Origin of the sequence: Xenorhabdus japonica (assembly GCF_900115195.1) — a bacterium.
In the GTDB taxonomy this organism is placed as follows: Bacteria; Pseudomonadota; Gammaproteobacteria; order Enterobacterales; family Enterobacteriaceae; genus Xenorhabdus; species Xenorhabdus japonica.
Genome location: NZ_FOVO01000027.1, coordinates 1 through 51240, shown reverse-complemented (window position 1 = coordinate 51240; position 51240 = coordinate 1). Strand labels below are relative to the sequence as shown.

General features: G+C 45.0%; 39 protein-coding genes and 1 riboswitch. Of the genes, 15 read left to right on the top strand and 24 right to left on the bottom strand.

Annotation, left to right across the window (positions count from 1 at the left end):
- Window positions 1-548 precede the first annotated feature (548 nt).
- Window positions 549-2138, top strand: a complete 1590-nt coding sequence (gene purH / locus BM135_RS11330) for a bifunctional phosphoribosylaminoimidazolecarboxamide formyltransferase/IMP cyclohydrolase (RefSeq protein WP_092519827.1) — start codon at window positions 549-551, stop codon at window positions 2136-2138.
- 30 nt (window positions 2139-2168) lie between these two features.
- The gene (gene purD, locus BM135_RS11325) at window positions 2169-3467 is read left to right on the top strand and encodes a phosphoribosylamine--glycine ligase (protein WP_092519826.1); all 1299 of its coding nucleotides are present in this window, start codon (window positions 2169-2171) and stop codon (window positions 3465-3467) included.
- 39 nt (window positions 3468-3506) lie between these two features.
- Here purD and BM135_RS11320 read toward each other — a convergent pair whose 3' ends face one another.
- The 5 genes from BM135_RS11320 to hemE all read right to left on the bottom strand — a co-directional run bounded on the left by BM135_RS11320 (window position 3507) and on the right by hemE (window position 7139).
- Window positions 3507-4220 carry a DUF1481 domain-containing protein gene (locus BM135_RS11320; RefSeq protein WP_175486110.1) on the bottom strand — a complete coding sequence of 238 codons (714 nt, stop codon included), beginning with the start codon at window positions 4218-4220 and terminating at the stop codon, window positions 3507-3509.
- Window positions 4221-4267: 47 nt separating this feature from the next.
- Window positions 4268-4540 carry a nucleoid-associated protein HU-alpha gene (gene hupA, locus BM135_RS11315; protein ID WP_010848914.1) on the bottom strand — a complete coding sequence of 91 codons (273 nt, stop codon included), beginning with the start codon at window positions 4538-4540 and terminating at the stop codon, window positions 4268-4270.
- Between the two features lie 185 nt (window positions 4541-4725).
- Window positions 4726-5316 (bottom strand): YjaG family protein, encoded by a 591-nt coding sequence (locus BM135_RS11310; protein WP_092519825.1) that lies wholly within the window; start codon window positions 5314-5316, stop codon window positions 4726-4728.
- 76 nt (window positions 5317-5392) lie between these two features.
- Complete coding sequence (gene nfi / locus BM135_RS11305) at window positions 5393-6070, bottom strand: deoxyribonuclease V (protein ID WP_217644298.1); 678 nt, start codon at window positions 6068-6070, stop codon at window positions 5393-5395.
- A 4-nt stretch (window positions 6071-6074) separates the two neighbouring features.
- Window positions 6075-7139, bottom strand: a complete 1065-nt coding sequence (hemE, locus tag BM135_RS11300; protein ID WP_092519823.1) for a uroporphyrinogen decarboxylase — start codon at window positions 7137-7139, stop codon at window positions 6075-6077.
- 409 nt (window positions 7140-7548) lie between these two features.
- On the opposite strand from hemE, the gene dcp reads away from it, so the two are divergent.
- Entirely contained in the window at window positions 7549-9756 is a 2208-nt protein-coding gene (gene dcp / locus BM135_RS11295; protein ID WP_092519822.1) for a peptidyl-dipeptidase Dcp, read from the top strand.
- A 115-nt stretch (window positions 9757-9871) separates the two neighbouring features.
- Here the strand turns inward: dcp and nudC are convergent, their stop codons facing one another.
- A complete protein-coding gene (nudC, locus tag BM135_RS11290) occupies window positions 9872-10642 on the bottom strand; it encodes an NAD(+) diphosphatase (protein WP_092519830.1) in 771 nt (256 codons plus the stop codon).
- A 157-nt stretch (window positions 10643-10799) separates the two neighbouring features.
- Here nudC and BM135_RS11285 point away from each other — a divergent pair, with 157 nt between their 5' ends.
- The 7 genes from BM135_RS11285 to thiH all read left to right on the top strand — a co-directional run bounded on the left by BM135_RS11285 (window position 10800) and on the right by thiH (window position 17441).
- The gene (locus tag BM135_RS11285) at window positions 10800-11462 is read left to right on the top strand and encodes an HAD family hydrolase (RefSeq protein ID WP_092519821.1); all 663 of its coding nucleotides are present in this window, start codon (window positions 10800-10802) and stop codon (window positions 11460-11462) included.
- Between the two features lie 58 nt (window positions 11463-11520).
- A riboswitch (TPP riboswitch) is annotated at window positions 11521-11645 on the top strand.
- A gap of 150 nt (window positions 11646-11795) precedes the next feature.
- On the top strand, window positions 11796-13835 hold the full coding sequence (gene thiC, locus BM135_RS11280) for a phosphomethylpyrimidine synthase ThiC (protein ID WP_092519820.1): 2040 nt from the start codon (window positions 11796-11798) through the stop codon (window positions 13833-13835).
- Between the two features lie 7 nt (window positions 13836-13842).
- Window positions 13843-14532, top strand: a complete 690-nt coding sequence (gene thiE / locus BM135_RS11275; protein WP_175486108.1) for a thiamine phosphate synthase — start codon at window positions 13843-13845, stop codon at window positions 14530-14532.
- On the top strand, window positions 14526-15335 hold the full coding sequence (locus BM135_RS11270; RefSeq protein ID WP_092519819.1) for a HesA/MoeB/ThiF family protein: 810 nt from the start codon (window positions 14526-14528) through the stop codon (window positions 15333-15335). Before thiE ends, BM135_RS11270 begins: the two co-directional genes overlap by 7 nt.
- On the top strand, window positions 15332-15532 hold the full coding sequence (gene thiS, locus BM135_RS11265) for a sulfur carrier protein ThiS (protein WP_092519818.1): 201 nt from the start codon (window positions 15332-15334) through the stop codon (window positions 15530-15532). The genes BM135_RS11270 and thiS overlap by 4 nt, the downstream gene beginning before the upstream one ends.
- A 20-nt stretch (window positions 15533-15552) precedes the next feature.
- The gene (locus tag BM135_RS11260) at window positions 15553-16320 is read left to right on the top strand and encodes a thiazole synthase (RefSeq protein ID WP_092519817.1); all 768 of its coding nucleotides are present in this window, start codon (window positions 15553-15555) and stop codon (window positions 16318-16320) included.
- Window positions 16317-17441 carry a 2-iminoacetate synthase ThiH gene (thiH, locus tag BM135_RS11255; RefSeq protein ID WP_092519816.1) on the top strand — a complete coding sequence of 375 codons (1125 nt, stop codon included), beginning with the start codon at window positions 16317-16319 and terminating at the stop codon, window positions 17439-17441. The genes BM135_RS11260 and thiH overlap by 4 nt, the downstream gene beginning before the upstream one ends.
- Window positions 17442-17555: 114 nt before the next feature.
- On the opposite strand, the gene BM135_RS11250 is transcribed toward thiH, so the two are convergent.
- The 6 genes from BM135_RS11250 to malT form a co-directional block, all read right to left on the bottom strand.
- Window positions 17556-18155, bottom strand: a complete 600-nt coding sequence (locus tag BM135_RS11250; RefSeq protein WP_092519815.1) for a DUF1349 domain-containing protein — start codon at window positions 18153-18155, stop codon at window positions 17556-17558.
- Window positions 18156-18169: 14 nt separating this feature from the next.
- Window positions 18170-19285: an MFS transporter gene (locus BM135_RS11245; RefSeq protein WP_175486106.1), complete on the bottom strand. Its 1116-nt coding sequence runs from the start codon at window positions 19283-19285 to the stop codon at window positions 18170-18172.
- Window positions 19286-19438: 153 nt separating this feature from the next.
- On the bottom strand, window positions 19439-20104 hold the full coding sequence (locus BM135_RS11240; RefSeq protein ID WP_092519814.1) for an HAD family hydrolase: 666 nt from the start codon (window positions 20102-20104) through the stop codon (window positions 19439-19441).
- 26 nt (window positions 20105-20130) lie between these two features.
- Window positions 20131-21192, bottom strand: coding sequence for a zinc-dependent alcohol dehydrogenase (locus tag BM135_RS11235; protein WP_092519813.1), 1062 nt, complete (start codon window positions 21190-21192; stop codon window positions 20131-20133).
- The gene (locus BM135_RS11230) at window positions 21186-22442 is read right to left on the bottom strand and encodes a class-III pyridoxal-phosphate-dependent aminotransferase (RefSeq protein WP_092519812.1); all 1257 of its coding nucleotides are present in this window, start codon (window positions 22440-22442) and stop codon (window positions 21186-21188) included. The genes BM135_RS11235 and BM135_RS11230 overlap by 7 nt, the downstream gene beginning before the upstream one ends.
- A 345-nt stretch (window positions 22443-22787) precedes the next feature.
- Complete coding sequence (gene malT, locus BM135_RS11225) at window positions 22788-25502, bottom strand: HTH-type transcriptional regulator MalT (RefSeq protein WP_092519811.1); 2715 nt, start codon at window positions 25500-25502, stop codon at window positions 22788-22790.
- A 356-nt stretch (window positions 25503-25858) separates the two neighbouring features.
- Between malT and malP the strand changes: the two genes are divergently transcribed.
- A complete protein-coding gene (malP, locus tag BM135_RS11220; RefSeq protein WP_092519810.1) occupies window positions 25859-28306 on the top strand; it encodes a maltodextrin phosphorylase in 2448 nt (815 codons plus the stop codon).
- A gap of 9 nt (window positions 28307-28315) precedes the next feature.
- On the top strand, window positions 28316-30517 hold the full coding sequence (gene malQ, locus BM135_RS11215; protein WP_092519809.1) for a 4-alpha-glucanotransferase: 2202 nt from the start codon (window positions 28316-28318) through the stop codon (window positions 30515-30517).
- Window positions 30518-30666: 149 nt separating this feature from the next.
- On the opposite strand, the gene malG is transcribed toward malQ, so the two are convergent.
- From malG to malE, 3 genes are all read right to left on the bottom strand, one after another.
- Complete coding sequence (malG, locus tag BM135_RS11210) at window positions 30667-31557, bottom strand: maltose ABC transporter permease MalG (protein ID WP_092519808.1); 891 nt, start codon at window positions 31555-31557, stop codon at window positions 30667-30669.
- A gap of 12 nt (window positions 31558-31569) precedes the next feature.
- The gene (gene malF / locus BM135_RS11205; RefSeq protein WP_092519807.1) at window positions 31570-33135 is read right to left on the bottom strand and encodes a maltose ABC transporter permease MalF; all 1566 of its coding nucleotides are present in this window, start codon (window positions 33133-33135) and stop codon (window positions 31570-31572) included.
- Window positions 33136-33237: 102 nt separating this feature from the next.
- Window positions 33238-34437, bottom strand: a complete 1200-nt coding sequence (gene malE / locus BM135_RS11200) for a maltose/maltodextrin ABC transporter substrate-binding protein MalE (RefSeq protein ID WP_092519806.1) — start codon at window positions 34435-34437, stop codon at window positions 33238-33240.
- A 427-nt stretch (window positions 34438-34864) separates the two neighbouring features.
- On the opposite strand from malE, the gene malK reads away from it, so the two are divergent.
- The 3 genes from malK to malM are packed head-to-tail and all read left to right on the top strand — an operon-like array spanning window position 34865 to window position 38302.
- Complete coding sequence (malK, locus tag BM135_RS11195; RefSeq protein ID WP_092519805.1) at window positions 34865-35974, top strand: maltose/maltodextrin ABC transporter ATP-binding protein MalK; 1110 nt, start codon at window positions 34865-34867, stop codon at window positions 35972-35974.
- 34 nt (window positions 35975-36008) lie between these two features.
- Window positions 36009-37298, top strand: coding sequence for a maltoporin (locus BM135_RS11190; protein ID WP_092519804.1), 1290 nt, complete (start codon window positions 36009-36011; stop codon window positions 37296-37298).
- Window positions 37298-38302, top strand: coding sequence for a maltose operon protein MalM (gene malM / locus BM135_RS11185; RefSeq protein WP_092519803.1), 1005 nt, complete (start codon window positions 37298-37300; stop codon window positions 38300-38302). Before BM135_RS11190 ends, malM begins: the two co-directional genes overlap by 1 nt.
- Before the next feature lie 165 nt (window positions 38303-38467).
- On the opposite strand, the gene rpoC is transcribed toward malM, so the two are convergent.
- The 9 genes from rpoC to BM135_RS11140 all read right to left on the bottom strand — a co-directional run.
- The gene (gene rpoC / locus BM135_RS11180) at window positions 38468-42691 is read right to left on the bottom strand and encodes a DNA-directed RNA polymerase subunit beta' (RefSeq protein ID WP_092519802.1); all 4224 of its coding nucleotides are present in this window, start codon (window positions 42689-42691) and stop codon (window positions 38468-38470) included.
- Between the two features lie 139 nt (window positions 42692-42830).
- Window positions 42831-46859 (bottom strand): DNA-directed RNA polymerase subunit beta, encoded by a 4029-nt coding sequence (rpoB, locus tag BM135_RS11175; protein ID WP_092519801.1) that lies wholly within the window; start codon window positions 46857-46859, stop codon window positions 42831-42833.
- A gap of 384 nt (window positions 46860-47243) precedes the next feature.
- Window positions 47244-47609, bottom strand: coding sequence for a 50S ribosomal protein L7/L12 (gene rplL / locus BM135_RS11170; RefSeq protein WP_092519800.1), 366 nt, complete (start codon window positions 47607-47609; stop codon window positions 47244-47246).
- A 63-nt stretch (window positions 47610-47672) separates the two neighbouring features.
- Complete coding sequence (rplJ, locus tag BM135_RS11165; protein ID WP_092519799.1) at window positions 47673-48170, bottom strand: 50S ribosomal protein L10; 498 nt, start codon at window positions 48168-48170, stop codon at window positions 47673-47675.
- Window positions 48171-48521: 351 nt separating this feature from the next.
- A complete protein-coding gene (gene rplA, locus BM135_RS11160; protein WP_092519798.1) occupies window positions 48522-49223 on the bottom strand; it encodes a 50S ribosomal protein L1 in 702 nt (233 codons plus the stop codon).
- A 3-nt stretch (window positions 49224-49226) separates the two neighbouring features.
- Window positions 49227-49655, bottom strand: coding sequence for a 50S ribosomal protein L11 (rplK, locus tag BM135_RS11155; protein WP_092519797.1), 429 nt, complete (start codon window positions 49653-49655; stop codon window positions 49227-49229).
- A gap of 208 nt (window positions 49656-49863) precedes the next feature.
- The gene (gene nusG, locus BM135_RS11150) at window positions 49864-50409 is read right to left on the bottom strand and encodes a transcription termination/antitermination protein NusG (protein WP_092519796.1); all 546 of its coding nucleotides are present in this window, start codon (window positions 50407-50409) and stop codon (window positions 49864-49866) included.
- Between the two features lie 3 nt (window positions 50410-50412).
- A complete protein-coding gene (gene secE / locus BM135_RS11145; RefSeq protein ID WP_092519795.1) occupies window positions 50413-50796 on the bottom strand; it encodes a preprotein translocase subunit SecE in 384 nt (127 codons plus the stop codon).
- Window positions 50797-51132: 336 nt separating this feature from the next.
- A partial coding sequence (locus BM135_RS11140; RefSeq protein WP_479688402.1) for an EF-Tu C-terminal domain-related protein occupies window positions 51133-51240 on the bottom strand: 108 nt, incomplete at its 5' end.

Below are 51240 nucleotides of genomic sequence, written 5' to 3'. Positions count from 1 at the left end.
TGAATTAACTGCTCAGTCACTCTTCAAGACTTGGTATCGTTTTCGCCTTTCGGCGTGGATAGGGTCTTGCGAGTGCCCACACAGATTGTCTGATTAATTTGTTAAAGAGCGGGTGCAACCGGAAGGCTCTTCCGGGTTGCGAGGCTGCGTATCTTACGCTTTTTGCCTTCAGTGTCAAGCCTTATTTTTCAGGGCCTTTCACTTTGTCATCCCGACAGGTCTGTGTGTTTGTCGTGACAACGGATGCGCATTATAGGGAGTTTTCGGCGGCTGGCAATAGTTTTTTTGAAAAAAATTATCATTTGATTAATCACACAGCAAAACCCCTATTTATACCAAGTTACGCACACAATTATACACAGGGCAATATTTTAATAAAATTTATCGGGCATCACGCAAACGTTTTCGTTACAATCTGCGAAGGAAAAATCACCAAGTATTTTTTCAGATTGTTTTGAAATGTTATTGCAGAAACCATTTTTTCTATAAATCAGTGGATTTTCCCCAATAACACATTCTTGTTTTATGAAATTCGAAGGATCACACCAATGCAACAGCTTCGTCCAATCCGTCGTGCCCTGCTAAGTGTTTCTGACAAAGCGGGAGTTATTGAATTTGCCAAAGCCTTATCCAGTCGTGGTATCGAACTGCTTTCAACGGGTGGCACTGCTCGTCTACTGGCCGAAGCAGGATTGAATGTCACTGAGGTTTCTGACTACACAGGTTTCCCCGAAATGATGGATGGACGCGTCAAAACACTGCATCCCAAAGTTCATGGCGGCATTTTGGGTCGGCGTGGGCAGGATGACGAAGTGATGTCACAACATCAAATTTCGCCGATTGATATGGTAGTCGTTAACCTTTATCCCTTTGCTCAAACCGTGGCAAAACCAGATTGCTCTCTGGAGGATGCCGTAGAGAATATTGATATCGGCGGCCCGACAATGGTTCGCTCCGCTGCCAAAAATCACAAAGATGTGGCGATTGTTGTTAATAGCCAAGATTACGCCAAAGTTATTGAGGATATGGATAACAACCAAAATTCACTAACACAATCCACTCGCTTTAATTTAGCCATTAAAGCATTCGAGCATACCGCCGCATATGACAGCATGATCGCTAACTACTTTGGCGAACTGGTTCCGCCATATCATGGCGAAACTGATCAACCATCAGGGCGCTTCCCTCGCACGTTAAATCTGAACTTCATTAAAAAGCAAGATATGCGCTATGGTGAAAATAGCCACCAAAACGCAGCCTTCTATATAGAAGAACAAATCGCGGAGGCTTCAATTGCTACAGCAACCCAGTTGCAAGGCAAGGCACTCTCTTATAACAATATCGCAGATACTGATGCCGCACTGGAATGCGTCAAAACCTTCTTTGAACCTGCCTGCGTCATTGTTAAACATGCCAATCCTTGTGGCGTTGCGATTGGCACTGACATCCATACCGCCTATGACCACGCCTTTAAGACCGATCCTACTTCCGCATTCGGGGGAATTATTGCGTTTAACCGTGAACTAGATGCCGATACCGCTCAGATCATCATTGAACGCCAGTTTGTTGAAGTCATTATTGCTCCTTCTATTAATGAAGCAGCTCTGCCAATTCTGGCAACCAAGCAAAATGTCCGCGTTTTGGCATGTGGTGAATGGAACTCTCCTATTGCCGGCTTAGATTTCAAACGTGTCAATGGTGGCTTGCTGGTACAAGATCGAGATTTAGGCATGGTGACAGAAAGTGATCTGGTTGTTGTATCCAAACGTCAGCCAACGGAACAAGAAATGCAAGATGCCCTGTTCTGCTGGAAGGTCGCTAAGTTCGTCAAATCTAATGCTATTGTTTATGCCAAGAATAATATGACCATTGGCATTGGAGCTGGGCAAATGAGTCGTGTTTACTCTGCCAAAATCGCTGGTATTAAAGCAGCAGATGAGGGTTTGGAAGTTCAGGGCTGTGCCATGGCTTCAGATGCATTTTTCCCATTCAGGGATGGTATTGATGCCGCAGCCGCTGTAGGAGTGAGCTGTATTATCCAACCAGGTGGTTCCATTCGTGATGATGAAGTAATTGCTGCCGCCGATGAACACAGTATTGCCATGATTTTCACTGGCATGCGTCATTTTCGCCATTAACAACCTCTGCCTTATTAATAGGAGCCTCAGATGAACATATTGATTATTGGCAGTGGCGGAAGAGAACATGCATTAGCCTGGAAAGCGGCACAGTCACCTCTGGCAAACAAGGTTTATGTCGCACCGGGTAATGCGGGTACTGCATTGGAAGCAAATTTAGAAAATGTGGACATTGCCGCGACAGATATTGAAGGATTGCTAGCATTTGCCCAAGACTATAAGATTGACCTAACTATTGTAGGGCCTGAAGCTCCACTGGTTGTCGGTGTGGTTGATACTTTCAAGCAGGCAGGGCTGACTATTTTCGGCCCAACCAAAGCGGCTGCCCAATTGGAAGGTTCCAAAGCTTTTACTAAGGATTTCCTTGCTCGCCATCATATACCCACGGCAACCTACCAAAATTTCACAGAAATTGCCCCCGCACTGGCGTATTTGGAAAAAATGGGCACACCAATCGTCATTAAAGCCGATGGCCTCGCAGCGGGTAAAGGCGTCGTAGTTGCCACAACCATGGAAGAAGCACAAAGCGCCGTCAAAGATATGCTGGCTGGTAATGCGTTTGGTGATGCAGGGCATCGTATTGTCATAGAAGAATTTCTGGATGGGGAAGAAGCCAGTTTTATTGTCATGGTGGATGGCAAAAACGTAGTTCCTATGGCAACCAGTCAAGATCACAAGCGCGTGAGTGACGCAGATACAGGGCCGAATACTGGAGGAATGGGAGCTTACTCACCAGCGCCGGTAGTAACGGATGAAATCCACCAGCGTGTGATGGAAAAAATCATTTACCCTACCGTGAAAGGAATGGCAGCAGAAGGTCATACCTATGTTGGTTTTCTTTATGCGGGATTGATGATTGATAAACAGGGTGAACCGAAAGTGATCGAATTTAACTGTCGATTTGGTGATCCTGAGACTCAACCTATCATGATGCGTCTACGCTCTGATTTGGTCGAATTGTGCCTTGCAGGAGTCCAAGGCCTGTTAGACGAAAAAACATCTGCATGGGACGAACGCCCTGCCTTAGGGATAGTGCTGGCAGCGGGAGGCTATCCGGCTAGTTATACCAAAGGTGATGTTATTAGTGGATTGGTACAGAAATCAGATAACAGTGAATCAGATATAAATGAAAAGGTCTTTCATGCTGGAACAGCTTTTAAGGACGGAAATGTTATCACTGCGGGCGGGCGTGTTTTATGTGTTACTGCTTTAGGTTGTGATATTGCGGACGCCCAAAAAAAAGCTTATCTGAGAGCTGGACAAATTAGCTGGGAAGGCTGTTTTTATCGTAAAGATATTGGCTATCGGGCAATTGCCCGTTTGAAATAGTTCCCAAAATAGATCAACCAAACCGACGGAAGTACAGAATTACAGCTTATCTTTCGTCGGCTCCCAACGACAAAAATCATCATTGGCGACCAACAATAGCTGTTTTCCTTTAGGCGAATCCAGCCATGCAATAGTCAGCAAAGCGGGGCTGTTACTACTCCTTTCTCCGAGCCACTTCTGATCATGAGGCTCAAACTCAATGAATGATTGTTTTCCTGAACAGGTAGTCACTTTTCCATTCAGCCAGTGCCCTTGTAATAACTCAACCTTATTTGCAATTAAAGCGCCACTAATTTTCTCTATCTGCTTAGCATCAGATTTCAGACGAACCATATCATCATCGGATAACGGTTCATTACGTTTTTGCAATTGCCGCAGTTTAAAAATGACAGAGTTATCTTGGTCGATACGTAACGTTTCTGCGATTGGAGGGTTATCAAGCACACTACGGCGGATTTGCCACAAGCTACCATGACGATATTCGTAGAAAGTCACTATGGTGTTTCTATTATGAGTATCTTCAATATGGATATTTTGATTGCGGATATCTTTATTATGGTAAGGATTATTATGATAAGGACTGTAAACACTCATGATAATCTGAGGCTTACTGTTTTGATCATTCAAACGCCATAAACGTACAACGCCGCTGTCGATTACAAAACCACTGGCGCTGAAAAGAGGTGTTTTTGGTTGAATCGAACAGGCGCTGAGCAAAGAGATGATCCCTAATGCTAACAGCCCCTGTAGAATCAACAAAAGGGGTTTAATTCCCCCTCTTATTTTTTTTAGCAATACGATTACTTAACTGCGTCTTTCAATGCCTTACCAGCAGAGAAAGCAGGTACGTTTGCTGCTGCAATTTTGATTTCTTTACCAGTCTGTGGGTTGCGGCCTGTGCGCTCTGCACGGTGGTTAACTTTGAAAGTACCAAAGCCTACCAATTGCACTGCATCACCATTTTTCAGGGATTCAGTGATTGCATTTAAAGTTGATTCCAGGGCAGCTTTAGCCTGAGTTTTAGTCAGATCTGCACCTGCTGCAATTGCATCAACTAATTCGGTCTTATTCATAGATTATCCTTACAGTGTGTTTATCGTTTGCAAAGCATCGAGTGCGACGGATATGCCGATTTGACAGCACCCCTGCATACACGCACCGATAGCCACTTCTTTTCGCCCCCCAATGTAGAACAGAGTGAGGGCAAAAGTGAAGCCTTTAAATGCGGCAAATCAAGCATTAAGTCACGTTTTATGAGTTATTGCTCTAAATTTATGCCGATATTACTAATCCCCGCCTCACGGAGATCAGCCTTTAATCCTTTAATTAATTCGATGTCCCGTTCTTCGCAATTTGCCAATAAACGGTAAATCTCCCATTGAATATCCCACTCTTCCTCAATGGCAGGTAATATTTTCAACTCATCCTCAGTCATTTCCCTACCAGCCTGCGTCATTTCCAGCATGGCAACAGTACGGATAGATATTTCACTGACGGCTATTGTATGCTCTAACGTCGAGCCACTCAGACGAGAATGAATCACTTCACCCAATGCAATACACGCATCAATCGCTGGGTACACACCATAAATATCATAATCTTCTGATGATGGGATAATGGCTTCCAATTTTTCCAGCTGATTATCAAAATTTACTTTTACATCTTTAACGACCAATACTTCCCACACAAGATCCAAAATGCGTCGATATTGTACGGGATCTATAAACTCGCTTTGGCGACAAAACACCTGATAATTTGGGTACATTCGCTCACATAGACTAGCCATAAAAGTCAAATGTTGCCAACTTTCGAGTTTCTCCAACCTCAGGTGGATCGGATTTCTTAACATTGGTCGTTACTCATAATGCCTAATTTGCGTCGAAGTTTACCTGAAAATCAAGAATATCCACACTTTTCCGCCAAAATTATAGATTTTTCTGCATTGATTGCTTAAAAAACGGTCTATTTGAGGCAATCCCATCCGCCCAACGGATTGGTTCAGGCAGCTTATATCCCCTCATACATTGCTCAACCCAAAATACCGCACTGTCAATACTGACCTTATGACCGAGGGAAATATAGAGTGGCTTACATCTTTTTTTGCTTCTTAATACGACACCAATCTGTTCACCATGATCCATCAACGGCTGACGACTTCCCTGAATCTCTCCTACCAGTGCATGCTCGCCACACAAACGGCTTTTTGCCACTCCAATTGTTGGAATATCCGCTAATACGCCAAAATGGCTAGCAACACCAAAACGCCGAGGATGGGCAATGCCCTGACCATCCACCATCACCAAATCAGGCCGCAAGCTTAATTTTTGCCATGCAGCCATCAGTGCAGGATATTCACGAAATGAGAGTAAACCGGGGATATAGGGAAGAACCATATCAATTCTGGCAATTTGATATTCGACCAATTCTAGTGAAGGATACTGCAACACCACAATTGCGGCACGAGTCACCGTACCGCTCTCTTCAAACCCAACATCAGCACCCGCAATGAACTTTGGCGTAAAAGATGTAGAAAAAGCATCATGGCGGATAACCTGCCGCGATTTTTCTATCTGTTCCTGACACAATGCTTTTGTTTTAATCATAGAATCATTGGTGGTATTTTGCTGAAAGTCTGTGTACTGCTTCGACAAATGCACCTGCGTGCTCTGGTGGAACATCCTGATGAATGCCATGCCCCAAGTTGAAAACATGCCCGTTGCCCACACCAAAATCTTGTAAAATTGTCGAAACTTCTTTTTCAATTCGTGCTGGCTGAGCATACAGCATGGAAGGGTCCATATTGCCCTGCAAAGCGACCTTATCGCCAACGCGCCGACGTGCATCAGCAATATTCGTCGTCCAATCCAGGCCAAGAGCATCACAACCGGTTGCTGCCATCGCTTCAAGCCATTGCCCTCCCCCTTTGGTAAACAGGGTAACAGGCACCCGCCGCCCTTCATGTTCGCGGATCAACCCATCAACAATTTTATGCATATATTGCAGGGAGAATTCCAGATAATCGCGCTGGGACAAAACGCCTCCCCAAGTATCGAAAATCATGACAGATTGAGCGCCCGCTTTTATTTGCGCATTCAAATATAGAATAACGCTGTTTGCCAATTTATCCAGTAGCAGATGCAATGTGGCAGACTCAGCATACATCATGGCCTTGATCTTAGTGAACGCTTTACTGCTTCCGCCTTCAACCATATAAGTTGCCAATGTCCACGGGCTGCCAGAAAACCCGATGAGAGGAACTTGCCCTGTCAACGCCTTGCGGATCGCACGAACGGCATCCATCACATAGCTCAATTCCAGTTCTGGATCAGGTACAGGCAATTTTTCTACATCAGCATGATTTTGGATCGGAGAATGAAAACGTGGCCCCTCACCCGTTTCAAAATAAAGCCCCAGCCCCATCGCATCGGGAATCGTCAAAATATCCGAAAACAGGATTGCCGCATCCAGTGGAAAACGGCGCAAGGGTTGAAGTGTGACTTCACAGGCTAATTCGGTATTTTTGCATAACGAGATGAAATCCCCCGCTTCCTGACGTGTCGCTTTATATTCAGGCAAATATCGGCCAGCTTGGCGCATCATCCATACAGGTGTGACATCGACAGGCTGACGTAATAAGGCACGCAGATAGCGGTCGTTTTTCAACGCATTCATGACAAGCTCCCTTGATTATCAACAAAAAGCGCCCGCATGATATCACGTCGGAAGCCGAACTTCCGTCGTGCCCCCCAATAAATAAACGTCAAGTACCAATCCCGGCGTCAGATGAAAAAATTTATGTACAGAGTCACAAAACCCAGAACAAGGACTATGCATACCGGCTCATCGCTCTCATTATGCTACATTCATGTAACACATGCGTTACATGAAGGCAATGCCGTTTCTCACGTTGCCATAACCCTTCATTGCTCGCGCTCTTCAATTAATCGTTGGATGAATTAGTTTACGTTAATTAATTGACTGTAAATTAATTGCCTGTAGTTAACTGACTGTATCAAAGCGCTTATGAAGTCATTTTCGTTGATAAATAACCTATTAAACCTATATGGAGGAGTTTCTATTGATGCGTTTATCCACTTTAGTATTAGCTATTGGCTTGGCACTAGGCACTCAAGTGCAGGCCAAAGAAAATAAACTGGGATCTGATCACACGAACATATCAAGTGATCAGGTAAAGGAGATGAGTGTGACTGGTGAAGCTAATCAACAGCAATACAAGAACAAAAACCCTTTCTTCTACTCGAGTGTACTACCGTTCCAGGCTCCCCCGTTCGATAAGATAAAAGAAACAGACTATGCACCCGCGATTGCTGCCGGTATTAAACAAAAACTGAAGGAGGTAGAGAAGATCGCCAATAATCCTGCCACGCCTGACTTTGAAAATACATTTATCGCGCTGGAGAAATCGGGCGCAACGTTGACACGGGTGATGAACGTATTTGGAGCGATGACGTCAGCTAATACCACTGACAAGCTGCAAAAACTGGATGAAGAAATTGCACCAAAGTTGGCGGCGATGAATGATGAAATTATGCTGAACAGTAAACTGTTCAACCGTATCAAAACCATTTACCAGCAGCGCGGGACGTTGAATCTGGATCCGGAATCACACCGATTGGTGGAGGTTACTTATCAAAGTTTCGAGTTAGCGGGAGCCAACTTGTCTGATGCGGATAAAGCAAAGTTAAAGGCTTTGAATCAGGAAGCGGCCACACTCAGTACCCAGTTCAGCAACAAATTGCTGGCGGCAACCAAAAATGGCGCACTGGCGATTCAAGATAAAGCCAGACTGAACGGACTGTCTGATGGCGAAATTGCCGCGGCTGCGCAGGCTGCCAGTGAGCGTAAGCTAGACAAACAATGGCTGTTGGTATTGCAAAACACTACCCAGCAACCGAGTCTGCAAGACCTGAAAGATCGCGATACGCGTAAAGCGTTATTTGAGGCATCGTGGATCCGAGCCGAGAAAGGTGACGATAATGACACGCGTCAAACCTTAGCCCGGTTAGCGAAGATCCGTGCTGAACAGGCTAAGCTGCTGGGCTTCCCGGATTATGCATCGTGGAAACTGCAAAATCAGATGGCAAAAACGCCTAAAGCCGCGTTGAAATTTTTGCGTGATATTGTACCTGCGGCAACGGCGCGCGCTGAGCGAGAAGCTAAAGACATTCAGGTGGTGATTGATCAGCAAAAAGGGGGCTTCAAGCTGGAGGCCTGGGATTGGCCGTTTTATGCCGAGCAGGTACGCAAAGCAAAATATGATTTGGATGAATCACAGATTAAGCCGTATTTCGAGCTGAATAACGTCCTGAATAATGGCGTATTCTATGCCGCCAATCTGCTGTATGGCATTACCTTTAAAGAGCGCAAAGACATCCCGGTTTATCAATCCGACGTCCGCGTGTATGAAGTTTTCGATAAAGACGGGAAACCGTTGGCGTTGTTTTATACCGATTACTTTAAGCGCGACAACAAAGGTGGTGGAGCCTGGATGAGTAATTTTGTCGATCAGTCAAAGCTCATCGGAACCAAACCGGTGATTTACAACGTCGCCAACTTTACCAAACCTGCGCCGGGCCAACCTGCACTATTGTCGTATGATGACGTGATCACAATCTTCCATGAGTTTGGGCATGCCTTACACGGCATGTTTGCTGATCAGAAATATCCGAGCCTGTCCGGCACCAATACCGCCCGTGATTTTGTGGAATTCCCATCGCAATTTAATGAGTATTGGGCGCGTGATCCCAAGGTGTTTGCCCATTACGCCAAGCATTACCAAACCGGTGAAGCAATGCCGCAGACGTTGGTCGATAAGATCAATAAGGCTGACAAATTCAACAAAGGTTATAGCATGACTGAGCTGCTGTCAGCCGCGTTGTTGGATATGCACTGGCATATGCTGACCGCTGATCAGCCACAGCAGGACGTGGATAAGTTTGAAGCCGGGTCTCTGCAACAAGATAACATCTATATCAGCTACGTGCCGCCGCGTTATCGTTCCAGCTACTTCAAACACATTTGGGGTAACGGCTATGCTGCCGGTTATTATGCTTATCTGTGGACCGAAATGCTGGCAGACGATGCTTTTGCCTGGTTTACCGAACACGGAGGCCTGACACCAGAGAATGGCCAACTTTTCCGCGATAAGGTGTTGTCACGTGGTAATAGTGAAGACTTAGAAAAGCTGTATATCAACTGGCGCGGTAAGCCACCGAGTATTGAACCTATGCTGAAAAACCGGGGCCTGAAGGAACAAAAACAGCCTTAATCAGCCACTGAATCTTAAGTGATTGAGAGTTACCCGTTTTGGTATGGATATCGGAACCTGATACAAAACACAAGGTAGCTCTCATTTTTATACACAATTCATTGATCAATTAACATCACTGCTGACGACATAATACAACTGTATCCTCAATCAGACGGCGAGCAATCGTATCAGGGGGAGGAATCAGGGGAAGTTTATCGTAGCGAAACCAATCTGCACTGATAAGCTCGACGGGATCAACCTTGATTTCACCACTCTCATAATCAGCCAGAAAACCTGTCATTAATGAATTCGGGAAAGGCCACGGCTGGGAAGCAACATAACGCAAGTTACAGATCTTAACTCCACTCTCTTCCATCACTTCACGATGTACAGCCTCTTCCAGCGTTTCCCCCACTTCAACAAAACCGGCAAGCACGGTATGGATGCCATTGCGGTGACGCTGATGCTGTGCCAAAAGAATATGGTCATCACGCCGGATACCCACGATAATACTGGGCGCAATTTGTGGATAATAACGCTCTTCGCAATGGCTGCATAAACAGGCCCATTCGTACTGGCTATGCTGCATATCATGACCACAGTAACCGCAATAACGGTGCGAACGATAAAACTCAGCCAATTGGACGCCGCGTCCTACCATCTGAAATAATTTGGCATCCCGATCAGCAATTAAACGGGGGGAAGACATATTTGAAGTCATTCTATGGCGAATCAGCCAAACCGTTTCCCCCAACCACTCGCCGATGGGCAACGCCATATGACCCTGCAATGACCATTGATTGGCAGTGCCTGAAGGTAATTCTCCTTGTGGCAGCCAAACCTGATTCTCAAGACTGACAATCCACCAGCCCCGTTCTGTACCTGTCAGTTTTTGTTGCGTCATTTGTCTCTGTTCCGTCATAGGTTGTGTGATTATTTCCATTATATGTTGTTCAAAATCAACACGAATAAAGCATACTCCTTTTTCATCTTCTTTCGTCTTCAATCTTGTTATATTAACCCTGTTTCTGAATACCCTTTCTCAATTAGGAATCACAATAATGTCAAAAAAAATCGCTGTATTTGATCTGGATGAAACACTGATTTGTGGGGATTCCGGCCGCCTCTGGACGAAATATCTATGGGAAAAAAGAATTATTACCGACTCTCGTTTTATAGAAGCAGATCAAAAAATGATGTCTGATTACTGTGCGGGAAAGCTGGATATGCAGGAATATCTGGTATTCAGTTTACAAGCACTCAAACAAATTCCCTTTGAACAAATAGACATCTGGTTAACCGATTTTGTGGAAACCAAAATCAAATCTATTTTTTATCCCGCAGCCCAAAAACAACTGGATATTTACCGGCAACAGAACATCCCTGTCATTATTATCTCTGCGACGGTTTCTTTCGTGGTCAAGAAAATCGCGTCAGCCTTTGGCATACAGACAGCCATGGGCATTGATATGGTGATGAAAGAAGGTTGCTATACGGGTGAGATTCACGGAATTCCGACCTTCCGTGAAGGCAAAATTGCCTGCTTGCAGCAATGGCTCGAAAAACAGAATTTATCGCCTGAGCACATTGAATTTTATACAGACTCAATAAATGATTTGCCAATGTGTTTATTTGCCAATGAAGTATTTACGGTTAATGCAGATAAGAAATTGCAATCAGAAGCAGAAATTCGTGGGTGGAACCAATTGAATTGGTTGCTTTAAAAAGAGTGCAAGTTTTCCGGTTGCAGTTTTCACCATCCCCTTTATACTTTAGGGTGTTTTTTTCTTGTCGGAGTGCCTAGCGTTCAGCGTATAACACGATGAACACAGGCTGAGACCGTTAATTCGGGATCCGCAGAACCTGATCGGGCTAATATCCGCGAAGGGAACAAGAGTAATCATCCCACTGCCAGTATTATCGTACATTTATGCCAATGCCTTGTACAAATACTAGTCAGAACCAACCATTACTCCCTGCGAGCTCCAGACAAGCAATTTTCTCAACTTAAGCCTGTTCAGCAATGAGATAGGCGATAACACAGTCAGGAATTTGCTATGTCTAAGTCCAATGATACCGTTATTTCAAATAGCGCTATTTCAAATGCCACTATTTCCAACCCCATTATTCCAACGGCTGATATTTCGCCTAAAGCCCATCCAGTAAGGCCACGTAAGGCTCAGCGAGATGCGGCACAAGCGTTTATCAACTCCATTCAAGGAATGGCTTTTCCCAATTCAAAGCGCATTTACCTTGAAGGTTCACGCCGAGATATTCAAGTCCCGATGCGTGAGATCCAACTTTCTCCCACATTACTTTCTCCCATATCAACAATAGGTAGCACGAAAGAAAATCCCCGATTTGAGGAAAACGAGCCTATTCCCGTTTATGACACTTCTGGCCCTTATGGTGATCCAACATCCGTACTGGATGTACAAATAGGCTTAAATAAGATCCGCCAGTCGTGGATTGATGAACGCAATAATACCGAACCTGTTCCAGTACTCAGTTCTGATTTCACCCAGCAACGCCTTGCCGATGCAGGATTGGATCACCTGCGCTTCCACAACCGCTCGCATCCACTGAAAGCCAGGCCGGGCAAACGTGTCACTCAATTACACTATGCGCGCCAAGGTATCATCACACCAGAAATGGAATTTATTGCACTGCGCGAAAACATGGGGCGCGAGCGTATCCGCAGTGAAGTCTTGCTCCAGCAACATGCAGGACAAAGTTTCGGTGCCAATTTACCGGAAAACATCACACCGGAATTTGTTCGCCAAGAAATTGCGGCTGGTCGCGCGATTATTCCCGCCAACATTAATCATCCTGAATCTGAGCCAATGATTATTGGGCGCAATTTCTTGGTGAAAGTGAATGCGAATATCGGTAACTCCTCCGTCACATCATCCATCGAAGAAGAGGTGGAAAAACTGATTTGGTCTACCCGCTGGGGTGCAGATACCGTGATGGATCTCTCTACCGGACGCTACATCCACGAAACCCGCGAATGGATACTGCGAAACAGCCCTGTTCCGATTGGTACTGTACCGATTTACCAAGCACTGGAAAAAGTCAACGGCATTGCGGAAAACCTGACATGGGAGATGTTCCGCGATACCTTGCTGGAACAAGCTGAGCAGGGCGTAGATTATTTCACTATTCATGCGGGAGTATTGCTGCGTTACGTACCAATGACTGCCAAGCGCCTGACAGGTATTGTTTCCCGTGGCGGCTCAATTATGGCGAAATGGTGCCTTTCCCATCATAAGGAAAATTTCCTTTACACCCACTTCCGCGAAATCTGTGAAATTTGTGCCACCTATGACGTTTCCCTCTCTTTGGGGGATGGATTGCGTCCCGGCTCAATTCAGGATGCCAATGACGAAGCACAATTTTCAGAACTGCACACGCTCGGTGAGCTGACTAAAATCGCATGGGAATACGATGTTCAGGTCATGATCGAAGGGCCGGGGCATATCCCAATGCAACTCATTCGCCGCAATATGACAGAAGAGCTGGAACATTGCCACGAAGCCCCCTTTTATACCTTAGGGCCACTGACAACCGATATCGCCCCCGGTTATGACCATTTCACCTCTGGCATCGGAGCCGCCATGATTGGCTGGTTTGGCTGTGCCATGCTTTGTTATGTCACCCCCAAAGAACACCTCGGATTGCCCAACAAGGAAGATGTCAAACAAGGTTTGATTACTTACAAAATCGCAGCACATGCGGCGGATCTTGCCAAAGGTCATCCGGGAGCTCAAATCCGTGACAATGCTATGTCAAAAGCACGTTTTGAGTTCCGCTGGGAAGATCAATTCAATCTGGCTCTGGATCCTGACACCGCCCGCGCCTATCACGATGAAACCTTGCCACAAGAATCAGGCAAAGTTGCCCATTTCTGTTCCATGTGTGGGCCAAAATTCTGCTCAATGAAAATTACGCAGGATGTGCGCAACTACGCCGCAAAACTGGAACAGGAATCGGGTATGGAACAGATGTCAGAAGAATTCCGTTCCCGTGGCAGCGAACTCTATCACAGCGTGGAGGAGGTAATTCATGAAAAGTCAGCCCATAAAAAACCAGCCTGACGCATCTATGAGACTCCCAGAAGCCCCTTTTGCTCCAACCGTGCGCCGGTTGGGGCTTTATCCTGTTGTGGATTCCCTAATGTGGATCGAGCGATTACTGGAAGCCGGGGTCAGAACCCTGCAATTGCGCATCAAAGACCACGCCGAAGAACAGGTAGAGAAAGATATTCAAGCTGCCATTGCACTTGGTCATCACTATAACGCCCGTTTATTTATCAATGATTATTGGCGTCTGGCGATCAAATACCAAGCCTATGGCGTTCATCTGGGACAAGAAGATCTCGATATCGCTGATCTCAATACCATCCAGCAAGCCGGATTGCGTCTGGGCATTTCTACCCACGATCAACAGGAACTGGCGCGGGCAAAATCCCTGCGTCCTTCTTATATCGCACTCGGGCATATTTTTCCCACCACCACTAAAGAGATGCCCTCGTCACCACAGGGCCTTGAAGCACTCAAACATCAAGTGGATATGACACCTGAATATCCCACCATCGCCATTGGTGGCATTTCATTAGAGAGAGTACCGGATGTTATTGCAACAGGTGTTGGTGGCGTGGCATTGGTCAGTGCTATCACAAAGGCAAAAGACTGGCAGCAGGCAACAGCCAGATTGCTTAATTTAATTGAAGGTCAGGATTTGATTGAAGGCCGGAATTTGGCTGAAGATCAGAAACGGGGGCTTTTATGTTAAACGATCAAGAATTCATGCGTTACAGTCGCCAATTAATGCTGGAAGACATTGGCCCGGAAGGACAAGAAAAATTAAAAGCCAGCAAGGTGCTGATTGTCGGCCTTGGCGGATTAGGATCTCCGGCTGCGCTCTATCTCGCGGCGGCAGGAGTGGGAAACCTTTATCTTGCAGATGATGACAAATTGCATATATCAAACCTGCAACGCCAGATTATCTACCGCACGGCAGATATTCCTGCTAACAAAGCCCAATTAGCGGCAAAACAACTGGCTGAGCTGAACCCGCAGATCAATATCACTGATCTGACCGAACGCCAAGATCGTGAGTCTTTGGTTAATGCTGTCCGACAAGTCGATCTGGTACTGGATTGCTGCGATAACATGGCAACCCGCCATGCCATCAATGCTGCCTGTATCGCAGAAAATAAACCCCTTATCAGCGGCAGCGCCGTCGGTTTTAGTGGTCAATTGCTGGTATTGACACCGCCTTACCAGCACGGTTGCTATGCCTGCCTTTATCCCGATCAAGAAGAACCTCACCGAAACTGCCGGACAGCCGGTATCTTGGGTCCCATTGTGGGTGTGATCGGTACATTGCAATCATTAGAAGCAATAAAAATGTTGGCAGGTCTTCCTTCACCCTTAAACGGAAAACTCCGGCTGTTTGATGGCAAGCAACAAAGCTGGAGCACACTACAGCTTACTCCCTCATCAAGGTGCTCCATTTGCAGGGCCGTCGGTAACGAAATAGCCGCCGGAGAAAATGAGAGTGATGAAAAACGGTCAGGAACAGAAGTCGTATGAATATTATCGTTAATGATCAAAACATTACACTAATTCCCCCCATGACGGTGCAACAATTGCTTGAACATATAAAGCGCACTCAATCAGGTACTGCTTTGGCTATCAATCAAACCATTATTCCGCGCTCAGAATGGCATACCCATCAAATTAATGACGGGGACAATATCTTACTGTTTCAGGCCATTGCTGGTGGCTAATATTGCCGGAGGCTAATTTTATGTTAAAAATTGCAGATACCACCTTCCACTCCCGCCTATTTACCGGAACAGGTAAATTCGCCAATGCCAGCATAATGATCGAGGCAATCCGCGCATCAGGTAGCCAACTGGTGACAATGGCAATGAAACGCATCGATCTCCACAGCAACAACGATGGCATTCTTACACCACTGCAACAGTTGGGCGTCAAACTACTGCCAAATACATCCGGCGCAAAAACCGCAGAAGAAGCGATATTTGCCGCCCATCTTGCACGGGAAGCATTAGGAACTAACTGGATTAAATTGGAAATCCACCCCGATGTAAAATACCTGCTGCCCGATCCGATTGAAACGCTGAAAGGCGCGGAACAATTAGTGAAAGAGGGATTTATCGTCCTGCCCTATTGTGGTGCTGATCCTGTCCTGTGCCGTCGGCTGGAAGAAGTCGGTTGTGCTGCTGTCATGCCATTAGGTGCTCCTATCGGCTCAAATCAGGGGCTGCTGACTCGCGATTTTCTACAAATCATCATCGAACAGGCCAACGTGCCCGTTGTTGTGGATGCAGGGATCGGAGCACCAAGCCATGCACTGGCAGCCATCGAAATGGGTGCAGATGCCGTGCTGGTCAACACCGCCATCGCCGTTGCCCGTAATCCAGTGAAAATGGCTCAGGCATTCAAAACCGCCATTGAAGCGGGTGAACTTTCACATCAAGCAGGTTTGGCAAACCAGAGATCCCATGCTGAGGCTTCCAGTCCACTGACTGATTTTCTGGGGGTACTATGACAGACCGAACATTTAGCCAGCGCTGGCAACAACTGGATTGGGATGACATCACCCTACGCATCAACAGTAAAACATCGCAGGACGTTGAACATGCACTAACCAGTGCTCGTTTGACCTTGGATGATTTCATGGCTCTGCTCTCTCCTGCGGCATTGCCTTATCTTGAACCGCTCGCTCAACGTGCACAACAACTCACTCGCCAGCGTTTTGGAAATACCGTGGGATTTTTTATCCCACTCTATCTTTCCAATTTATGCGCCAACGACTGTACTTATTGTGGTTTCTCCATGAGTAATCATATTAAGCGCAAGACACTCAATGAACAGGAGATTGAGGCAGAATGTCTCACACTGAAAAAACTAGGATTTGAGCATATCCTGCTGGTGACAGGGGAACACCAAAACAAAGTTGGTATGGATTATTTTCGTCGCTATCTTCCCCTAATCCGCCGCCATTTCAGCTCAGTCTCAATGGAAGTTCAGCCATTGGCGCAAGAGGAATACTCTGAACTGAAAACTCTGGGGTTGGATGGCGTGATGGTCTATCAGGAAACCTACCATCAACCCAGTTATCAATTGCATCATTTGAAAGGCAAAAAGCAGGATTTTCACTGGCGCCTGGGAACACCGGAACGCCTTGGGCGAACGGAAATAGACAAGATTGGTCTAGGTGCCTTGATTGGACTATCCCACAATTGGCGAACAGACTGCTATATGGTGGCTGAACACCTCTTTTTCCTGCAAAAACAGTTCTGGAAAAGTCGTTACTCCATCTCTTTTCCGCGACTACGCCCCTGTGCGGGCGGCATAGAGCCGGCTTCTTTAATGAATGAAGCCGAGCTGGTGCAACTGATTTGCGCTTTCCGTCTGCTGGCACCCGATGTAGAGCTTTCCCTCTCCACCCGTGAATCACCGTTCTTCCGTGATCACGTTGTCCCTCTCGCTATCAACAACATCAGTGCCGGTTCAAAAACCCAGCCGGGCGGCTATGCCGATGAGCATCACGAGTTAGAACAATTCACTCCCCACGACAATCGTTCTGTTTTGCGGGTCGCGGAGGCCTTGGTTAAATCAGGGTTACAACCTGTTTGGAAGGATTGGGATAATTATTTAGGTCGATAATTTTTAGAAGGAAAGTGTTTCTCTTTGGCCTAAGTTAGCCAAAGAGAACGAAGTACCCGTATCATTGATCGAAGAAGTTGAATTGAATCTTCATCTGGATATTTAATTAATCCACTAACTTAAATCATGCAGGTGTTTTTTCAACGATGTTGTCAGTCTGAAATCTGAAAACTTCACCTGTAATCCTTCACGTTCTGGCGAACAGCACATCGCACCGATAAAAATACGCTGATTATTGTCAATCGTAAAAGGAGACAATCTTAGTAATGGCCATGTCTCGCCATCAGTAGAATATTGCAACCTGAGCGCTCCATCCCCATACGTGATCCTCAACCAGAACTTATCTGGATCACCAGGGAAAATTCCCATGGCCCAGTCAGAACCCCCATTTGTCAATACACTACCGATGGTTGCCTGTCCATCAGAATGTTCAATACCAGCTTTTAGCCAATGTTGTTCATCCACTAACAACATAACGCCAGCCTGATCATACAATTGTTCAAATTGGCCTTCGATACAAAACTGGAAAGTAAAACCTTCTTCAAATTTAAAATCATCAATATAGCCACCAAATACGTGACCACTATGACGCTGAAAACCATACCATGTATCACGCCAGAAATCGGTTTTATTGTCTGTCGTGACATGAAGCTCATCATCCTGACATTGCCATGAAGCAGGTTCATTCAACCAATGACATTGCTGCAAGTTCATCAATATTTACCCTGTTATTTTTTGGTCGGATTAATCAAACTATATCCTGCTAACAATGAAAGGGAAAGCACAGCAATACAGGCAAAAGCACCATGCAACGTTACCTGATGCGCCAAACCACCAATAATTGCCGGCCCAAGCAGAATCCCGGAATAGCCCATCGTCGAAACGGCAGAAACTGCCAATGCATCAGGCATCACTTTCTGCTGGCCTGAAGCGGTGAAAAACATCGGAGCCAAATTGGATAACCCTGCCCCTATCATCAGGAAAGAAATTCCCAACTGAGTCATGCTTGATGCCAGATAAATTAGAACAAAACCTGATGTTGCCAAAATCGCGCTGCCTAAAAACACACGCCGATATCCACACGCCGCAATGATTTTATCACCCAGAAATCGCCCCGCAGTCATAGTAATGGCAAAAAGCGTATAGCCAAAACCTGCCTGATGACTACTCATGTTATGTACGCTACTTAGCAAGATCCCGCTCCAATCCAGCATGGAACCTTCCATCAAGTAAACGACAAAACAGAGAGAGCCAATCAGGATAACAATGCCACGAGGTAAAGCAAAAAATGGTGTGTCCTCCGTTTCCGTTTCAGTGCTATCCAGCATTCCTCTCCACGTTGGTAACAACAGAAGAATAACGAATACTGCTACAGCAATTGTGACCTGAAATGGTGGAACTCCCAGAAACAACAATAGGCTGACTGTACCGGCTCCCACAATTCCACCTAAGCTGAATAATGCGTGGAAGCCTGACATAATCGGTTGATGTACTCGTTTCTCAACATTGACCGCATGGATATTGATGACCACATCTGTTGCGCCAATTCCCATACCAAACACAAATAAAGCACAAGCCAAGGTCAGTGGAGTCGAGAACACACTCAGGCTCGGCAATATTAAAACAGCCAACAAAGCAAAAAAGGTAAAAATCTTCCGGCAGCCAAAGCGCGTCGCCAACATTCCGGCTATTGGCATCATAATGAAAGAACCAATACCAAACATCAGTATCAGAATCCCCATTGAACCGTCACTCAGCCCTAATCGTTCTTTTACCAATGGGATCAGTGGTGCCCAACTTGCAATACTGAATCCCGCAATAAAAAACGAAATTCGCGTTGCCATGATAGGCTGTTTTATTGAAGAGACTGCATATTCTTCAGACAACTTAATTCCTCCAAACGATATCCTCCAAACAAAGCCTTCCGCCAGTTCGGGCGGAAGGCTCCCAATATTGGCCTTCAACAAGGTATTACCTTTATGTTTATTGCCTTATGTTTATTGCTCTATATTTGCACTTATCTCTGAAAACTGGGGAATATCCGTTAACTTCCTAATGACGCTGGAAGCTTGTCCATACTGTTCCGCTCCCGACAAAGCATGAGGCCAAGCATATATCCACGGAATACCCGCCTGTTTTGCCGCCGCAATCCCCAAATCAGTATCTTCAATCACCAAAGTTTGCCGAATATCCATCTCTTTCAATTTCAGCATAGCCAAATAAGGATCAGGAAAGGGTTTAGTTCTTTCCACATCATCGCCAGAAATCAAGGCAGGTTGTTCATGTAGCTCCAACAAGCTAAGATTTGCTAAACACACATTACGCGGCGCGGTGGAAACAAACCCAAAGTTAGTGCCATTTTGTTGCAAAACAGCAATCAAGTCAGTGATCCCCGGTCGCAAGTAATGTGCGGACAATTTTTCTTGATAACGAGAAATAATTTTTTCAGTAATGCTTTTATGCATTGATGAAGGAAGACCAACCTCATTCAACGTTTCCGTGAGGCTTAGCCCGATCAATTGCTGGGGTTGGATATCACGTATTTGAGCAGATACCTGTTCTCCCGATACATCAGCTAATACATCAAGCAATACATCAAAGTGCAATTGTTCACTATCAACAATCACTCCGTCGATATCAAAAATGACATTGCATTTATTCATCAAATAACAGTCCTTCAAACGATCAATTACTTTAGGTCAGAGATACGAATCAACACCTTGCAGTTTGGTGCACTGAGAGGAACTTGAGCTTTCGATGCAATATCACAACCAACAGTAAGAAAAGCCTGCTGATAATCTTTGAAATCAAAAACTTGGCTGATAAAACGCTCCGCAGGGATTACACCATCACGGATCATGGCATAGGCGCGTTCAAAACTGTTATTCAGGGAATCAATGGAACCTATCACTGAAAGACTTTTATCCGCAATTTTCATAATATCCAAATTGGCATGTTTGTCTTTCAGGGCAACATTCAGCAACTTCCCACCCGGTGCCAAATGGTTAAAAATGTATTCGGTCAACTGTCCTGTCGTATCCACACATAAGTCAATCAGAGCTGACGTATCACCATATTCCTGAACCAGTGCTTCATCAAAGTCAGAATACAACTGGCTTCCCGGAGGCAAATTATCTCTTGCAAACTGAATTCGACTCTCATTCTTTTCAACCATAAAGGCTTGTACGCCCCGCTCATGCAGCGCCCAAATGTACAACATTCCCATAGGGCCAGCCCCTGCTACCGCTGCACGAATATTAGTGTGGGTGATCCCCAGTTTATCCACTCCGGTTAGTGTACAGCTCAGTGGTTCAGTCAGTGAGGCTTCTTCCATGCTGACATGATCATCCAGCTTGATAAGTAAATTTTCTTTTGCCAAATATTGATCTGCGAACGCGCCATCATAGGAAACCCCTGCTTCTGTTCCCAATTTTCTCTCACAATGATTAGGACTTCCCGTCTGACACATCCGGCAATGCCCACAAAAGTAGGTCGGGTTGACCACAACACGATCTCCCACCTGAAACTGAGTAACATCGCTGCCAATTTGCGATACCACGCCAGTGGTTTCATGACCCAAAGTGGTTCCCGGTATTGCAACAGGGTAAGCGCCTGTGATAATTCCCACATCCGTGCCACAAATACCACACACTGCAATATCAACAACAACATCATCAGGTTCAATACAAGCCAAAGATTCAACTTGCTGAATTTCAACATCCCAAGCTTGATGATATTTAAGCGCTAGCATGATGCAACCTCCTTATATACCTGTGCGATAGCCGTTAATTCTGAGAAAGTCAGATCCAGTTTATGCAGGATTTCCGCCAGATGTTCCTGCGTGCAAATCAGCGGTGGACGAACTTTGATTGTTTTTCCCTTACCATAACGGGAACCACGTAAGAGCAAATTATGGCGGCTGGCAGTGGCTATCGCCTGCGCTGCAAAATCTGGATTTGGTGTATCAAAGCCATACATATATCCTACACCTCTGACTCCCGTGATCTCTGGATATTGATGCTGTAATTTCAACAAACCATCACGCAAGTAGGCTTCATTTTGTTGCACATTTTCCAAAATGTGATCATCTTCAATAATGTCGATGATTTCATTGAGAGCCACCAAAGAGAGTGGGTTGGCACCAGAAGTGCTGGAATGTTCGAACGATTCCAGAATATCCAGTGAATGGCGCATCAATACGCCGCCAGTTGGAATACCGATGCCTCCAGCTCCTTTGGCGAAAACGATGATATCCGGTTCCAGTTCTTTGGCATAACCCGTCGAGGCGAAAAACGTACCTGTACGACCAAAACCTGTCTGTACTTCATCCGCAATAATGATGATGCCATGTTGATGACAGATTTCCCTGATCTTCCGGTAGAAAGACACAGGGAAAACAGTATTTCCGCCATTCCCCTGAATCGGTTCAATAATAAGACATGCAATATTGTCATTAGAACCTAACTGAATAAACTGCTCTAAATCGACAAATTGCCCTTCATTCGGCTGTGATTGTGACTCTGACAGAACACTGGCTGGCGCAGGAATTTTTATCGAACCATCAATATTTACATGGAATTCCTTAATTCTGAACGCATTGCCGGAAATCTGTGCTGTTGCAAGAGATTGTCCATGATGGGCAAGAAAGAACGAAATAACACCTGAACGTCCCGTTGATTTTTGCGCTATACGGATAGCACATTCAACTGCACCAGATCCAGATACATCTCTCAGCCAAATACGATCTACTCCTTTAGGTGTATGTTTAAGTAATTTACTTAAAATATATTGTGACATTTCATGTGTATAAGCCGAACTCAAATGTGTACATCTATCAATCTGCTGTTTGAGTTTGTCTGCAATCCGCTCATTCGTGTAGCCTAGCGGCAAATTAAAAGTTCCTGATGCCGCGTCAATATATTTTTCACCATCAATAATCAAATAAGGGCCATGACCAATAAAGTGAGAAAGCATATCTTCAAGATGATCTTTATTTTCCATAATCATTCACCACTATTAGTTAGTTTGTATTAAACAATTCGTTGTATTAAACAATTCATTGCATAAAGTAATTATTTGCATTGAAAAATTATTTGCATAAAAAACTAACATCACTAAACAATTAACACCGCAAAACAATTACTTCATTAAACAATTAGTTGTATTAAACAATGAAAAAACATACTTATTGCGATGAAATTAGATTAAGCGCATTTAGATCATAAAAATGTAATAAAAAATATTAAATAAATTTAAAAAAAATTTAAATTTGAAGAATCATATAGTTATTTATTAATATTTATTGTTCATATTAAAGACATAATAAATCACATTTAGAAATAATCGCTAAACCCCTAGCCCTATCATTCGCATCAATTTCTGTGCCTGCTGAATAGCTTCCTGTCGGTGAGTAATTCCCATTTTCTGATATAAATTACGTATATGGGTTTTTATAGTGGTTGCAGCCACATCCAGTTCTGCGGCAATTTGATCATTGCTGTAGCCAGAATAAATCAACCCCAATACCTGCCATTCACGCTGAGTAAGTGGACTGTTACGAATAAGCTCAGGCACGTCAGGATGAGTGAGTAACTGTTCTACAAACGTTTCGTCAAAATGGGCAAATTTATGTCGGTGCTGTCGGTTGATTTCCCGAAGAATGCGTTGAGCCCTACGCTGTTCCATTTCAGGCAAGATATTAAGTTGGATAAGCTGGCGCAGTTGTAAAGCCATCAGCTCACCTTCAATAACAAAATGGCTGATAAACCCCGTGCGATTGGCCAAACTCAAGGCTTCCATCAAAACATCCTGAGCCTCAGCTTTACGTTCAATCTGCCAATAAAGCAAATTACACAGCAGGAGATTACGATTTAAATCGCTGACCAATGCCAATTTTCTGGCATATGTATTCAGCTTCTCCAAAATAGATTCAGCGTCCCCATATTGACCAAGTAAGATTTGTGCTCGTGCAATGTTTCGCCATTGATTCTGATTGAAGTGGTTACAAAAACTGTCTGGTCGTTCTGCCTGTGCCAACCATTGTGTCAACGAACTGCTATCTTCCAAACTTTGCCAAATAATGACACGCAATTTATCAGTATTTGTCCGCCAATCCCGATGGTACTGTCCATTACTCAGTAAGTTTTCGCAGCGGGTCAAGTAGCGACGAGCGTTATCAATATCCCCTCGAATCAAAGAACACTTTGCCAGCTGGGTAAGACATTGTAATTGCTGCTGTGGCTGGTAATTGGCCAACACTTCCAGCCCTTGACGAGCCGCATCTTCTGATTCATCAATACGAGCCCAACACCACAAAAGTTGTGAACGGATCCTGAGCAGAAACTCATGCATCGGCAATTGTTCTAAATGCTGCTCATGTATTAAGTCAAAAGCATGGGTCTGAGTATCATAAGCCGCCTGTAAGTAACCTTGCGCCAATAAAATTTCGCTTTGTTGCAACAACGCCCATAAAGCATAGTGGTAAACATGACAAACGCGGGCAAGTTGCTCAGTTTGCTTCATCAAAGCCAATGCATTGACCAACTGCCCATTGCAATGCAATACCTCTCCTTTCACTGACATCGCCACAATACGGCCATATTTATTGTCTGGCAGTAGGGTCGCCAGAGCTTTTTCAGCCAAAGCATCGGCATCAGACGGACAACCATCGTTAATCGCTACCTGAGCTCTCAGAACATCAAATTCCGCCAGTAACTCCGGCTCAATAGCTATTTGCTTCTGTTTCAATGATTGCTCTGTCTGATTCAATAACGCATTTACTTCATAGTAACGATGTTGACTCTGTGCCAACCATGCTTGTAACAGAACCAAGCGAGGACTTTCCAATAGTTGTTCATATGGCAGTGCATTCATGCACTCTTCCAATAGGGATAGTTTGCTGTGGTTAAATAACTCCCAAGCATGTTGCAACAAAATATCCCGCAACAAAGTTGTATCTCCCGCCGCCAGAGCATGATGAATAGCTTCTCCCGGATAGCCCTGCATCAACCATCCTTTCACGGCTGCTCTATGTAATTCAGGTAATTTTGCTGCCATTTCCCATTGGCAACGTTGGCGCAGGAATGAAGCAAATAAAGGATGAAAGCAGAACCACTCTCCAGAATCATCCATCCGTTGAATAAACAACCCCTGACGTTCAATATCCTCCAGACGTTGTTGACCGTTGTCCTCTCCCGTCAGGCAAACAATCAGGCCATCATTCATGGAACGCAGAATAGAACTATGCAGCAAGAAATTCCGCGTCTTCTGATTCACCCGATTTAAAACCTCATCCACAAGGTAATCCGCAAGGTGACTGGCATTAATTCCCGAAAGACGCCTTGCTGACATTTCAGTCGTATTACCAGATTGACGGGCAGAAAGGGCAATCAACTGCAAAGCAGTAGCCCACCCAGCAACATCATTGCATAACTGTTTACAGTGCTCAGAATCCAGTGGATTGGTTAACCGCTTGGCGAAAAATTGCTGCGTTTCCCGATAATCAAAAGCCAACTGTTGGCTATCAATCTCCAATAACTGCTCGCGGACACGTAAGTTAGCAATTCCCAAGGATGGCAAATGGCGTGATAGGAGCACCAATGTTAAGTTTTCTGGTTGGTGGCGCAGGAAAAAACGCATTGCTTCATGAATAAGCCCATTCATTATCAAATGATAATCGTCGATCACCAGAAAAATCGGTTGCTGCCATTCGCTAAGCTCAATAAACAATTGCGCAAACAACGCAGGTAAATTGGCGTATTGGTGTTTCTGGGCCAGCACGTCACTTTTTACACAGTGCCCCTGCGTTGCCTGCTGAATAGCTGCAATCAAATAGCTGGCAAAGCGCTCCGGCTGATTGTCACTATCATCAAGAGAATACCACCCAAGGCGCTCTTGCCCGGCAGCCCATTGTGACATCAATGTCGTTTTGCCATATCCAGCAGGACTGGTTACCAAGACCAGCCGATAACCCTGAACTTCATTGAACTTTTCTAGCAGGCGCTCCCGCATAACCATATTATTGAGCCGAAGGGGGCGGCTGAGTTTCGATGGGATAAGCATTAATTTTTTCCCCTCACACACAATGAATAAAACTGATACCTGAATTTTGTCTGATACTATTAAGTCACTTACACCATTAACATTCGCTAACGCCCAACAAATGTAGAGAAACACTCATTTTTTGCAAACAAGTTGATTAATTTCATTGTGTTAAATTGCACCTTGTCACATTCTTTGATTGCAATTTTGCTATTTCTCCATGAAATTGCGAAAAAACTCGAAAGAAATAGCTACGCCCTTTCACTCCTCCCTGCGAATATTTTTACGGGATGATGTTTCCCACGTCACTAACCTTCAGCATATCCCTCTAAATACTTACCCAAATTTTCTTCATTCAGTGACAGGATGACGACACCATGCAACTATCCACATTAGATCAAAAATGCGAATTAGATAAAAACCCGAAGCTCAATAAAGCCTTATTTCAGGCTGCACTTACACGCCAATGGCAACGTTTCGGGCTCAACTCAGCTCAGGAAATGACTCCGCATCAGTGGTGGCAAGCTATTAGTGCAGCAGTTTCTGAATTACTCCCTCTTCCCGCACAACAGAATCCGGTTAATTCATCTCCTGACAACCAACGTCATGTGAACTATATCTCAATGGAATTCCTGATAGGTCGACTGACAGCCAACAACTTGTTGAATCTTGGTTGGCATGACGATATTCAATCTTATTTGGCAGAAGATGGCATCATTTTGAGTGATTTGCTGGAAGAAGAAACCGATCCCGCTTTAGGCAATGGAGGATTGGGGAGGCTGGCAGCCTGTTTTCTAGATTCAATGGCAACCCTCAATCAATCTGCTACGGGATATGGCCTCAATTATCAATATGGTCTCTTCCGCCAATCTTTTAAAAAGAGTCAGCAAATTGAAGCACCTGACGATTGGGGACGCGAGTCCTATCCTTGGTTCCGCCATAACACACAATTAAAAGTTGGCGTCAGTTTTGGTGGTGAAATAGTGACAACTGCCGATGGTCATGAAACTTGGGTTCCCGCATTTAACCTGATTGGCGAAGCATGGGATTTACCCGTGATTGGGTATAACAATGGTGTAACTCAACCTCTTCGTCTATGGCAAGCAACATATGATAGTCCCTTTGATCTATCACTTTTCAATGATGGGCAGTTCCTGCATGCCGAACAACAAGGCATTGAAGCTGCCAGCCTGACCAAAGTGCTCTATCCTAATGATAATCACCAGACAGGTAAGCGGCTGCGCCTGATGCAACAATATTTCCAATGTGCTTGTGCCGTGGCAGATATTCTGCGCCGCCATCAACAAGCAGGACGCAAAATAGAAGAGCTGGCGCGATATGAAGTTATCCAGCTTAATGACACACACCCAACCATTGCTATTCCTGAAATGATGCGTCTTTTGCTTGATGAATATCAATTGGATTGGGAAACAGCATGGGAAATCACAGGGAAAACTTTCGCCTATACCAACCATACCTTGCTGCCAGAGGGCCTAGAACGTTGGGATGAACAACTCATTAGTGAACTTCTGCCACGTCATCATCGCATCATTCAAGAAATCAATCGACGCTTTAAAAAAACCGTGGAGCAAATCTGGCCTGATAACCAACAAGTCTGGGAAAAATTGGCGGTTATTCATGATAATCAAGTAAGAATGGCTAACCTTTGTGTTGTCGCCTGCTTTGCTGTCAACGGGGTCGCAGCTCTGCACTCATCCCTGATCGTGACAGATTTGTTCCCCGAATATTATCAATTGTGGCCAACTAAATTCCACAACGTGACTAATGGTGTAACCCCCCGTCGTTGGTTAAAACAGTGTAATCCAGCACTCTCTTCACTACTTGACCAAACATTAGGTCATGAATGGATTCATGATCTTGCTGTCTTGAAGAAACTCGAGCCTTATGCCGACGATTCTGCCTTCCGTGAAACCTATCGAGCCATTAAGCAAGACAATAAAATTAGCCTGTCTAACTATGTCAATAAAGTAATGGGACTCAAGATTGATCCCCATGCTATTTTCGATATACAGATAAAACGTTTGCATGAATATAAACGTCAGCATCTGAACCTGCTCCATATCTTGTCACTTTATCGGCAGATTCAGGAAAATCCAGCCTTGGATATCCATCCCCGTGTCTTCCTGTTCGGTGCCAAAGCAGCTCCCGGCTACTATCTGGCAAAAAACATCATCTCAGCTATCAATCATGCCGCCGAAAAGATCAATCATGATCCTATTGTCCGTGATCGCATCAAAATTGCTTTTATCCCCGATTACAATGTTTCCGCAGCAGAACTGATGATCCCGGCTGCCGATGTATCAGAACAAATCTCCACTGCGGGCAAAGAAGCCTCTGGTACAGGCAATATGAAATTAGCCTTAAACGGTGCACTAACCATCGGAACACTGGATGGAGCGAATGTCGAAATCGCAGAACAAGTTGGCAACAACAATATTTTTATCTTCGGAAAAACCGTGGAAGAAGCCAAAGCCTTACTGAACAGCAACTACAATCCACAAAATGTACTCCAACAAGATCATCATCTGAAAGATATTCTTGTTTCTCTCGCCAACGGTGAGTTCAGCCACGGAGATACGCACTCATTTGATCTCATGTTACATAGCCTGACTGACGGTGGTGATCCTTATTTAGTTCTGGCTGATTTTGCCTCTTACTGCCATGCCCATAAGCAAATTGATATTCGATATCGTGATGCTCAAGGTTGGACACGTAGTACTGTACTAAATACCGCTCGAATGGGTAAATTTAGTTCTGACCGTGCTATCCAAGATTATCAACAACATATCTGGCAAACCAAATAGGGATTTAGTATGGAAAACAAACGCCTCAATGATTTGGCAACTGAGGCCGGCATTGTCAGCGAATATATTAATGCCTATGGGAAACCGCAGGCGATCCCCGCTGAAACCAGGCATCGAATACTGGAAGCCATGAATACAGATATACCGGTCGGAAGATCGGTTTCTTCTTTACATGTTTCTTCTTTACCTAACGTTAAAGTGGTTATTCAGGGACAAATAGTGACTCTGCCTTTGGAAGATACCGATAATTACCAATGGCAGATACACACTGAGCAAGGCGAAATATTTCGTGGTCATTGTCAACTTCAACTTACTTTGCCGACCGATCTTCCCTTGGGATATCACACACTGTTCCTAATACCGAAGGTGAAACCAGAAACTCACTCTCGACAATACCCTATACAGCTTATCGTTGCTCCAGAACGCTGTTACGAACCCGATGCCATAACACGTGGTGAAAAACTTTGGGGTGCTTGCGTTCAACTCTATACCCTGCGATCAGAAAATAACTGGGGAATTGGCGATTTTGGCGATCTGAGATACATGCAACAAGAACTGGCACAACGTGGTGGCTCCTTTATTGGTTTGAATCCTCTTCATGCCATATATCCTGCGATGCCTGATAATGCCAGCCCTTACAGCCCATCTTCCCGTCATTGGCTCAATATTATTTACATTGCTGTGAATCAGGTGGAAGACTTTAATTACAACGCCGAAGCACAAGAGTGGTGGCACTCAACGGAAACACAGTGCAAACTCCAGCAAGCCCGCCAAGCAGAATGGGTCGATTACGTCACTGTCATGACATTAAAAATGGCTGCATTGCGCTTGGCTTATCCGCAATTTAAGTTTCGGTCTGACGATGATCCCCAACAAATTGCTTTCCAGCAATTTGTAATCAAAGGTGGCAAGAATCTTTATTCTCAAGCGGTTTATGATGCTCTACACCATAAGCTATATGAGGAAAATAATGTTTATTGGGGCTGGCCTGTATGGCCGGAAGAATATCGTGAGCCGGAAAGTGACGCGGTTAAAGCTTTCTGTCATTCACATCCACAGGAGATAGAATTTTTCCTTTGGCTACAATGGCTGGCTGATACTCAACTTGCCGAATGCTTCACTGCCAGCCAAACCAGTCATATGCCGATTGGCATCTACCGTGATCTCGCTGTCGGTGTTGCTCAAGGTGGCTCAGAAACTTGGTGTAACCGAAGCATCTATTGCACCAAAGCGTCTGTAGGAGCACCCCCTGATATTCTAGGACCACTAGGCCAAAATTGGGGGCTTCCACCAATGAATCCCCATGTTTTAAAAGCTCAAGCCTATCAACCTTTCATTGAATTACTACGTAGCAACATGCGCCATTGCGGGGCATTGCGTATCGATCATGTAATGTCTCTACTCAGGCTCTGGTGGATACCACAAGGAGAAACTGCCGATAAAGGCGTTTATGTCCATTATCCAGTTGATGATTTGTTAGCAATATTGGCACTGGAAAGCCAGCGTAATCGTTGCCTGGTGATAGGAGAAGATTTAGGGATCGTGCCGGAGGAAATTATCAATAAGTTACGGGATAGGGGTGTTTATTCTTATAAGGTATTTTATTTTGAACGCAACGCACAAGGTGAATATCGTTCCCCCGATGAATATCCCACACAAGCAATGGCAACCATTACTACCCATGACTTACCTACCTTACGCGGATTCTGGCAAAATGAAGATCTAATCTTAGGAGAAGCCATCGGCTTATACCCTGATAAAGCGCTTCTTGCCGATTTGTATTCTGAACGTAAACGCTGCAAGCAGGAGTTATTAGCCAGTTTAAATCGTCACGGCTATCTATTAGAAGATTTAGGTAAAACATCAGATAAGACATCAGAAGAGTTGGATAAGATACCAGAAGAATTGAGCAAGGCTGATACCCTTTCCTCGCTACAGAAATCAATATCTCTGGCGCAAACTGAACATCCGATGTCAACTGCCATAAATCAAAGCATACATCGCTATATAGCTCATAGCGCTTGTGCCTTATTAGGATTACAACCTGAAGACTGGCTGGACATGGAACGCCCCGTTAATATCCCTGGCACAACAGAGGAATACCCCAACTGGCGACGAAAACTAACCATCACGTTGGAAAATATGTTTGCGGATGCTCATATCAACCATTTGTTACAAACCGTAGAAGAGTGCCGAAAACAAAGTTTATAATTTGTTAAGCCATCCACTATACCCAATTGATTTCAAATTGTAGGGTGGTGGCAAAGGAAAAAAATCCCCAACCACATGAATAAATGTGATTGGGGAAAGCTAAACCAACAAAGACCAACCAACAAAAGCGAATAGACCTTAGACAGATCTCAGCCTTTCACTCCTCCCGATGTTAATCCACCCACCAACCAACGTTGGGCAAGTAAGAAAATCACCGTGATAGGAATAGCAGAAAGTACAGCCGCCGCAGCAAAATCTCCCCAGAGATAGTTCTGTGGATGAAGATATTGCTGCATTCCCACTGCCAACGTGTAATTGTCCACGTCACGTAATAGCAGAGATGCAACAGGTACTTCAGTAATGACGCCAATAAATGACAAAATAAATACAACAGCCAATATAGGCACAGAAAGCGGCAACAGTATCAAACGTAAAATTTGCCACGATGTCGCCCCATCCAACATGGCAGCTTCTTCCAGAGAGCGATCTATCGTTTCGAAGTAACCTTTGATCGTCCAGACATGTAAAGCAATTCCGCCCATATAGGCAAAAATCACACCACCGTGGGTATTAAGGCCAAGGAAAGGAATATATTCTCCTAATCGATCAAACAAGGCATAGAGTGCCACCAGCGAAAGTACTGGAGGGAACATCTGAAATATAAGCATTCCCTTGAGTAAGGGACTTTTTCCACGAAAGCGCATGCGGGCAAATGCATAAGCACACGTTGTTGATAGCGCCACAATGCCAGTGGCAGTAATGAATGCAATCTTTACAGAATTCCAAAGCCACTGCATAACAGGAAATGGAGGGAGTATGACTTGTCCATCAGAAGACTCCACACTGTAGCCAAGTGCCAACTTCCAGTGTTCCCATGAAATAGTATCAGGAATCAAATTACCCGTAGCAAAATTACCCGGACGCAAAGAAATGGCAATTACCATCAGCAAAGGGAACAAAATCAGGGCAATAAAAGCCAGCATAAATGCATGTGTTCCCCATACCCGCCATCGTTGCAATTTGGGCTGTACCATCGCCATCTTCTTTCCTCCTTAATCAAATTTAATGCGGGTGGTTTTCAAATTGATGATGGCTAATGCGCCTACCAACAAAAAAATCAATGTTGCAATTGCTGCCGCCAGCCCAAAATCCTGCCCACCACCACCCTCAAATGCAATGCGATAGGTATAGCTCACCAAAAGATCGGTATAGCCCGCAGGTGTTGTTGTTCCAATATGATCAGGCTTACCGTTAGTTAACAGCTGAATCAGGACAAAGTTATTAAAGTTGAAAGCAAAGCTGGCAATCAACAACGGTGTCAATGGCTTAATTAATAATGGAAAAGTAATTTTGGTGAAATTCTGCCACAGCCCAGCACCATCAAGTGCCGATGCCTCATAAAGATCATCAGGGATAGATTTAAGCAACCCCATGCAAAGAATCATCATATAGGGATAGCCCAACCACGTATTTACAATAATCAACATTGTTCTAGCGAGTGTTGGATCTGTAAACCAATCCGGTTTAAGGCCAAACAATCCATTCAGTACCAAATTAATTTCACCAAAACTCTGGTTAAACAATCCCTTGAAAATCAGAATGGAAATAAACGACGGAACAGCATAAGGCAAAATCAGCAGTACACGATAAATTGCTCGTCCCTTGAGCGCTTCCCATTGCACAACACAAGCGAGGATCATACCCAGCGCAACGGTCAATACCACTGTCAATAGAGAGAAAACCACTGTCCAGATAAAAATGGACAAAAAAGGTTTTTGAATACCCTCATCTTGTATCACTCTTAAGAAGTTTTTCCAACCAATAGAAACTGTGAACCCTGGGCTTAACGTTTCCTTAGTCCACCCTCCTTCAGCATTAATGGATTGGTAAAACCCTATATCCATATTCGGTCGATATCGTAAGCCAGTTTGTTTATCGGTCAGCGTAACCCCATCTTCATCAAGAGAATAAAGAGGGTTGATAGCAGAGAACTGGCGTAAAGAACTCATTCTCAATTTACTGCTATCAGGAAGAACTACCACCAATTGACCCAATGCCTGCCGATGCTGAGTGATAGTGCGTAATGTCACAGCATCGCCTTCAAGTTTTTTATCCTGCTCATGGAGAGGCAATACTATTTCTTCCGTTTCTTCCGCTCCCGTGAAAGAAAAAGGCTCAGATATCAATAAACGATCACTATCTGGAATGCTTAATGCCAAACGCCATTGTTCAGATTCAGAATAAAGTTTGAAGTTAAATGGCTCTCCCGTCTGATAATGGCGACTCATTAATACAGTTTGAGCACGTTCAAATGTCAATTGATTGGTACTACTATAATTTGTAAAAGCGATAGCAATCGTGCAGATAAGTGGAAACAGTATAAATAGCCCTATTCCAGCAATTCCAGGGTAGGTATAGCGCCAAACATAAGTCTTCCGGTTGGAAAAAACATAGATACCACTCCCTAGTAATACCAGTGTTAACATCGCAAACAGGTATTCTCCCTGCGCATACATCAACACAACCAGATACCCAGTAAAAAGTAGGCAAAAACCTACAGAAAACCATTTCAGGGCAGGATGCTGCCACCATGCTGTTTTTTCTAATGTCGCTGACATCTTGCACTTCCTGTTACCAATAATAGCGATTGAATCCCAATCACTCAGAACCTATCACAATAAGGTGCTAAAGCTCCTTAGAATCAGGAGCCTGTCATTCGTTTATTTTGTTATTCTCGTTTTAGCATCTTCAAGAGCAGCATCTACCGCCTGACGCCCGCTGACTACGTTAAGAACAGCGCTACGCATTGCGTACCAGAAACTGCTCATTTGGGAGATATTCGGCATAATTTCACCTTTTTGAGCGTTTGCCATCGTAGCGGCAATACGTGGATCTTGCGCGAGGATCTCCTGATAAGACTTCAAAGCCACCGCTCCCAACGGCTTATCTTTGTCTATCATTGCCAATCCTTCATTAGTAAGCAGGTAATTTTCCAAAAACTCCTTCGCTAACTCTTTATTGGGGCTGGCTGCATTAATCCCTGCAGTTAAAATACCAACAAAGGGTTTAGAGGGATTTTCTTTAAAAGTTGGTAATAAAGTCACACCATAATTAATTTTGCTTTTATCTATATTTGCCCAAGCCCAAGGACCGTTAATCGTCATCGCTGTTTTGCCTTTATTGAAGGCAGCTTCGGCGATGGAATAATCAATATCTGCATTGAGGTGTTTATTTTTGACTAAATCAGCCAGGAATTGCATTCCCGCTTTAGAACCTGAATTATTCACTCCGCTATCTTTAACATTATAAGTACCGTTCTCTGCCTTAAAGGCATACCCGCCATCAGCAGCAATCAGCGGCCAGGTGAAATACGGTTCCTGCAAATTGAACATGATTGCGCTTTTATTTTGCTTTTTTAGTTCATTATCCAAAGCGGGGATTTCTTCCCATGTTTTAGGGGGGGATTTAATTAAATCTTTATTGTAAATAAGAGAAAGAGCTTCAACTGCGACAGGATACCCTACCAATTTTCCGTCATAACGAACGGCATCCCACGTAAAGGGAAATAGCTTATCAATAAACGACTTATCAGGTGTGATTTCAGCTACTAACCCTGATTGAGCATAACCACCAAAGCGATCATGTGCCCAGAAAATAATATCTGGCCCGTCTCCACTGGCCGCAATCTGGGTATATTTTTCTTCCATTTTATCAGGATGCTCAACAATGACAGAAATTCCCGTTTCTTTTGCAAATTTTTCACCGACCTGTGCCAGCCCGTTATAGCCTTTATCACCATTGATCCAAATTACCAACTTGCCTTCTTCCGGCTCCGCGAAAGCTGAAGCAGACAGTACACATGTTGTTAAAACGGAAAGCATCAGGGTACAAGTCCCCGCTTTTAAAATTTTCTTGGTCATCATTCCGCCTTTTCATTTGTTAATTCAGGATAACTATCTTTATTACATCGCGATAAAATGGCACCAGTGTGCAATCAATGTAAAAAAGACTCATCCTCCCCTGCTCTACGCCTCATACCGCATGAATGTGAACTGGCTTACAAAAACAATTAAAATCAGAACGTTAACATCAAGACCGCATCCTTTTTTGAGATTTAAATCACATCTTACCTGACAATTTTTTCCCTTCTTTATCAATCACATTAATCTCGTCCTCCTGACTCCTCCACCATCAAAAATTCTGGGATGGAGGATTCTCACGCCTGTTATTTTATACACAATCTTGCCATCAGTTTTTCACTAAGTTTCTCTCTATGGCGAATAAGAAACGAAGACGAAATAGGAAACGAACAGAAAACTGAGGTGGCAAATCCGAGAGAGGGAAAAAATGTCTAGTGTCACATTCCACAATGTATCTAAATCATATGGTGAAACGGTCATCTCCAAAGATCTTAATCTTGATATTCAGGAAGGAGAATTTGTCGTATTTGTCGGCCCGTCAGGATGTGGAAAATCGACGTTACTGAGAATGATTGCGGGATTAGAAGACATCACATCCGGTGATTTGCTGATAGCAGGGAAACGAATGAATGATGTTCCACCAGCCAAGCGCAGTGTCGGCATGGTTTTTCAATCTTATGCGCTATATCCCCATCTCTCTGTTGCAGACAATATGTCATTCGGCATGAAACTGGCTGGTGCCAAAAAAAACGATATCCAAAAACGAGTACAACAAGTTGCAGAAACCCTCCAGCTTGCCCATCTGCTGGATCGCCGCCCCAAGGCACTGTCCGGTGGCCAACGCCAGCGAGTCGCCATTGGTCGAACACTTGTTGCTGAACCCAATATCTTTCTGCTGGATGAACCTCTTTCCAATCTGGATGCAGCTTTGCGTGTGCAGATGAGAATTGAGGTTTCACGTCTACACAAGCGACTGCAACGTACAATGGTCTATGTAACCCATGATCAAACTGAAGCCATGACGCTGGCAGATAAGATTGTTGTGCTGGATGGAGGCAATATTGCTCAGGTTGGTAAACCCCTTGAAATTTATCACTATCCTGCCAATCGCTTCGTTGCGGGTTTCATTGGTTCACCGAAAATGAATTTCCTGCCAGTCAAAGTCTCAGCGATTGCCGTCGATCAGGTACAAATTATCCTGCCGAACGGGCAGCCTGTTTGGTTACCCGTTGAAAGTAAGGGGTTAACTATCGGTAGTAATGTATCGTTGGGAATTCGCCCCGAACACCTTTTGCCTAATGATGTTGCTGATGTTACGTTAGAGGGGACAGTACAGATTGTGGAACAACTGGGGAATGAAACTCAGATTCACATCCGCATACCTGCCATTCATCAAAATCTGGTTTACCGCCAACCTGATATCGTTCTCGTAAAAGAAGGGGCTGATTTCACTATCGGATTAGCTCCTCACCGATGCCATCTTTTCCGCGAAGATGGAACCGCATGTCAGCGTTTACATAAAGAACCCGGAGTCTAAATCTGCGGCCATAAAAAATAACAGGAGAATCATTATGCGTATATTGTCTCTCTCATTGGCTATACTAACTAGTTTATTATCCATGCAGGCTATTGCTGTTGACTTCCACGGCTATGCCCGTTCAGGCATTGGCTGGACAGGCAGTGGTGGTGATCAGAAGTGTTCTAAAGTCACTGGGGCACCGAGTAAATACCGCCTCGGCAACGAATGTGAAACCTACGCTGAACTTAAACTAGGGCAAGAATTATGGAAAGATGGGAACAAACATTTCTATTTTGATACCAATTTAGCCTATTCCGTCAGTCAGGAAAAAGATTGGGAAGCCACCAATCCCGCTTTACGTGAAGCAAATGTAAAAGCAACCAATATCATTGATTGGTTACCCGGCTCAACACTGTGGGCTGGTAAGCGCTTCTATCAGCGTCACGACATACATATGATCGATTTCTATTACTGGGATATTTCCGGCCCCGGTGCAGGCTTAGAAGATATTGATCTTGGTTTTGGTAAACTGTCTCTCGCTGTAACCCGTAATATAGAATCCGGTGGTTCTCATAGTTGGATCGCTGGCAAAGAAAATGAAATCCCGACTTCTAATGATGTTTTTGATATACGACTGGCAAACTTACCTGTCAATGCTGGCGGCACATTGGAATTTGGCATTGATTACGGACGGGCTAATGCACGCAAGGGATATCAGCTTGATAAAAAGGCATCCAAAGATGGTGTGATGCTGACTGCCGAACATACTCAAAGCATGTTAGGTGGTTTCAATAAATTTGTCTTGCAGTACGCAACTGACGCAATGATCTCTAACAATAATGGTCGTTCCGAAGGAGCCAATGTAGACAACAACGGGCATATGCTGCGAGTTATGAATCATGGTGCAATCAACCTCGCAAAAAAATGGGATCTCATGTATGTCGCCATGTATCAAAACATTGACCGCGACAATAACAACGGCAACACATGGTACACCGTAGGTATCCGCCCAATGTACAAATGGACACCCGTAATGAGTACCCTGATGGAAGTGGGTTATGACAATGTCAAATCTCAGCGCACCAAGGCAAACAACAATCAGTACAAGATCACTCTGGCTCAACAGTGGCAAGCTGGCGACAGTATCTGGTCACGTCCTGCTATTCGTTTATTCGCCACTTACACCAAATGGAATGAAAAATGGGGTTATGCCAATAATAAATCCGATGAAAAATCACCTTATATCAACGGAGTAGCTTACCGTGATACATCTGCGCATCAATTCAGTCGTGGAAACAGCGATGAATTTACGTTTGGTGCCCAATTTGAGGCTTGGTGGTAATGAAAAAGAAATTACTCTCACTTTGTCTCAGTGCTCTGCTCTGCGACATAATTCCTGCTGTGAGTTATGCCGCATCAGATATCGCACTGTCTGATACAACAGAATCTCGTTCTGTAATAACTAATAAAGCAGGAGTAAATCCAGAAACAACCAATGCTATCGCGCCAGCTTTGTCTCTGCCAACTTTGCAGGAATTACGGTGGCAGCCAATTAATACTCATGGCACACAGACTATTATTCTTAATAGCACATCACAGCAGCTTAATAACGGAAATATTCGTGGGGCGATAGCTGCATTTGCTTTACCTGCGAATCAAGGCTCATTGGAAATCACTCTGAACAGCCTGATAAAAGATAAGCAGGTCTATTCACCGAATGTTTTAGTACTTGATGAACAACTCCATCCTGCGGCCTTTTATCCAAGTCACTATTTTCTTTATCAACAACCGGGCATTATGTCCGCCGATAGGCTTGAGGGTGTATTAAAGCTAACACCTGCATTAGGGCAACAGCGAATTTATTTGTTGATTTATACCACCCGTTCAGATTTACAAACTTCAACACAAATGATCGATCCTGCTAAGGCTTATGCTAAAGGAGTCGGTAATTCTATCCCTAATATTCCCGATCCGATCGCACGCCATACAGAGACAGGAACATTAACGCTAAAAGTAAAATCAGAACGCGATGCAGGCAATATTCTGATCGGTCAGGTATTTTCTACACCTACTTCTACAACTATGTCCAAACCGATCACAATCGGTTCTACACAAGCAATATCTACACCTGTAATAACAGCGCCTACTGCTATATCTCATTCCATCACATCATCTACAGTTAAACCTATACTGAGCGATACTGAAAAATATTTCAATGACGCCATCAAGAAAGCCATTAGTCATGGCGATATAGATAAAGCATTGAAACTATTAGATGAAGCAGAGCGCCTTGGTTCACCAACTGCACGGAAAACTTTTATCGAAACGATAAAAAGTAAGAAATAATTTTTATTAAAGGGTTATAGTGATATTTAGTTTTAGACTCTATTTGCTATAACCCTATCATTATTATCATTGATAATAAAAAAATGCCCTCTACAAAGAGAGGGCATTTCATGATTAGCCATACGTGATTAGCTATACGTATAGAGTATGCTACTTACCACGAGATTATTCGTTATTGCTGCTACCAAAACCTGCATTCAACAATTCAGCAAGGTTTGCAGTAGCTTCGTCAACGCTAACTTGTGGTGCTTCAACCACTTCGTTTTCGTGGCGACGACGGATGCGATCCTGATGGTAAGCATAACCTGTACCCGCAGGGATCAGACGACCAACGATAACGTTCTCTTTCAGGCCACGCAGTTCATCACGTTTACCTGCAACAGCTGCTTCAGTCAGTACGCGGGTTGTTTCCTGGAACGACGCCGCAGAGATGAAGGATTCTGTTGCCAGTGATGCTTTGGTGATACCCAGCAGATCACGATGGAAGGTAGCTGCTACTTTACCATCCTGCTCCAGTTTACGGTTCGCAACTTTAACGCGTGCGTATTCAACTTGCTCACCTTCAAGGAATTCAGAGCTACCCGCACTCGAGATAGTTGCTTTACGCAGCATCTGACGAACGATAACTTCAATGTGTTTATCGTTAATCTTAACGCCTTGCAAACGGTAAACTTCCTGTACTTCGTTAGTGATGTAACGAGCAACCGCGTGAACACCACGCAGGCGCAGAATGTCATGTGGAGATTCTGGGCCATCGGAGATCACGTCACCACGTTCAACAACCTCACCTTCGAATACGTTGAGCTGACGCCATTTAGGGATCATCTCTTCGTAAGCATCACTACCATCCAATGGGCTGATTACCAGACGGCGCTTACCTTTAGTTTCTTTACCGAAGGAAACAATACCGCTGATTTCTGCCAAGATAGCAGGCTCTTTCGGACGACGAGCTTCGAACAGGTCCGCAACGCGCGGCAGACCACCGGTGATATCTTTAGTACCGCCAGATTCCTGAGGAATACGCGCCAATGTATCACCCGCAGAGATGGATATACCATCTTCCAGCTGAACAATCGCTTTACCCGGCAGGAAGTACTGAGCAGGTATATCAGTACCTGGGATCAGAACATCATTACCCTGAGCGTCAACGACTTTCAGTGCTGGACGCAGGTCTTTACCACTACCGGTACGTTCTGCACTATCCAGAACCACCAGTGAAGACAGGCCAGTCAGTTCATCCGTCTGACGGGTAATGGTTTGACCATCAACTATGTCAGAGAACTGGATAATACCGGATACTTCACTCACAACTGGCATGGTATGTGGATCCCAGTTCGCAACGGTTTCACCGCCGGTTACCATCTCACCATCACCTTTCGCCAATACCGAACCGTAAGGTACTTTATAGCTCTCTTTGGTACGACCGAAATCGTCGATCAGGCGCAATTCGGTATTACGAGAAGTAATAACCAGTTTGCCCGCTGAGTTCGTAACGAATTTCGCGTTGGTCAGTTTCAGATGACCTTTGTTACGTACCTGAATGCTGGATTCTGCTGCCGCACGAGATGCCGCACCACCAATGTGGAACGTACGCATCGTCAGCTGTGTACCTGGCTCACCGATTGACTGTGCCGCGATAACACCAACAGCTTCACCTTTATTGATCAGGTGACCACGAGCAAGGTCACGACCGTAACACTTAGCACAAACACCAAAGTCAGTTTCACAGCTTACTACTGAGCGTACTTTCAAGCTGTCAACGGAGTTTTCTTCTAACAGATCACACCATTTTTCATTCAGTAAGGTGTTACGTGAAACCAGAATGTCCGCTGTGCCTGGTTTCAGAACGTCTTCAGCCGTTACACGACCCAATACACGTTCACGCAGTGGTTCTTTAACGTCACCACCTTCGATAACCGGAGTCATCATGATACCGTCGTGAGTACCACAGTCATCTTCAGTCACTACCAAATCTTGGGCAACGTCAACCAGACGACGAGTCAGGTAACCGGAGTTCGCGGTTTTCAATGCGGTATCCGCAAGACCTTTACGAGCACCGTGGGTTGAGATGAAGTACTGGAGTACGTTCAGACCTTCACGGAAGTTCGCGGTAATTGGGGTTTCGATGATGGAACCATCCGGAGTTGCCATCAGACCACGCATACCCGCCAACTGACGGATCTGAGCAGCAGAACCACGCGCACCTGAGTCGGCCATCATAAAGATGTTGTTGAAAGAAACCTGCTGTTCTTCTTCACCATTACGGTTAATAACAGTTTCGGTAGACAGGTTTTCCATCATCGCCTTAGCAACACGTTCGTTCGCCGCAGCCCAGATATCGATAACTTTGTTATAGCGTTCACCAGCAGTTACCAAACCTGACTGGAATTGTTCCTGAATTTCGGCCACTTCTGCTTCTGCTTCCGCGATGATGCCTTCTTTCTTCTCAGGAATTACCATGTCGTCAATACCTACGGAAACCCCGGAACGGGCAGCGTAAGCAAAACCGGTGTACATGGTCTGGTCAGCTAAGATAACGGTTGGTTTCAGGCCCAGTATGCGGTAACAGGTGTTCAGCATTCTGGAAATTGCTTTTTTACCCAGCGCCTGGTTAATCAGTGAGTATGGCAGACCTTTCGGTACAATCATCCACAGGATGGCACGACCGATAGTCGTATCAACCAGACCTGTGTTAACAGTAACATTGCCTTCACCGTCTCTCACTTCTTCAGTGATACGAACTTTGACACGAGCGTGCAAAGAAGCCAGACCTGCGCGGTAAACACGCTCTGCTTCTTTAGGGCCGCTTAGAACCATGCCTTCGCCTTTGGCATTAACACAGTCACGAGTCATGTAGTACAGACCCAACACAACGTCCTGAGATGGAACGATGATTGGTTCACCACTCGCAGGAGACAGGATGTTGTTGGTAGACATCATCAACGCACGTGCTTCCAACTGGGCTTCCAGTGTCAACGGTACGTGAACAGCCATCTGGTCACCATCGAAGTCGGCGTTATAAGCCGCACACACTAATGGGTGCAACTGGATCGCTTTACCTTCGATCAGAACCGGTTCAAATGCCTGAATACCCAGACGGTGAAGGGTCGGTGCACGGTTCAGCAGAACTGGGTGCTCACGGATAACTTCATCCAAGATATCCCATACAATGGCTTCTTCGCGCTCAACCATTTTCTTGGCTGCTTTGATGGTAGTCGCCAGACCACGCAGTTCCAGCTTGCCGTAAATGAATGGCTTGAACAGCTCCAGTGCCATCTTCTTAGGAAGACCACACTGATGCAAACGCAGGTATGGACCTACGGTAATTACAGAACGGCCTGAGTAGTCAACACGTTTACCCAGCAGGTTCTGACGGAAACGACCTTGTTTACCCTTGATCATATCTGCCAGGGATTTCAGAGGACGCTTGTTGGAACCAGTAATCGCACGACCGCGGCGACCGTTGTCCAGCAATGCATCAACCGCTTCCTGCAACATACGTTTTTCGTTACGTACGATGATATCTGGCGCAGCCAGATCCAACAGGCGCTTCAGACGGTTGTTACGGTTAATGACGCGACGATACAGATCATTCAGATCTGATGTAGCGAAACGACCACCATCCAGTGGAACCAGTGGACGTAAATCCGGTGGCAAAACTGGCAGAACGTTCAGAACCATCCACTCTGGCTTGTTACCAGACTGAATGAAAGCTTCCAGCAATTTAATACGCTTGGTCAGCTTCTTACGCTTGGTTTCAGAGTTAGTCTCGTTCAGCTCTTCACGCAAGTTTTCACATTCGTTTTCCAATTCGATGTTTTTCAGCAAAGATTGGATTGCTTCTGCACCCATTTTTGCATCAAATTCATCACCGAACTCTTCCAGCGCGTTCAGATACTCCTCTTCAGACAGGATCTTCCCACGCTCAAGATTAGTCATACCACCTTCGACAACAACATAGGATTCGAAGTACAGTACGCGTTCAATGTCACGCAGAGGCATATCCAGCAGCAAACCGATGCGGGATGGCAGAGATTTCAGAAACCAGATATGAGCGGTTGGAGAAGCCAGCTCGATGTGTCCCATACGTTCACGACGAACTTTGGTTTGGGTTACTTCAACGCCACACTTCTCACAAATCACACCACGGTGTTTTAAACGTTTGTATTTACCACACAAACATTCGTAATCTTTTACTGGCCCGAAAATACGCGCACAGAAAAGGCCGTCACGCTCAGGCTTGAACGTACGGTAGTTAATGGTTTCCGGCTTTTTTACTTCCCCGAATGACCACGAACGGATCATATCTGGAGAGGCCAGAGCAATTTTGATCGCATCAAACTCTTCGGTCTTGGTTTGCGCTTTCAGAAACTTCAATAAGTCTTTCACGAAATGGCTCCTGTCGGAGTTAGACCTGTTAGGTGAGTGGCCCATGCCACTCACCTCTATAACCAGTATAACCAGTATAACCACTGGCTGGTAAACCGTCCGACATTTTCATGCCGGACAGTACCAGTGAGAAAACGATTTATTCGTCTTCCAGCTCGATGTTGATACCCAATGAACGGATTTCTTTCAGCAATACGTTGAAAGATTCCGGCATGCCTGGTTCCATCTGGTGGTTACCATCCACGATGTTTTTATACATCTTGGTTCGACCGTTAACATCGTCGGATTTAACTGTGAGCATTTCTTGCAGGGTGTACGCAGCACCGTATGCTTCCAATGCCCACACTTCCATCTCACCGAAGCGCTGTCCACCGAACTGTGCCTTACCACCCAGCGGCTGCTGGGTAACCAGACTATAAGAGCCGGTAGAACGGGCGTGCATCTTGTCATCAACCAAGTGGTTCAATTTCAGCATGTACATGTAACCGACGGTTACTTGACGCTCGAATTGTTCACCTGTACGGCCGTCGAACAAAGTAATCTGACCGGAAGTCGGCAAACCACCAAGTTTCAACAACTCTTTGATTTCAGTCTCTTTTGCACCGTCAAAGACAGGTGTTGCAATAGGCATACCTTTTCTCAGGTTTTCTGCCAGACGCATTACTTCTTCGTTAGTGAAGGTGTTCAAGTCAACTTTCTGACGAGTATCATCACCCAGATCATAAGCTTTCTGGATAAATTCACGCAGTTTGGCAACTTCTTGCTGCTGTTTCAGCATGGCATTGATCTTGTCACCAATACCTTTTGCCGCCATACCCAAGTGAGTTTCCAGAATCTGACCGATGTTCATACGTGATGGTACACCCAGCGGGTTCAGTACGATGTCTACTGGTGTGCCGTTTTCATCGTAAGGCATGTCTTCGATCGGGTTGATCTTGGAGATAACACCTTTGTTACCGTGACGACCTGCCATCTTGTCACCAGGCTGAATCTGACGTTTCACAGCCAGATACACTTTGACAATTTTCAGCACGCCAGGTGCCAGATCGTCGCCTTGAGTGATCTTACGGCGTTTAGCATCCAGTTTTTTCTCGAACTCTGTTTTCAGTTCGTCATACTGTTCTGCCAACTGCTCCAGCTGATTCTGTTTTTCTTCATCAGCCAGACCCAGTTCTAACCAACGCCCACGAGGAAGTTTAGCGAGTTTTTCCGCTTCAACGCCACCGGCAACCAGTACAGAATGGATACGAGCAAACAGGCCAGCTTCGAAAATTTGCAGTTCTTCTGTAAGGTCTTTCTTAGCCTCACGCAACTGCATTTCTTCGATTTCTAACGCACGCTTGTCTTTCTCGACACCATCACGGGTAAAGACTTGTACATCGATAACAGTACCAGAAACACCATTTGGTACGCGCAGTGAGGAGTCTTTCACATCAGACGCTTTCTCACCGAAGATCGCACGCAGCAGTTTTTCTTCTGGCGTCAGCTGGGTTTCACCTTTCGGTGTCACTTTACCAACCAGAATGTCGCCGCCTTTCACTTCCGCACCGATATAAACGATACCGGATTCGTCCAGTTTAGACAGCGCAGCTTCACCCACGTTAGGGATGTCAGCAGTAATCTCTTCAGACCCCAGTTTGGTGTCACGAGACACGCAAGCCAGTTCTTGAATATGAATGGTAGTGAAACGGTCTTCCTGAACAACACGTTCAGATACGAGGATGGAGTCCTCGAAGTTATAACCATTCCATGGCATGAATGCCACGCGCATGTTCTGACCCAGTGCCAGTTCACCCAAGTCGGTGGATGGGCCATCAGCCAGTACGTTGCCACGTTCTACCAATTCGCCCAAAGAAACACATGGCATCTGGTTGATACAGGTGTTTTGGTTGGAACGGGTATATTTAGTCAGGTTATAGATATCAATGCCCGCTTCACCCGCGTACATTTCATCTTCGTTAACCTTGATTACGATACGGGATGCGTCAACGTACTGAACCATACCGCCGCGTTTAGCAACAGAGGTTACACCAGAGTCAACCGCTACCGCACGCTCCATGCCTGTTCCGACCAGTGGCTTATCAGCACGCAGAGTTGGAACCGCCTGACGTTGCATGTTCGCACCCATCAATGCACGGTTGGCGTCATCGTGTTCAAGGAATGGGATCAGAGAAGCACCGACGGACACGATCTGTTGTGTCGAAACATCCATGTACTGAACCTGATCACGGTTGAACAAGCTGGATTCATCGTAATGACGGCAAGTTATCAATTCTTCAACGAAGTGACCTTCTTCATCCAATACGGTGTTAGCCTGTGCAATGACGTAGTTACCTTCTTCGATCGCAGACAGATAGTGGATTTCATCAGTTACTACACCATCACGAACTAAGCGGTAAGGCGTTTCAAGGAAACCATACTCATTGGTACGCGCATAAACGGACAATGAGTTAATCAGACCGATGTTTGGACCTTCAGGCGTTTCGATTGGACATACACGACCGTAATGAGTTGGATGTACGTCTCGAACTTCAAAGCCTGCACGCTCACGAGTCAGACCGCCTGGACCCAACGCAGAAATACGGCGTTTATGGGTAATTTCAGACAGTGGGTTGTTCTGGTCCATAAACTGGGACAACTGGCTGGAACCAAAGAACTCTTTCACCGCCGCAGAAATTGGTTTGGCGTTGATCATGTCCTGAGGCATCAGAGTATCCAGATCACCCAGAGACAAACGCTCTTTCACTGCACGTTCTACACGAACCAGACCGACGCGGAACTGGTTTTCAGCCATTTCACCAACGGAACGGATACGACGGTTGCCCAAGTGGTCGATATCATCGACTTCACCTTTACCGTTACGGATATCAATGAGCTTCTTCATCACATCAGTGATGTCTTCTTTACTCAGGATACCAGCACCTTCAATCTCTTCACGATCCAGCGAACGGTTGAACTTCATACGACCAACCGCAGACAGATCATAACGATCTGCAGAGAAGAACAGGTTCTCAAACAGGTTTTCTGCGGCTTCGCGTGTTGGTGGTTCACCCGGACGCATCATGCGATAGATTTCAACCAATGCGTTAGTACGATCATTGGTCGGGTCAACACGCAGAGTTTCGGAAATGTAAGCACCGTGGTCCAGATCATTGGTAAACAGGGTCTCGATAGATTTGTGACCAGACTGACTCAAACGTGCCAGCAGATCCAAAGAGAGTTCCATGTTAGCAGCACAGATGATTTCACCTGTGTTCTGGTCAATGTAATCTTTTGCTACAACTTTACCAGCGATATATTCAACAGGTACCTCAATACGGTCTACCTGATCTTTTTCTAACTGACGGATATGACGAGCTGTGATACGGCGGCCTTTTTCAACATAGACCTTGTCGTTTGCTTCGATATCAAATGAAGCAGTCTCACCACGCAGACGTTCCGGAACCAGAGCCATCTGCAATTTATTGCCGCGAATTTCGAATACGGTTTTGTTGAAGAACAGATTCAGAATGTCTTCAGTAGAATAATTCATCGCGCGCAGAATAATCGAAGCCGGCAGCTTACGGCGGCGGTCGATACGCACAAACAGGTTATCTTTTGGATCGAATTCGAAATCTAACCATGAACCACGGTAAGGGATGATACGTGCGTTATACAGTACCTTACCGGATGAATGGGTTTTACCCTTATCGCTGTCAAAGAAAACGCCTGGGCTACGATGCAACTGAGATACGATAACGCGCTCAGTACCGTTGATAACGAAAGTACCGTTATCGGTCATGAGTGGAATTTCACCCATGTAGACTTCTTGTTCTTTGATGGCTTTAACTGTGCCTTCTGGCGCTTCGCGCTCATAGATCACTAGGCGCAGCTTAACGCGCAGCGGTGCTGAATATGTCACACCACGGATCTGACACTCTTTAACATCAAAGACAGGTTCGCCAAGACGGTAACTTACATATTGCAACTCAGAATTGCCATTGTAGCTCTGAATTGGAAATACTGAACGGAAGGCCGCTTCCAGTCCATTCTGGCCTTCAGGATCTTGCTCGATAAACTTCTGGAACGAGTCAAGTTGGATAGAAAGAAGGTATGGAACATCCAAAACTTGTGGACGTTTACCAAAGTCCTTACGAATACGTTTTTTCTCGGTATAGGAGTAAACCATAGGGTTCCTCAGCTCGCTGACAAGTGACCCACTCTGCCCGCCCTTGAAGGACAGCGCTCTGCAACACTATTTTTTCGAACAGAAAATAGAATATTTTCCGTAATACTCATTGCTATTACTCTTAAATCATTTCATTGCGTTACCTTACTACCGAGCTACCCGAGTGGATCGTAGCTGAGAACACAGTATATTAAGGCGTCAATAGGAAAAAGTATTCTGGGTTCATTAGTAGCCAAACAGTGTGAAATGCTACTAACTCCCTACATAATGCCTTTTAGGCAATATGGCTCTGTAAGCAATGCCCTTACAGCGCAAAAAGGCTGGCGATTAAAAAATCGCCAGCCGCCAGCCTCAACTAATCAGGCTGCGAACTTCGAACAGATCTTACTTGATCTCAACAGAAGCACCAGCTTCTTCCAGAGATTTTTTCAGAGCTTCAGCGTCGTCTTTGCTGATGCCTTCTTTCAGAGCTGCTGGTGCGCTTTCAACCAGATCTTTAGCTTCTTTCAGACCCAGGCCAGTTGCGCCACGTACTGCTTTGATTACAGCAACTTTGTTAGCGCCAACGCCAGATAGCATGACGTCGAATTCAGTTTGTTCTTCAACAGCTTCAGCAGCGCCACCAACTACAGCTACAGCTGCAGCAGCAGAAACGCCGAATTTTTCTTCCATCATGCTGATCAGTTCAACAACGTCCATTACAGACATTTCTGCAACTGCGTCCAGAATTTGTTCTTTAGTGATAGACATAACAAGTGTTCCTAAAATTCAGAAAAAGTTTATACGTTAAAAAGCAACGAAGGAAATAGACAATTAAGCTGCTTCTTTCTGATCGCGTAGCGCAGCCAGAGTGCGAACCAGTTTGCCTGCAGAGGCTTCTTTCATGGTTGCCATCAGGCGTGCGATTGCTTCTTCGTAAGTTGGGAGTGTTGCCAGACGATCGATATTTGATCCTGGGATAAACTCACCTTCAAAGGCTGCCGCTTTAATCTCGAATGCTGGGTTCGCTTTCGCGAAATCTTTGAACAGGCGAGCAGCTGCGCCCGGATGTTCAAAAGAGAAAGCAATCAAGGTTGGACCGATAAACGCTTCTTTCAGGCACTCATACTCAGTACCTTCAACAACACGACGCAGCAGTGTATTACGTACAACACGTACGTTAACGCCAGCTTCACGGCATGCTTTACGCAGCTCAGTCATTTTATCTACGGTAACGCCACGAGAATCCGCAACAACCGCAGACAGCGCGCCTTTGGCTACTTCGCTGACTTCAGCAACAATCGCTTGTTTGTCTTGAAGATTTAGTGCCATTAGCTTCTTGCTCCTGGATTAACCGGGAAAACCCGGAACTCACTTCACTCAAGGCACAAAATGTGCATGAGCGCTAAAACACGGTGAGCAGAATCCAGAAAATAAATTTCATTTGGCTCTGTCACCGTCTACGCAGGATATTAAGTAAGTAATTTATTTCTACGTACTTACGCCTGCGGTCTTGGACGGGGCTTGGATTAGGCCAAGCTCCAACCGAAAACTTGTTATTTGCCGATACAGTCTTATTTTTCAAAGATTGTGTGTCATAGAGCACACTATCAGGCAAATTAGAAGCGTCAGATTTTAGACAAATCTGACGCTAAGGTAAAGCGTTATTCTCAGCTTAAATAATTAAGCTGATGCATTCAGACCAGACTGGTCGACCGCAACACCTGCACCCATGGTGGTAGACAGGCTAACTTTCTTGATGTAAACGCCTTTAGCAGAAGCTGGTTTAGCCTTTTTCAGCGCAACCAGCAGAGCTTCCAGGTTTTCTTTCAGTTTGTCAGCTTCGAAGTCAACTTTACCGATAGTGGTGTGGATGATACCGTTCTTGTCGTTACGGTAACGAACCTGACCTGCTTTAGCGTTCTGTACAGCTTCAGCAACGTTAGGAGTTACAGTACCAACTTTCGGGTTTGGCATCAGACCACGTGGACCCAGGATTTGGCCCAGTTGGCCAACAACGCGCATTGCATCTGGAGATGCTATAACTACGTCGAAGTTCATCTCGCCTTTCTTAACCAGCTCAGCCAGATCTTCCATACCTACCAGTTCAGCGCCAGCAGCTTTAGCCGCTTCAGCGTTTGCACCCTGAGCAAATACAGCAACACATACTGAGCGACCGGTACCGTGTGGCAGTACAGTTGCACCACGAACGTTCTGGTCAGATTTACGAGCATCAATGCCAAGATTAACAGCTACGTCAACGCTTTCTACAAACTTAGCAGTAGCCAGTTCTTTCAGCAGAGCAACAGCTTCGTTGATGTCATATTGTTTAGTTGCATCAACTTTTTCACGAATAGTGCGCATGCGCTTGGTCAGTTTAGCCATTGATTAATCCTCCACTACCAGGCCCATGGAACGAGCAGTACCTTCGATTGAACGCATCATCGCGTCAACGTCAGCACCAGTCATGTCCGCAGCTTTAGTTTCAGCAATTTCACGAACTTGAGCGCTGGTTACTTTACCAACTTTATCTTTGTTCGGTTTGCCAGAACCAGATTTGATGCCTGCTGCTTTTTTCAGCAGAACAGCCGCCGGTGGGGTTTTAGTAACAAAAGTGAAAGAACGGTCTGCATAAACAGTAATAACAACTGGGATTGGCAAGCCTTTCTCAATGCTTTCAGTTTTAGCATTGAACGCTTTACAGAATTCCATGATGTTAACACCCTGCTGACCCAGAGCTGGGCCAACTGGTGGGCTTGGGTTAGCCATACCAGCTGCGACTTGCAGCTTAACGTAGGCTTGTACTTTCTTAGCCATTATATTTCCTCTATATGGGTGTTATCGCCTCAAAATGAGGCTCCCCTGACAATTTAGGCCCCGTCTAAAAGACCAGACCACTTAAAGCATTACCTAAATTACCTAGGAAACATCATCTAAAATGATATCTAGATAAAAAACAAAAGGCGCAAGATTGTATGCTAATTTCACACCCTTTGCAAACAGAGCCGCTTAATTAAGCGTCAGATCAGGCTTTCTCTACCTGACTGAAATCCAGCTCAACTGGTGTAGCACGACCAAAGATAGAAACCGAGACTTTCAAACGGCTCTTCTCGTAATCGACTTCTTCCACCACACCATTGAAGTCTGCAAACGGACCATCGCTGACTCGAACCATTTCTCCTGGTTCGAACAGAGTTTTTGGCCGTGGCTTATCACCAACCTGTTGAAGACGATTCATGATAGCATCAACTTCTTTATCACTGATTGGTGCTGGGCGGTCAGAAGTGCCACCGATAAAACCCATTACGCGAGGTACACTACGAACCAAATGCCAAGTCGCATCGTTCATTACCATTTGTACCAAGACATAGCCTGGGAAGAATTTACGCTCGCTTTTACGGCGCTGACCACTGCGGATCTCAACAACCTCTTCTGTCGGCACCATCACTTCGCCAAAAGAATCTTCCATCTCTTGTAATTTGATATGTTCACGCAGAGATTGAGCGACCCGACCTTCAAACCCAGAAAATGCCTGGATGACATACCAACGCTTTTTTGGGGATTCAGACATTTTTTAAAACCTCAGGCCTGTAATAAATGAAACTAAACGCACCAGAATACCATCAAGCCCCCACAAAATAAGAGACATGACAGCCGTAACAACTGCAACAATCAAAGTTGTCTGCAGTGCTTCCTGGCGAGTTGGCCAAATGACTTTACGCATTTCAATGCGGGCTTCACGGGCAAATGCTAATGCAGATTTACCTTTTACAGTCCACAATGCAACTGCTCCTGCAAGGGCAACAATAGCAACCACGGCTATCGCGCGCAGAGGCAGGTTATACTCTCGGTAATAGTAATTACCCACAATAGCAACCACCAGCAGCACTGCTACCAATAGCCATTTTGCTATATCAAGACCACGCCCGCTTTGTTGAGCATCGCTATTCGCACTCATAAACCAACCTGTAACTATATGTAAGTAACTATGATGTAAATAGATAGCCAGCTTGCCTCGCAAGAGCAAAACAAATCAGACCGAACCCAAAGATAATTGTAATTGTATCTGACTCGGCGCCATAATTCAGTAGGACTTTTATACCTCAATGATATTTAAGTCCACCCGTTGTATCAGAGCCTATCTCACCAATAATTAAGAATAGCAATCAAATAGCAATTTATCTGCCATTAAATGGCTAATTATGAGCAAATATTGATGAGATAGGTTCTTCTTAAGACAACGTATAAAAAGGGCATCTGTCGATGCCCTTTCAAAATGAACACATTAAAAAAATTATGCGATCACTTTAGCAACAACACCAGCACCTACAGTACGGCCGCCTTCACGGATAGCAAAACGCAGACCCTCATCCATTGCGATTGGGGCAATCAGGTTAACGAT

What these genes read in the sequence shown, in the direction of transcription:
- nfi (WP_217644298.1), bottom strand. Translation starts at nt 6,070, where the DNA reads ATGATTAAAACAAAAGCATTGTGTCAGGAACAGATAGAAAAATCGCGG.
- BM135_RS11250 (WP_092519815.1), bottom strand. Translation starts at nt 18,155, where the DNA reads ATGAACTTGCAGCAATGTCATTGGTTGAATGAACCTGCTTCATGGCAA.
- malM (WP_092519803.1), top strand. Translation starts at nt 37,298, where the DNA reads ATGAAAAAGAAATTACTCTCACTTTGTCTCAGTGCTCTGCTCTGCGAC.
- malF (WP_092519807.1), bottom strand. Translation starts at nt 33,135, where the DNA reads ATGTCAGCGACATTAGAAAAAACAGCATGGTGGCAGCATCCTGCCCTG.
- secE (WP_092519795.1), bottom strand. Translation starts at nt 50,796, where the DNA reads ATGAGTGCGAATAGCGATGCTCAACAAAGCGGGCGTGGTCTTGATATA.
- BM135_RS11270 (WP_092519819.1), top strand. Translation starts at nt 14,526, where the DNA reads ATGTTAAACGATCAAGAATTCATGCGTTACAGTCGCCAATTAATGCTG.
- purD (WP_092519826.1), top strand. Translation starts at nt 2,169, where the DNA reads ATGAACATATTGATTATTGGCAGTGGCGGAAGAGAACATGCATTAGCC.
- nudC (WP_092519830.1), bottom strand. Translation starts at nt 10,642, where the DNA reads ATGACGCAACAAAAACTGACAGGTACAGAACGGGGCTGGTGGATTGTC.
- malG (WP_092519808.1), bottom strand. Translation starts at nt 31,557, where the DNA reads ATGGCGATGGTACAGCCCAAATTGCAACGATGGCGGGTATGGGGAACA.
- BM135_RS11240 (WP_092519814.1), bottom strand. Translation starts at nt 20,104, where the DNA reads ATGAATAAATGCAATGTCATTTTTGATATCGACGGAGTGATTGTTGAT.
- malE (WP_092519806.1), bottom strand. Translation starts at nt 34,437, where the DNA reads ATGACCAAGAAAATTTTAAAAGCGGGGACTTGTACCCTGATGCTTTCC.
- purH (WP_092519827.1), top strand. Translation starts at nt 549, where the DNA reads ATGCAACAGCTTCGTCCAATCCGTCGTGCCCTGCTAAGTGTTTCTGAC.
- dcp (WP_092519822.1), top strand. Translation starts at nt 7,549, where the DNA reads ATGCGTTTATCCACTTTAGTATTAGCTATTGGCTTGGCACTAGGCACT.
- rplL (WP_092519800.1), bottom strand. Translation starts at nt 47,609, where the DNA reads ATGTCTATCACTAAAGAACAAATTCTGGACGCAGTTGCAGAAATGTCT.
- thiC (WP_092519820.1), top strand. Translation starts at nt 11,796, where the DNA reads ATGTCTAAGTCCAATGATACCGTTATTTCAAATAGCGCTATTTCAAAT.
- BM135_RS11310 (WP_092519825.1), bottom strand. Translation starts at nt 5,316, where the DNA reads ATGTTAAGAAATCCGATCCACCTGAGGTTGGAGAAACTCGAAAGTTGG.
- malT (WP_092519811.1), bottom strand. Translation starts at nt 25,502, where the DNA reads ATGCTTATCCCATCGAAACTCAGCCGCCCCCTTCGGCTCAATAATATG.
- BM135_RS11245 (WP_175486106.1), bottom strand. Translation starts at nt 19,285, where the DNA reads ATGGCAACGCGAATTTCGTTTTTTATTGCGGGATTCAGTATTGCAAGT.
- rplJ (WP_092519799.1), bottom strand. Translation starts at nt 48,170, where the DNA reads ATGGCACTAAATCTTCAAGACAAACAAGCGATTGTTGCTGAAGTCAGC.
- thiS (WP_092519818.1), top strand. Translation starts at nt 15,332, where the DNA reads ATGAATATTATCGTTAATGATCAAAACATTACACTAATTCCCCCCATG.
- malQ (WP_092519809.1), top strand. Translation starts at nt 28,316, where the DNA reads ATGGAAAACAAACGCCTCAATGATTTGGCAACTGAGGCCGGCATTGTC.
- BM135_RS11285 (WP_092519821.1), top strand. Translation starts at nt 10,800, where the DNA reads ATGTCAAAAAAAATCGCTGTATTTGATCTGGATGAAACACTGATTTGT.
- malP (WP_092519810.1), top strand. Translation starts at nt 25,859, where the DNA reads ATGCAACTATCCACATTAGATCAAAAATGCGAATTAGATAAAAACCCG.
- rpoB (WP_092519801.1), bottom strand. Translation starts at nt 46,859, where the DNA reads ATGGTTTACTCCTATACCGAGAAAAAACGTATTCGTAAGGACTTTGGT.
- malK (WP_092519805.1), top strand. Translation starts at nt 34,865, where the DNA reads ATGTCTAGTGTCACATTCCACAATGTATCTAAATCATATGGTGAAACG.
- BM135_RS11235 (WP_092519813.1), bottom strand. Translation starts at nt 21,192, where the DNA reads ATGCTAGCGCTTAAATATCATCAAGCTTGGGATGTTGAAATTCAGCAA.
- thiH (WP_092519816.1), top strand. Translation starts at nt 16,317, where the DNA reads ATGACAGACCGAACATTTAGCCAGCGCTGGCAACAACTGGATTGGGAT.
- nusG (WP_092519796.1), bottom strand. Translation starts at nt 50,409, where the DNA reads ATGTCTGAATCCCCAAAAAAGCGTTGGTATGTCATCCAGGCATTTTCT.
- rplK (WP_092519797.1), bottom strand. Translation starts at nt 49,655, where the DNA reads ATGGCTAAGAAAGTACAAGCCTACGTTAAGCTGCAAGTCGCAGCTGGT.
- BM135_RS11260 (WP_092519817.1), top strand. Translation starts at nt 15,553, where the DNA reads ATGTTAAAAATTGCAGATACCACCTTCCACTCCCGCCTATTTACCGGA.
- hemE (WP_092519823.1), bottom strand. Translation starts at nt 7,139, where the DNA reads ATGAATGCGTTGAAAAACGACCGCTATCTGCGTGCCTTATTACGTCAG.
- BM135_RS11230 (WP_092519812.1), bottom strand. Translation starts at nt 22,442, where the DNA reads ATGGAAAATAAAGATCATCTTGAAGATATGCTTTCTCACTTTATTGGT.
- rplA (WP_092519798.1), bottom strand. Translation starts at nt 49,223, where the DNA reads ATGGCTAAACTGACCAAGCGCATGCGCACTATTCGTGAAAAAGTTGAT.
- BM135_RS11190 (WP_092519804.1), top strand. Translation starts at nt 36,009, where the DNA reads ATGCGTATATTGTCTCTCTCATTGGCTATACTAACTAGTTTATTATCC.
- hupA (WP_010848914.1), bottom strand. Translation starts at nt 4,540, where the DNA reads ATGAATAAGACCGAATTAGTTGATGCAATTGCAGCAGGTGCAGATCTG.
- thiE (WP_175486108.1), top strand. Translation starts at nt 13,843, where the DNA reads ATGAGACTCCCAGAAGCCCCTTTTGCTCCAACCGTGCGCCGGTTGGGG.